Source organism: Paenibacillus sp. HGF5 (assembly GCF_000204455.1).
In the GTDB taxonomy this organism is placed as follows: domain Bacteria; phylum Bacillota; class Bacilli; order Paenibacillales; family Paenibacillaceae; genus Paenibacillus_AQ; species Paenibacillus_AQ lautus_A.
In genome coordinates this window covers 1-54,088 of the sequence record NZ_AEXS01000153.1, presented here as the reverse complement: position 1 = coordinate 54,088, position 54,088 = coordinate 1, and the positions used below count along the sequence as shown (strand labels likewise).

General features: G+C 52.2%; 57 protein-coding genes and 1 riboswitch. Of the genes, 51 read left to right on the top strand and 6 right to left on the bottom strand.

Features of this window, described 5'->3' with window-relative positions; genetic code table 11:
* The 3 genes from HMPREF9412_RS25085 to HMPREF9412_RS25075 form a co-directional block, all read left to right on the top strand.
* A partial coding sequence (locus HMPREF9412_RS25085; RefSeq protein WP_050802859.1) for an aminotransferase-like domain-containing protein occupies nucleotides 1-1,237 on the top strand: 1,237 nt, incomplete at its 5' end.
* 59 nt (nucleotides 1,238-1,296) lie between these two features.
* Nucleotides 1,297-2,082, top strand: coding sequence for a helix-turn-helix domain-containing protein (locus tag HMPREF9412_RS25080; RefSeq protein ID WP_009594561.1), 786 nt, complete (start codon nucleotides 1,297-1,299; stop codon nucleotides 2,080-2,082).
* A 504-nt stretch (nucleotides 2,083-2,586) separates the two neighbouring features.
* A complete protein-coding gene (locus HMPREF9412_RS25075) occupies nucleotides 2,587-3,441 on the top strand; it encodes an SDR family oxidoreductase (RefSeq protein WP_009594610.1) in 855 nt (284 codons plus the stop codon).
* 97 nt (nucleotides 3,442-3,538) lie between these two features.
* Here HMPREF9412_RS25075 and asd read toward each other — a convergent pair whose 3' ends face one another.
* Nucleotides 3,539-4,342 carry an archaetidylserine decarboxylase gene (gene asd, locus HMPREF9412_RS25070; protein ID WP_009594614.1) on the bottom strand — a complete coding sequence of 268 codons (804 nt, stop codon included), beginning with the start codon at nucleotides 4,340-4,342 and terminating at the stop codon, nucleotides 3,539-3,541.
* 165 nt (nucleotides 4,343-4,507) lie between these two features.
* Nucleotides 4,508-4,620, top strand: a riboswitch (TPP riboswitch).
* A 91-nt stretch (nucleotides 4,621-4,711) separates the two neighbouring features.
* Here asd and HMPREF9412_RS25065 point away from each other — a divergent pair.
* From HMPREF9412_RS25065 to HMPREF9412_RS25005, 13 genes are all read left to right on the top strand, one after another.
* On the top strand, nucleotides 4,712-5,341 hold the full coding sequence (locus tag HMPREF9412_RS25065; protein WP_009594569.1) for an ECF transporter S component: 630 nt from the start codon (nucleotides 4,712-4,714) through the stop codon (nucleotides 5,339-5,341).
* Nucleotides 5,334-7,010 carry an ABC transporter ATP-binding protein gene (locus HMPREF9412_RS25060; RefSeq protein WP_009594606.1) on the top strand — a complete coding sequence of 559 codons (1,677 nt, stop codon included), beginning with the start codon at nucleotides 5,334-5,336 and terminating at the stop codon, nucleotides 7,008-7,010. The genes HMPREF9412_RS25065 and HMPREF9412_RS25060 overlap by 8 nt, the downstream gene beginning before the upstream one ends.
* On the top strand, nucleotides 7,007-7,813 hold the full coding sequence (locus HMPREF9412_RS25055) for an energy-coupling factor transporter transmembrane component T family protein (protein WP_009594571.1): 807 nt from the start codon (nucleotides 7,007-7,009) through the stop codon (nucleotides 7,811-7,813). The genes HMPREF9412_RS25060 and HMPREF9412_RS25055 overlap by 4 nt, the downstream gene beginning before the upstream one ends.
* A gap of 146 nt (nucleotides 7,814-7,959) precedes the next feature.
* Nucleotides 7,960-8,529 carry a TetR/AcrR family transcriptional regulator gene (locus HMPREF9412_RS25050; RefSeq protein ID WP_009594579.1) on the top strand — a complete coding sequence of 190 codons (570 nt, stop codon included), beginning with the start codon at nucleotides 7,960-7,962 and terminating at the stop codon, nucleotides 8,527-8,529.
* Between the two features lie 4 nt (nucleotides 8,530-8,533).
* Nucleotides 8,534-8,893 (top strand): DMT family transporter, encoded by a 360-nt coding sequence (locus HMPREF9412_RS25045; protein ID WP_009594607.1) that lies wholly within the window; start codon nucleotides 8,534-8,536, stop codon nucleotides 8,891-8,893.
* Between the two features lie 477 nt (nucleotides 8,894-9,370).
* Complete coding sequence (locus tag HMPREF9412_RS25040; protein WP_009594566.1) at nucleotides 9,371-10,069, top strand: response regulator transcription factor; 699 nt, start codon at nucleotides 9,371-9,373, stop codon at nucleotides 10,067-10,069.
* Nucleotides 10,069-11,001, top strand: a complete 933-nt coding sequence (locus tag HMPREF9412_RS25035; RefSeq protein WP_009594616.1) for a sensor histidine kinase — start codon at nucleotides 10,069-10,071, stop codon at nucleotides 10,999-11,001. Before HMPREF9412_RS25040 ends, HMPREF9412_RS25035 begins: the two co-directional genes overlap by 1 nt.
* 374 nt (nucleotides 11,002-11,375) lie before the next feature.
* Nucleotides 11,376-12,299 (top strand): ABC transporter ATP-binding protein, encoded by a 924-nt coding sequence (locus HMPREF9412_RS25030; protein WP_009594612.1) that lies wholly within the window; start codon nucleotides 11,376-11,378, stop codon nucleotides 12,297-12,299.
* Nucleotides 12,292-13,032, top strand: coding sequence for an ABC transporter permease (locus HMPREF9412_RS25025; protein ID WP_009594562.1), 741 nt, complete (start codon nucleotides 12,292-12,294; stop codon nucleotides 13,030-13,032). The genes HMPREF9412_RS25030 and HMPREF9412_RS25025 overlap by 8 nt, the downstream gene beginning before the upstream one ends.
* Before the next feature lie 406 nt (nucleotides 13,033-13,438).
* Complete coding sequence (locus tag HMPREF9412_RS25020) at nucleotides 13,439-14,029, top strand: YkoP family protein (RefSeq protein ID WP_009594563.1); 591 nt, start codon at nucleotides 13,439-13,441, stop codon at nucleotides 14,027-14,029.
* Nucleotides 14,026-14,775 (top strand): polysaccharide deacetylase family protein, encoded by a 750-nt coding sequence (locus HMPREF9412_RS25015; RefSeq protein ID WP_009594593.1) that lies wholly within the window; start codon nucleotides 14,026-14,028, stop codon nucleotides 14,773-14,775. The genes HMPREF9412_RS25020 and HMPREF9412_RS25015 overlap by 4 nt, the downstream gene beginning before the upstream one ends.
* A 770-nt stretch (nucleotides 14,776-15,545) precedes the next feature.
* The gene (locus tag HMPREF9412_RS25010) at nucleotides 15,546-16,142 is read left to right on the top strand and encodes a LysE family translocator (RefSeq protein WP_009594608.1); all 597 of its coding nucleotides are present in this window, start codon (nucleotides 15,546-15,548) and stop codon (nucleotides 16,140-16,142) included.
* 6 nt (nucleotides 16,143-16,148) lie between these two features.
* Nucleotides 16,149-16,928, top strand: coding sequence for an AraC family transcriptional regulator (locus HMPREF9412_RS25005; protein WP_009594583.1), 780 nt, complete (start codon nucleotides 16,149-16,151; stop codon nucleotides 16,926-16,928).
* Between the two features lie 196 nt (nucleotides 16,929-17,124).
* On the opposite strand, the gene HMPREF9412_RS33735 is transcribed toward HMPREF9412_RS25005, so the two are convergent.
* Nucleotides 17,125-17,325, bottom strand: coding sequence for a putative holin-like toxin (locus HMPREF9412_RS33735; protein WP_009594596.1), 201 nt, complete (start codon nucleotides 17,323-17,325; stop codon nucleotides 17,125-17,127).
* Nucleotides 17,326-17,673: 348 nt separating this feature from the next.
* Here HMPREF9412_RS33735 and HMPREF9412_RS24995 point away from each other — a divergent pair, with 348 nt between their 5' ends.
* Nucleotides 17,674-18,411: a hypothetical protein gene (locus HMPREF9412_RS24995; protein ID WP_009594600.1), complete on the top strand. Its 738-nt coding sequence runs from the start codon at nucleotides 17,674-17,676 to the stop codon at nucleotides 18,409-18,411.
* A 179-nt stretch (nucleotides 18,412-18,590) separates the two neighbouring features.
* Here HMPREF9412_RS24995 and HMPREF9412_RS24990 read toward each other — a convergent pair whose 3' ends face one another.
* Together HMPREF9412_RS24990 and HMPREF9412_RS24985 are read right to left on the bottom strand one after the other, a co-directional pair.
* Entirely contained in the window at nucleotides 18,591-19,016 is a 426-nt protein-coding gene (locus HMPREF9412_RS24990) for an ImmA/IrrE family metallo-endopeptidase (protein ID WP_009594580.1), read from the bottom strand.
* Between the two features lie 71 nt (nucleotides 19,017-19,087).
* The gene (locus tag HMPREF9412_RS24985) at nucleotides 19,088-19,507 is read right to left on the bottom strand and encodes a helix-turn-helix domain-containing protein (RefSeq protein WP_009594555.1); all 420 of its coding nucleotides are present in this window, start codon (nucleotides 19,505-19,507) and stop codon (nucleotides 19,088-19,090) included.
* Between the two features lie 297 nt (nucleotides 19,508-19,804).
* On the opposite strand from HMPREF9412_RS24985, the gene HMPREF9412_RS24980 reads away from it, so the two are divergent.
* The 34 genes from HMPREF9412_RS24980 (at nucleotide 19,805) to HMPREF9412_RS24825 (ending at nucleotide 47,045) form a co-directional block, all read left to right on the top strand.
* Entirely contained in the window at nucleotides 19,805-20,281 is a 477-nt protein-coding gene (locus HMPREF9412_RS24980; RefSeq protein WP_009594587.1) for an ArpU family phage packaging/lysis transcriptional regulator, read from the top strand.
* A gap of 461 nt (nucleotides 20,282-20,742) precedes the next feature.
* Nucleotides 20,743-21,582 (top strand): hypothetical protein, encoded by an 840-nt coding sequence (locus HMPREF9412_RS24970; protein ID WP_009594584.1) that lies wholly within the window; start codon nucleotides 20,743-20,745, stop codon nucleotides 21,580-21,582.
* Nucleotides 21,583-21,592: 10 nt separating this feature from the next.
* Entirely contained in the window at nucleotides 21,593-21,802 is a 210-nt protein-coding gene (locus HMPREF9412_RS24965; RefSeq protein ID WP_009594564.1) for a hypothetical protein, read from the top strand.
* 2 nt (nucleotides 21,803-21,804) lie between these two features.
* Entirely contained in the window at nucleotides 21,805-23,271 is a 1,467-nt protein-coding gene (locus HMPREF9412_RS24960; RefSeq protein ID WP_009594577.1) for a phage tail sheath family protein, read from the top strand.
* Between the two features lie 108 nt (nucleotides 23,272-23,379).
* Nucleotides 23,380-23,787, top strand: coding sequence for a phage tail tube protein (locus tag HMPREF9412_RS24955; protein WP_009594594.1), 408 nt, complete (start codon nucleotides 23,380-23,382; stop codon nucleotides 23,785-23,787).
* A gap of 134 nt (nucleotides 23,788-23,921) precedes the next feature.
* Nucleotides 23,922-24,356 (top strand): phage tail assembly chaperone, encoded by a 435-nt coding sequence (locus tag HMPREF9412_RS24950; protein WP_009594601.1) that lies wholly within the window; start codon nucleotides 23,922-23,924, stop codon nucleotides 24,354-24,356.
* Between the two features lie 23 nt (nucleotides 24,357-24,379).
* Nucleotides 24,380-24,514, top strand: a complete 135-nt coding sequence (locus HMPREF9412_RS33620) for a hypothetical protein (protein WP_279300460.1) — start codon at nucleotides 24,380-24,382, stop codon at nucleotides 24,512-24,514.
* Nucleotides 24,515-24,531: 17 nt separating this feature from the next.
* Nucleotides 24,532-26,277 carry a hypothetical protein gene (locus HMPREF9412_RS24945; RefSeq protein ID WP_009594576.1) on the top strand — a complete coding sequence of 582 codons (1,746 nt, stop codon included), beginning with the start codon at nucleotides 24,532-24,534 and terminating at the stop codon, nucleotides 26,275-26,277.
* 66 nt (nucleotides 26,278-26,343) lie between these two features.
* On the top strand, nucleotides 26,344-26,988 hold the full coding sequence (locus HMPREF9412_RS24940; protein WP_009594591.1) for a LysM peptidoglycan-binding domain-containing protein: 645 nt from the start codon (nucleotides 26,344-26,346) through the stop codon (nucleotides 26,986-26,988).
* Nucleotides 26,985-27,962, top strand: a complete 978-nt coding sequence (locus tag HMPREF9412_RS24935) for an XkdQ/YqbQ family protein (RefSeq protein ID WP_036673557.1) — start codon at nucleotides 26,985-26,987, stop codon at nucleotides 27,960-27,962. Before HMPREF9412_RS24940 ends, HMPREF9412_RS24935 begins: the two co-directional genes overlap by 4 nt.
* Nucleotides 27,955-28,344, top strand: a complete 390-nt coding sequence (locus HMPREF9412_RS24930) for a hypothetical protein (protein WP_009594603.1) — start codon at nucleotides 27,955-27,957, stop codon at nucleotides 28,342-28,344. The genes HMPREF9412_RS24935 and HMPREF9412_RS24930 overlap by 8 nt, the downstream gene beginning before the upstream one ends.
* Nucleotides 28,337-28,795: a DUF2634 domain-containing protein gene (locus tag HMPREF9412_RS24925; protein WP_009594613.1), complete on the top strand. Its 459-nt coding sequence runs from the start codon at nucleotides 28,337-28,339 to the stop codon at nucleotides 28,793-28,795. Before HMPREF9412_RS24930 ends, HMPREF9412_RS24925 begins: the two co-directional genes overlap by 8 nt.
* Nucleotides 28,795-29,949 (top strand): baseplate J/gp47 family protein, encoded by a 1,155-nt coding sequence (locus HMPREF9412_RS24920; protein ID WP_009594581.1) that lies wholly within the window; start codon nucleotides 28,795-28,797, stop codon nucleotides 29,947-29,949. Before HMPREF9412_RS24925 ends, HMPREF9412_RS24920 begins: the two co-directional genes overlap by 1 nt.
* Nucleotides 29,950-29,956: 7 nt before the next feature.
* On the top strand, nucleotides 29,957-30,508 hold the full coding sequence (locus HMPREF9412_RS24915; RefSeq protein ID WP_009594602.1) for a YmfQ family protein: 552 nt from the start codon (nucleotides 29,957-29,959) through the stop codon (nucleotides 30,506-30,508).
* Between the two features lies 1 nt (nucleotide 30,509).
* Nucleotides 30,510-31,778 carry a phage tail protein gene (locus HMPREF9412_RS24910; RefSeq protein WP_009594573.1) on the top strand — a complete coding sequence of 423 codons (1,269 nt, stop codon included), beginning with the start codon at nucleotides 30,510-30,512 and terminating at the stop codon, nucleotides 31,776-31,778.
* Nucleotides 31,779-31,797: 19 nt separating this feature from the next.
* On the top strand, nucleotides 31,798-32,193 hold the full coding sequence (locus tag HMPREF9412_RS24905; protein ID WP_009594578.1) for a hypothetical protein: 396 nt from the start codon (nucleotides 31,798-31,800) through the stop codon (nucleotides 32,191-32,193).
* Complete coding sequence (locus HMPREF9412_RS33485) at nucleotides 32,194-32,319, top strand: CD1375 family protein (protein WP_009594597.1); 126 nt, start codon at nucleotides 32,194-32,196, stop codon at nucleotides 32,317-32,319.
* A 318-nt stretch (nucleotides 32,320-32,637) separates the two neighbouring features.
* Nucleotides 32,638-33,075 carry a phage tail terminator family protein gene (locus HMPREF9412_RS24900; protein WP_009594592.1) on the top strand — a complete coding sequence of 146 codons (438 nt, stop codon included), beginning with the start codon at nucleotides 32,638-32,640 and terminating at the stop codon, nucleotides 33,073-33,075.
* A 169-nt stretch (nucleotides 33,076-33,244) separates the two neighbouring features.
* Entirely contained in the window at nucleotides 33,245-34,564 is a 1,320-nt protein-coding gene (locus HMPREF9412_RS24895) for a phage tail sheath family protein (protein WP_009594588.1), read from the top strand.
* 1 nt (nucleotide 34,565) lies between these two features.
* Nucleotides 34,566-35,024, top strand: coding sequence for a phage tail tube protein (locus HMPREF9412_RS24890; protein ID WP_009594586.1), 459 nt, complete (start codon nucleotides 34,566-34,568; stop codon nucleotides 35,022-35,024).
* Nucleotides 35,025-35,053: 29 nt separating this feature from the next.
* On the top strand, nucleotides 35,054-35,476 hold the full coding sequence (locus HMPREF9412_RS24885) for a phage tail assembly chaperone (RefSeq protein ID WP_009594559.1): 423 nt from the start codon (nucleotides 35,054-35,056) through the stop codon (nucleotides 35,474-35,476).
* A 194-nt stretch (nucleotides 35,477-35,670) separates the two neighbouring features.
* On the top strand, nucleotides 35,671-37,653 hold the full coding sequence (locus HMPREF9412_RS24880; RefSeq protein ID WP_009594595.1) for a hypothetical protein: 1,983 nt from the start codon (nucleotides 35,671-35,673) through the stop codon (nucleotides 37,651-37,653).
* A 1-nt stretch (nucleotide 37,654) separates the two neighbouring features.
* Nucleotides 37,655-38,374, top strand: a complete 720-nt coding sequence (locus HMPREF9412_RS24875; RefSeq protein ID WP_009594598.1) for a LysM peptidoglycan-binding domain-containing protein — start codon at nucleotides 37,655-37,657, stop codon at nucleotides 38,372-38,374.
* 12 nt (nucleotides 38,375-38,386) lie between these two features.
* Nucleotides 38,387-39,352, top strand: a complete 966-nt coding sequence (locus HMPREF9412_RS24870) for an XkdQ/YqbQ family protein (protein ID WP_009594590.1) — start codon at nucleotides 38,387-38,389, stop codon at nucleotides 39,350-39,352.
* A 6-nt stretch (nucleotides 39,353-39,358) separates the two neighbouring features.
* Entirely contained in the window at nucleotides 39,359-39,655 is a 297-nt protein-coding gene (locus tag HMPREF9412_RS24865; RefSeq protein ID WP_009594605.1) for a DUF2577 domain-containing protein, read from the top strand.
* The gene (locus HMPREF9412_RS24860) at nucleotides 39,652-40,065 is read left to right on the top strand and encodes a DUF2634 domain-containing protein (protein WP_009594560.1); all 414 of its coding nucleotides are present in this window, start codon (nucleotides 39,652-39,654) and stop codon (nucleotides 40,063-40,065) included. The genes HMPREF9412_RS24865 and HMPREF9412_RS24860 overlap by 4 nt, the downstream gene beginning before the upstream one ends.
* Complete coding sequence (locus tag HMPREF9412_RS24855) at nucleotides 40,058-41,116, top strand: baseplate J/gp47 family protein (RefSeq protein WP_009594585.1); 1,059 nt, start codon at nucleotides 40,058-40,060, stop codon at nucleotides 41,114-41,116. The genes HMPREF9412_RS24860 and HMPREF9412_RS24855 overlap by 8 nt, the downstream gene beginning before the upstream one ends.
* Nucleotides 41,113-41,658 (top strand): YmfQ family protein, encoded by a 546-nt coding sequence (locus tag HMPREF9412_RS24850; RefSeq protein WP_009594611.1) that lies wholly within the window; start codon nucleotides 41,113-41,115, stop codon nucleotides 41,656-41,658. The genes HMPREF9412_RS24855 and HMPREF9412_RS24850 overlap by 4 nt, the downstream gene beginning before the upstream one ends.
* Nucleotides 41,659-44,310 (top strand): hypothetical protein, encoded by a 2,652-nt coding sequence (locus tag HMPREF9412_RS24845; protein ID WP_009594589.1) that lies wholly within the window; start codon nucleotides 41,659-41,661, stop codon nucleotides 44,308-44,310.
* A gap of 12 nt (nucleotides 44,311-44,322) precedes the next feature.
* Nucleotides 44,323-44,904 carry a hypothetical protein gene (locus tag HMPREF9412_RS24840; protein WP_009594575.1) on the top strand — a complete coding sequence of 194 codons (582 nt, stop codon included), beginning with the start codon at nucleotides 44,323-44,325 and terminating at the stop codon, nucleotides 44,902-44,904.
* Nucleotides 44,905-44,923: 19 nt separating this feature from the next.
* On the top strand, nucleotides 44,924-45,061 hold the full coding sequence (locus HMPREF9412_RS32240) for an XkdX family protein (protein WP_009594567.1): 138 nt from the start codon (nucleotides 44,924-44,926) through the stop codon (nucleotides 45,059-45,061).
* Between the two features lie 290 nt (nucleotides 45,062-45,351).
* Nucleotides 45,352-45,804 (top strand): phage holin family protein, encoded by a 453-nt coding sequence (locus HMPREF9412_RS24835; protein WP_009594599.1) that lies wholly within the window; start codon nucleotides 45,352-45,354, stop codon nucleotides 45,802-45,804.
* Complete coding sequence (locus HMPREF9412_RS24830; RefSeq protein WP_009594604.1) at nucleotides 45,791-46,576, top strand: glycoside hydrolase family 73 protein; 786 nt, start codon at nucleotides 45,791-45,793, stop codon at nucleotides 46,574-46,576. Before HMPREF9412_RS24835 ends, HMPREF9412_RS24830 begins: the two co-directional genes overlap by 14 nt.
* 202 nt (nucleotides 46,577-46,778) lie before the next feature.
* Nucleotides 46,779-47,045 carry a hypothetical protein gene (locus tag HMPREF9412_RS24825; RefSeq protein ID WP_009594565.1) on the top strand — a complete coding sequence of 89 codons (267 nt, stop codon included), beginning with the start codon at nucleotides 46,779-46,781 and terminating at the stop codon, nucleotides 47,043-47,045.
* A 254-nt stretch (nucleotides 47,046-47,299) separates the two neighbouring features.
* On the opposite strand, the gene HMPREF9412_RS24820 is transcribed toward HMPREF9412_RS24825, so the two are convergent.
* Together HMPREF9412_RS24820 and HMPREF9412_RS24815 are read right to left on the bottom strand one after the other, a co-directional pair.
* Complete coding sequence (locus tag HMPREF9412_RS24820; protein WP_139084091.1) at nucleotides 47,300-52,264, bottom strand: CBM96 family carbohydrate-binding protein; 4,965 nt, start codon at nucleotides 52,262-52,264, stop codon at nucleotides 47,300-47,302.
* Between the two features lie 97 nt (nucleotides 52,265-52,361).
* Complete coding sequence (locus tag HMPREF9412_RS24815) at nucleotides 52,362-53,681, bottom strand: polysaccharide lyase family 7 protein (RefSeq protein WP_009594615.1); 1,320 nt, start codon at nucleotides 53,679-53,681, stop codon at nucleotides 52,362-52,364.
* Nucleotides 53,682-54,088 lie beyond the last annotated feature (407 nt).

Below are 54,088 nucleotides of genomic sequence, written 5' to 3'. Positions count from 1 at the left end.
AACTTACGTGGCCGAGGGGATCGCTGCCACGGCAGACCAGCCGCCATTGGCCGAGCGTGCGCCGGCGCTCTCCGCTTGGGGGCAGCGCCTGATGAGCCAAAGCGGGGAATACGTCTCGGCACAGCTGCTGCTGAAGGAGCCTCCCCCGGGTACGATCTCTTTCGCGAATGCGAGGATGCCCATGGAGGATTTCCCTTATTCGGAGTGGCGGAGCGCGTTATCCTATGCAGGCGGAAGCGGGGGAGCCGAGCTGCAGAACGGAGCGCCGCCGGAAGGGGATATCGAACTGCGCCGGGCGATAGCCGGACACCTTCGGTTCACGCGGGGCATACAGGCGGATCCCGAGCATATCGTGGTTTTCAGCGGTTCCATGCAGGGACTTGTCCTGATGTTTCAGCTGCTGGTTGATCCCGGCGATCACGTGGTGATGGAGGATCCGGGTTATCAGGGAATCCACCGGGGCATAAGCTTGAGCGGCGGGATTCCGCTGCCGTCCCCTGTCGACGACGCCGGATTGATTCCGTGCGAATGGGACGCCGGCCTGCTTGTCGTAAGCCCCAGCCGTCAATACCCGACGGGCGCGGTGCTGCCGCTGGAGCGAAGAAGGGTGCTGCTGAATTGGGCGCGAAGCCGCCAGGCCTTTATTATCGAGGATGATTACGACAGCGAATTCCGCTGGGGCGGCAAGCCGATCGAGCCTCTGAAAATGCTGGACGACGAGGGACGCGTCATCTTTGTCGGTTCATTCTCCAAAACGATGTTCACCGGCCTCCGCATCGGTTATGCCTTGCTTCCCCCGAGCCTGGTTGAGGCGGTCGTTCAGGCCAAGGCTCTGTACGAGCCGATCTCGCCAGCCGTATTGGAGCAGCGCGCCTTGGCCCGCTTTATTGTAAGGGGAGGTTACGGGCGGCATCTCAGAAGAATGACCCGGCTGTACGGCGCGCGGTATGAGGCGCTTCGCCATGGGATGGAAGCCCACGCCTCGGGTTTGTTTCGCCTTCACCCCGGCGATGCCGGCCTGCACGTCTACGCGAACTGGCTGCGTTCCGCGGAAGAGTATGCCCTGTTCCAGGAGGCTGCCCGCAAGCGCGGCGTCATGTTTCGGGATGCAGCTGCCTATCATCGTACGCCCGGGCTGCCTGCCGCCTGCTTCGGCTTCTCGCATCTCGGCATATCCAGCATCGAAGAAGGGGTTGCCCGGATGGCGCAGGCATGGCGGGACATGCAAAAAACATAAAAAACGGGTATGATGGGAAAGAGGTCAATTTTTGAATGAGATGAGGGGGTTATGACGAGATGCTGAATGCATCGCCGTCTTCGTTTATAATCATGCCTGCGCTTGCCAAAATCGTTTGCGAGCCGGGCTGGAAATGGCAAAAACGCGAAAGGCCCATGCAGAACTACGATTTGTTCTATGTATGGAGCGGCGAAGGCACGGTCGAGCTTAATGACGAGCCCTTTACCGTGGGAAAGGGAAGCTGCTTCCTGTTCCGACCCGGAGATCATACGAGCGCGACGCACAATCCGCAGAAGCCGCTCGTATTGACATATATCCATTTTGACGTGACCGACCCGGTCGAAGAGATTCCGGCATCTTATCGCAAGCTGACGGAAACGATGGATTTCGAATATTTGCTTGCACGCTATGTGCGTTTGTATCTGGACAAGCCCTATGGTTCACTGGAAGAGGGCCAGCTCATTCTGAAGCAGCTGATGATTCATCTGCTGCGCTCGGATCTGGATGCGCCGGTGGTCAAAAAAGCAAGCAATCAGCTGTCCGAGGCGATCCATGAAATCGCGAATTACGTCCGCCAGCACCCGGGGGTTCCCCATCGGGTCGAGGATTTGGCGGCCAGAGCGGGGTTGTCTCCCCGCTACTTCTCGATCAAGTTCAAGGAGCTGATCGGCACGCCGGTGCAATCCTATATCATTCAGATGCGGATCGAGCGGGCGCAGCATCTGCTGCTGCATCAAGGGATGAACGTAACGGAAGTGGCCGACGCGCTGGGATACCGGGATATTTTCTTTTTCAGCCGGCAATTCAAGCAGTATACGGGCAAGAGCCCATCCGAAATTCGGTGATTCCCCACCCTTCCATAACTTACCTGCTTGGTGGAAGGGGCCCATGGGTTTCATAGCAAGCGATTTAGGGTAAAAACGACGTACAGTTTCATTTTATGAAGGGGGGAGAGGGGAATGAGCCCAAGAAGACGGGTGCGTGGACGTTTCTTCAGTCGTGGCGGCTGCGGTATATTCAGAAATCGCTTGCGCCGCATGAAGACAACGAATCAGGATCATCAGGACGTTTGGTTTTAAAGGACCTTGGCCTACATACGGGTGACGTTGAATCCCGTTATCATATACGCATTTCGCTGGAAACACGCAAAAGGGAGCTGACAAGCTCCCTTTTTTATTGGGATTTATTTAATAGGTCAGGACCCAGACTGCATTGCAAAAATTTGATATATTGGGAATATACATAAAGCGCTTAAGAGCAGAGCTCGAAACGGATTAGGCATTTTGGATAATAGGAAGGGTGACGGGTGTGAAGGAGAGAGTGGCATTGGCGGAGCCGGCGGTGATCCGGTGGTAAAGGGGAGAGCAGGGAAGGCTGCGCTGGTCACGGGCGCGTCGAGCGGGTTCGGACTGCTGATCAGTCTGGAGCTGGCAAAAGCAGGTTATGACGTGGCCGCGGGTCTTCGCAGACCTGAGGCGGCGGCAGAGCTGTTGGCTCAGGCTGAACAAGCCGATGTTACCGGGCGTATTCACATCTTCCGACTGGATATATGTGCCGAGGAGCAGGTCAAGGCTGTTGCTTTGGCGCTGGAGCAGAAGTTCGGCCGCTTGGACGTGCTGGTGAACAACGCCGGCGAGGCGGTGGGCGGCATGGTGGAGGAAGTGCCGCTGGGCGGCTGGCGAAAGCAGATGGAGACGAATTTCTTCGGGACCGTATCGGTGACGCAGCATATGCTCCCGCTGCTGCGCAAGTCCGGACGGTCCAAAATCATTCTCATGAGCAGCATTAGCGGCAGGGTCGGCTTTCCGGGTTATGGTCCCTATGCGGCGTCCAAATTTGCGCTGGAGGGGTTCGGCGAGAGCCTGTCCATGGAACTGATGCCCTTTGGCATTGATGTCGTGCTGGTCCAGCCCGGTGCCTACGGCACGCCGATCTGGAATAAGAGCTTTGGGGAGTTAAAGGTTAAGGAAGGATCACCCTACAACGCTCTGCTGAAGGGCGTGCTGGACTATTCCGAGCGGACGGCCAAGGGAAGCGGGGATCCACAGGAGGTAGCCAGGCTTGTGGCAAGAATCGCGTCTATGTCCAAGCCCAGGTTCCGCTATACGCTGCCCCGAGGCACGCGGATGACCGCGCGGATCAAGGGCGTGCTGCCGGATCGGCTGTTTCAGCGGATCATTTACCGGCTGCTGAGCAGGCGGTAAACATTCATGCAGCTACCGCATGCTGGGCCGGCATTAATCATTCATCCGTCGAATGTTTCATGGAGTTTGTAGCGCGGTGCTTGGAAGGAGAAAGGAATTACCCTTTTCGGGCTGTGGAAGGGTGCAGCAAACCAAGCAGTTCCCCCATCTTCACCTTGGAGCCCGGCTCCAAGTCGCCGCGCGGAGTAAACGTGCCGTTCTCCGTCAAAAGCACGACGGTAGAGCCGAATTCAAAGTACGCAAGTTCGTCGCCGATGTCGTATTTCTTCACGCTCTCGTCGGCATAACGGATGCTGCTTACGTTCATGGCTCCGACCTTCACGACCGCAACTTCGCCGAATTCATGGGCAATATAGGTAATGAGACGCTCGTTGCGGCTGAGCACGTTCCGGATATGGGTCATCGCAAAATCGTTCACGGGGTATACCCGGCCCTTCAAATGCTCGCTTTCCGCTTGAATGCCGGTTACCGGGGAATGTATGCGATGATAGTCGGTCGGGCTTAAATACAATACGAATGCATAACCGTTGATGTAATTCTCCATTCTCGGTGACTTGGCGAGCAGCTCGCTCAGGGTATAATCCTGTCCCTTGACGCTGAGAATGGTGCCGGCGTTGACGGTGCACATCGCCGAAATCGTGGCATCGACGGGGCTTACCATGGCATCGGCGGTGTCGTCTATGGCGCGCAGGCCTATTTTTAACCGGCGGGAAAAGAATTCGTTCAGCGAACGGTATTCGTGGATCTCCTTCTCCGCTTCATGCGCCGGGATTTGGTAGATTCGTATAAATGCAGGTATTAGATGACGGCTCAGCCGGCTGTGGGAACAATGCCCCATAATGCGGGACAGCCACTTGCGGGAGGACAGCTCGGTCATCAGACGCAGCAATTGTTTAGCCATGTCATTCTCCTTTGTGCATAGGTGTCGGCAATAAAACGTTGGTGGAAAAGCCAATCACTCTGATATTGACATAGAATGAGCCGGAAATCAATAAATAGCCATTTTTGAAAAAAGGTTCTTGCTAATTGGGGAACGAATGTGTATTTTAAGATTAACATGAAACCGAATAGGGAATACGGGGGCTTGAGTGAATCAGGCTGAGATTGCAGCTGCTATCCGCTGTTGACCGTTAATCTGAACTGGGTAATGCCAGCGTAGAGAATATCCGACCCTGCCTACATAGGGCCTATTTTTCCGTCTGCGCGTTTTTCCAGACGGTTTTTTGTTGTGTTCATACAAAAATAGCGGTGGAGAGGGGAATGTGTTGTTATGGGAACGTCAGTGCGAGAGAAATTGGGGGTACAGCCTAGAAAAGGGCTGCGTTTAAGCGATATTTTGGTGACGGTGCTGGTATCGCTTGTGCTCGGCGTCATTTATCACTTCTGGGGATCGGTTTACAATCTGCTGAAACCGCTGTTCTTCGAAGCGGATGAACTGTTATACGGCATGTGGTTCGCAGCGGCCACGCTCGCTTACCTGCTGATCCGCAAGCCGGGAGTGGCTATCATCGCGGAGGTGGCGGCGGCCCACGTGGAAGTTCTGTTCGGCAGCGGCTGGGGACTGACGCTGCTGCTGTACGGCCTCATTCAAGGGCTGGGCGCGGAATTGGTATTCGCGGCGTTCCGTTACCGGAGCACCTCGGCGTGGACGGTGGCGATTGCCGGGGCCGGCGCGGCGGTCGGCTCGATGGTGATGGACTTCTATTACAGCTATACCGATGATCTGCAGACCTGGATGTTCCTGGCCAAGTATGGCATGCGGATCCTCAGCGGCGCCGTCATTGCCGGCTTGCTCATGCTGCTGCTGGCCAAAGCGCTCGACCGTACGGGCGTCACATCGCTGCTGCGCCCCGCGTCCAAGAAGGATTACGAAGCACTGGATGATCCGCGCCATGTCTAAAACCGCCGCCCGCTGGGTTTCGGCTTCAACCGCCGAGGCGGTTACGGAGCAGGCCGTGCACGTGGAGGGATTGCGCCTGAAGTATCCGGGCGAGGAGCGTTTGATGTTTAAGGACTTGTCCTTCTCGGCTGCCCGGGGGGAGAAGGTGCTGCTGCTCGGTCCGAGCGGCTGCGGCAAATCCACGCTGCTTCAGGTGCTTAGCGGGATGATTCCCCGCGCCACGGAGGTGCCGATGAAATGCGAAGCTCAGCTGGTGCCTCGCTCTTGGGGATATGTATTCCAAGATCCGGATACCCAGTTCTGCATGCCGTACGTGGATGAAGAGCTGGCCTTCGTGCTGGAGAACCTCAGCGTTCCCCGCGACGAGATGAAGGAGCGAATGCAAGCCGTCCTGCATGAGGTAGGGCTTGACCTTCAGGAGCTGCATATGCCGATCAGTCATCTGTCGCAGGGGATGAAGCAGAGGCTTTCGCTGGCTTCGGCCCTTCTGCTGGAGCCGGAGGTGCTGTTCCTTGATGAGCCGTCCGCGCTGCTCGACCCGGAAGGCAGGGAGCAAATCTGGTCTGCGGTGAAGGCCGTATCGGAAGGGCGTACGCTGATTATCGTGGAGCACCGGATTGAAGAAATGGCTCAATACGTGGACCGCGTGGTGCTGTTCACCCCGGATGGCGCCATTCTGGGCGATGGCCCGCCGGCAGCGATATTCGCCGAATATGCGCGCGAGCTTCAGGCGTATGGCATCTGGTATCCCGGCGTATGGGAGGATTATGCGGAGTCTCGGGCAGGACGGGAGCTGTTTGCTCCGGTAGACGCGCCAGGCGATGAGCTGGGAAGTCTCACGCATGAGGCAGACTCATCGTACGACCACCTTGGGGAGCCTGTCATTCGGTTAGATGATTTCCGGGGACTGCGATGGGATAAACCGGTCATCTCCCTTCCTTCGGCTGAGGTATACCCCGGAGAGTTCATTGCGGTGATCGGTCCGAACGGCGCAGGCAAAAGCTCGCTGCTGCTCAGTTTGATGGGGCTCCTGCGCGCCGAAGGGACCTATGTGCTCTGCGGGGAGGAGGTCATCCAGGGCAAGAGCAGGAAGGTGAAGAAAAAGAGAGAGCGGCAGCTGCGCCAAATCGGATTCGTGTTTCAGAATCCGGAGCTTCAGTTTCTGACGGAACGTATCGGCGATGAGGTGATGTACTCGCTGCTGGTGGACCATATGCCGCCGGATGAAGCGAAGGCACGGGCCGACCGCTGCCTGGAACGCTTTGGGCTGGACGGCATGGATAACAGGCACCCGTACCAGCTGTCGACAGGCCAGAAGCGCCGGCTGAGCGTTGCTACGGCCATGGCAAGACAGCCGGCCGTCCTGCTTCTGGATGAACCGACCTTCGGACAGGATGCGCGGAACACGTTCGCAATTCTGGAGATGTGCGAACGGCTGCGCCGCGCCGGAACCGCCATTCTCATGGTGACCCATGAAATGGAGATCGCGGAGCGGGCGGCCACGCACATTTGGGAGATTCGGGAAGGGCGGTTGACGTCAAGTTTGCCTTCCCCGCGCTGGTGTAGCGGGACGGAATTCGGACGGGAGACGGGCGAAGCGAATCACGCCGATGCTTCGCGGGATACGCTGGCAGCATCCGGTCATCTCCATACGGGGGTGAACGCATGAATATATGGAATCCTGTGCGGATCACTTGGCTGCACCGGGCGAATCCGGTGGTGAAGCTGGGACTGATCTGTGCGCTGTTTTTTATGACGGTGCTGACCCATGATCTTGATTTTGTCATGTATCAGGCCTTTATCTTTATGATTTGCCTCGTGGTGCTCAGCGGGGTGAAGCCGTGGAAGATGATGTTGTTCTTCATTCCGTTTCTGCTTGCCTTCATATCGTCCGCCTCTTCCATGATGCTGTTCGGTAAGGGGGAGACGATCTGGTGGGAATGGGGGTTGTTCCGGGTATCGGAAGAAAGCTTCTACCGTGGGCTGCATCTGGGCTTTAAGGGGATTGCCTTTGCATCGGAGGGGCTGCTGCTCGTCACGACAACGTCCTCGGTGGATTTGTTCTACAGCCTGATGCAGAAGTTGAGGCTTGCGCCGAAGTATGCTTACAGCTTCATGGCCTCGATCCGGCTGCTGCCCATGGTGTGGGAGGAATATGTGATCCGCCGCCAGGCCTTGAAGGTACGGGGAGTCCGCCCGATTCGGGGAGTTCGCGGCATGGTGAACCGTGCAGGCATGTATGTGGTGCCGCTCCTGGCGCAAAGCATCCGCCGGGCACACCGGGTAGCTGCGGCGATGGAGGCGAAGCAATTTGACGGGGAACGGGCGAAGGCCCGAACGTATTATTACCCGTCACGATATTCCCGCTACGATCTTCTGGTCATCGGTTTACTGGCAGCCGCCGCCTGCTGCGCCTATATGGCGGCCGGATACTTTCCCTGGTTCGGCATTGGCGACGTGCGGTTTGATTAAACCGTTGTTCTCCGGAAAAGAGTCTGCTTACGGCTTGTAAGCAGGCTCTTTTTTGTTGATAACTCTGGATTTTATGCTGATTGAGGCGATATAATACTAATGGTACCAATAAAGTATTTTTGGTACCATTAGGAGGGTTTGGTCACTTGCGCGAGCGAATATTGAATGAAACGATCCGCTTGATTCAGCGGCAGGGGTTTACGTTTACGGTCAGTGATCTGGCCCGTGGCCTTGCGATTAGCAAACGGACGATATATGAGCATTTTTCATCCAAGGAAGAAATCGTTGAGCATATCATTGACGGGATGATTCGTCACATCCAGCAGCGCGAACGCGAAATTGCGGCGGATGAGACGCTTACCGTTCTGGAGAAAATCCATCAGATCCTGATCTGCCTGCCTCAGGAGATGGAGAAGATGGATTTGGGGATGCTGCCGGATCTGAAGCGGTCGCATTATCCGCAGTGGGAGAAGCTGGACACCTTTTTCCGAGAAGAATGGGGCATTGTCACCGAGCTGATGGAGCAGGGCATGGCCGAAGGCAGCATCAAGCGGATTCATATGCCGCTGTTCATCGACCTGTACCTCGGGTCGCTCCATCAGATTTACGATTCGAGGGCGACGGTGAAGCATCAACTGCCGCTGGGGGAGCTGCTGCAGTCCGTCATGGATATTTTATTGTTCGGCATTGCCGCTGAGAAACGGAAGGGGTCTTGAGTTTATGCATTGGGTCTATCTAAGTTTGGCTATTCTGTTCGAGGTGGCGGGCACGCTCAACATGAAGCTGTCGGAAGGATTCAGCAAACCGCTGCCAAGCGTGCTGCTGGTCGTGTTCTATATTTGCAGCTTGAGCTTCCTGACATTGAGCCTGAAGCAGATTGAAATATCCGTGGCTTATGCGATCTGGTCGGGACTCGGCATCATGATCATTACGCTGATCGGTTACATGTTCTTTGCGGAGCAGATTAACGGGCTCAAGGTATTCTCGATTCTGCTGATCATCGCAGGGGTCGTGCTGCTCAATTTATCCGGCAGCGCGCATGCGCAGGAGCAACCGAAGACGCACCAGTCCGGTCATTAAGGGCGAACAAGCTGGAAACTCCCCTTCAGAATGTTCCACGCGGGAATCCAAAGTACCCCGGTGCTTTCCATGGCAACATGGGAAACCTGGTGAGACTGAAGCCAATCCCGCAGCTGACACAGTTCGTTTGTAGTCGTTCCAAACGTTTTAACTGCTTGATTCGACTTTTGATTCAAAGGGGCCGGTTAAAACACAAGCGACAACCGTAGCTTGATGAACGTCCAGACCGCAACAACGTTCTAAAATAGCGTCCATTGTGCATCCCTCACATTTAAAAGATGCGGGTCATACAGCCTTCGATTTGTATTTTTGTACACGTGCTTCATGCGACACTCGGCGGTACGCAAGGCTGCAACAGATCAGTTTGTGGGGTTATTTTAGTTTGAGCGGTTATTTGAAGATGAATCTGAATATACCTTGGGGCCGTTGTTTCCAGTATATTAGAGTTATGGACGTAAAAAGAAAGGCGTGAATGACGTGGCTTCGAACATACTTCTTGTAGAGGATGACAGCTCGATTGGCGAAATGGTAGAGAGCTATTTGACGATGGAAGGTTTTCAGGTGGTGCTTGCCAAAGACGGAGAGGAGGCGCTCGAGCGGTTTGCCGAACGAGATTATGACCTCGTACTGCTGGATATGATGCTGCCCAAGATCAGCGGTATGGATTTTCTTAAAAAAATCAGGGAGAAAAGCCATGTGCCGGTACTGATCGTATCCGCAAAGGATGGGGAAGTGGACAAGGCGCTCGGCCTTGGTTTTGGCGCGGATGACTATATTACGAAACCTTTTTCGATGGTTGAGCTGACGGCGAGAGTGAAGGCCGCTATCCGCCGCGTGACGGCTTATGTAATAGCACCCCCAACGGAGCAAAATAAAATCATCCGGGTCCATGAACTAGAGATGGATCTGGATCATTTGACCGTGACCAAGAACGGCCAGGAGATCAAGCTGACGGCCAAAGAGCTGCAAATCTTAAAGCTGTTTATGACGAATCCGAAAAAGGTATTCACCAAGCAGCACATTTTCACATCCGTCTGGAATGACGACTATTTCGGCGATGAAAATGTCATTAATGTGCATATGAGCCGTTTGCGCGATAAAATTGAAGATCAGCCCTCCGATCCGCAGTACATCAAAACGCTGTGGGGCATCGGCTACCGTTTGGGGGAATTTTAGTGGTTGCCGTTCTGCTGATTGTTGTGATCATGTTGGCGTTGCTGAATGTGATGCAGTGGATGGGTCGGAAAAAAAGAGCTAAGCAGCTCGGCTACATCATCGATAAACTGAATAAGATTGGCGATTCGTCCTCGCAGGAGCAGCTGCTGCTTTTTACGGAGGATCCAGGATATCGTAGACTGTTGATTGCCATCAATCACTTGCTTTTGCAAACCAGGCAGTCCGAGACAGGATTTATGCGTACAGAAATCGCGATGCGCCGGATGTTGGCAAACATATCGCATGATTTGAAGACGCCGCTTACCGTGGTGCTCGGTTATATCGAAACGTTGAACCAGAAGGCCGACTTGCCAATGGAGGAAAGGGAGCGGCTACTGGATAAGGTGCATACGAAGACTGTAGAGATCGTAGAGTTGATCAACCGTTTTTTTGACCTGGCCAAGCTGGAATCGGGGGATAAGGAGATGCCCCTGACCCGCATACATATCAATGAAATTTCCAGAAACAGCATGCTGATGTTTTATGATCTGATCGAATCCGAAGGGTTGCGGGCAGACATCGATATTCCGGAAACACCGCTTTATGCATGGGGCAATGAAGAAGGGCTAAACCGCGCATTAAACAATGTGCTGAGCAATGCGATCCGTTATGGTTCACAGGGCAAGGTGATCGGCATGAAGCTGCGGGATGAGCAGGGCCGGGTGCTTATCGACATTTGGGACAAAGGCAAAGGTATTCATGAACGGGATCAGGAGCTTATTTTCGAGCGGATGTATACGCTGGAGGATTCAAGGAATAAAAGATTCCAGGGCAGCGGTTTGGGTCTGACGATTACGAAAAGACTGATCGAGCTGATGGGTGGGGAAATTCGCGTCGCAAGCAAGCCGTATGAACGGACCGTTTTCACGATTTCGTTAAAGAAGCTATCGTAGCGCGGCTTCTTAACATCATATTAGTGCTAGACAAAAAGCGAAAGTAGCGTAGGAGACGGGATCGATTCTTACGAAGCTGAAATAACCCTCTGATGTCACGCTACAATGGCTGGCGTCAGAGGGTTTTCTGTTTGATTCTCGTTCTTGGGAACGATCCCACCGTATTGGGAGACCATGAGAAATCTCTTAAACGAACGTGTCGGCACATTAATCTGACGGGTTGTGAGTGAACCGGTCTTTTTTATTCCATGTGATATGATTGTTTATAATCGAGACGCTTTCTACACTTAAGAGATTCGTAAGAATTGCGCAAGAAATATGAAAATGTTGGCGGTTATACTATGATCAAGAGATAAGTGAGAGGGGCAAATATAATGAGTTATGTCATCAGTACCCGCCATGTCAGCAAAACCTATAAAGGCAAAGATGTTGTCTCTGACGTCAGTATGAATATCAAGCAGGGGCAGATTTACGGACTGCTCGGTCCAAACGGAGCCGGTAAAACAACGCTAATGAAAATGATGCTGAATCTGGTCAAACCAACCAGCGGTGAAATTGAAATATTCGGAGAGAAGCTTACGCCTTCATCGGTTGAAATGTTTAAACGCATTGGCAGCATCATCGAGTATCCGATTTTTTACGATAAAATGACGGCGATTGAAAATCTGGAGATGCATGCGGAATATATGGGTTATTATAACAAACATTCAATTAACGAGGCACTTGAGATGGTTAATCTAACTTCCATCCAAGGCAAATCGGTATCCGAATTTTCGCTTGGCATGAAGCAGCGCCTGGGCATGGCCCGCGCCATTATAACCAAACCCGAGCTGCTCATTCTGGATGAACCAATCAATGGACTTGATCCGGTCGGGATTAAGGATTTTAGAAGTTTGCTGAGCATGTTGAGCAAGGAGTACCGGATGACGCTGCTGGTCTCCAGCCATTTGCTGGGTGAGATCGAACAAGTTGCAGATACGATCGGCATTCTTCAGGGCGGTAAATTTATCCGTGAAGTGTCTATGGATGAGATGCGCAGCGAAAACACAGATTATATCGAAATTGTGACCCCACAATGCAAACAAGCTTTATTTGTACTGGAAGATCAGTTGAAAGTCAGCAATTTCAAAATCGTCGGTGATTCAGCCATACGCATTTACGAGTCCAAATTTACGCAGCAGGAATTGACCAAGGCGCTGGTACTGAATGATGTGGCGATTGAATCGATAAACCATAAGCATACTTCGCTTGAGGAGTATTTTATGCATCAGATTAGCGGAGGTGAGCAGTATGCTTAAGCTGATCCGTATGGAGATGAAAAAGCAGAAGTTAGCCTGGTTTTACAGAGGGGCGGTTATTGCAACGATCCTATGCGCCGGTTTCATGTGTCTTATAGCCTACACGGAGGGGGGCGGAGATCCTGCATTCGGGAGTCTCGCCGATATAGCCTACACGGAGAGGGGCGGAGGTCCTGCATTCGCGAGTTTCGTCGATGCGTTATCGATAGCGGGGCTACTTTGCCGTGCGATATTTATCGTGTTTGCTTCAGTCTTGCTAAGCAGATTTATTATTGAGGAATACAAAAATAAAACGATCAGCTTATTGTTTACGTACCCGGTCGAGCGTAAAAAACTGATCATGGCGAAAATGCTGCTGGCTCTGGCTCTTACGTTTGGAGCGATGCTCATCTCGACTTTTATTATCTGTATATCCATTCTGGCTCTGAACAGCCATTTTCAGTTTATTCCGGGAAAACCGGAGGCCGACGTACTACTGCATACGGGGATCCAATTGTTGATCCAAACATTGTCAGCAGCGTGCCTCAGCCTCATTCCTTTATTCTTCGGGATGCGAAAAAAATCCGTACCGACAACGATCGTATCCTCGATCATTATCGTGGTCTTAGTCAGCAACAACACCCAGGGCCTTTCGCTTAGCACAAATATTACGATACCGTTGATCTTGGGAGTTATCGGTCTCCTGATTGCTTATCTCTCGTTCCGTAACGTAGATAAGACGGACGTAGCTTAACTAAAAAAAGCACTCTTCTTAACGGCAGCTTCGCCTGAAAGAAGAGTGCTTTTTTACGGAGATACCTACATCAATTTGGTGTTCATCTCAGGGGAATTCGGCCTGGCTTAGCTCCGGCAATTTTGCAGTGCATATCCATCTCGGATAAAAAAGCGATCAGGCTGGGCATGATGCCTTTGTTGGTGCGCGTATTTTCCGCCAGACTTCAGTACATATCCCCAGTATTAAGACTTAAGAAAACATTAAGAAACAAGAAAGGGAAAAGATAGAATCATTTTTTAAAATAATGGCATGGGTTTCTGGTTTTCCGCAATCTAACTAAACAAATGCCTTCCTGCAGGGAATAAAGGCGAGGTCTAACTGCAGAAGACCGATTCAAAAATGAAAAGGAAAGATGTGACCGATAATGAACATGTTAGCTACCATTACGAAGGCAAGCGCTCAGTCGGTATGGATGGCTTGGGAAGCGGTTTTTGATCAAATCACGAAACTGCGCAGCGCCGGACTAAAAAGATACGGGATTTGCAAGCTGGTCATCCGCCGGCATCATGGAAAAAACCTGAAGTGCCAGGACGGAGAGTGGATTTATTCGGGGGATTGGGTCGGTGAACTCCATTTGGACAACCGGCAGGTATTGGAGCTTTCCAAAGAGCTGGGGGCTGACCGGGCCGCACTTTTGACCGCAAGAATGCTGCGGAGATCGATCACGCAAATTAGCGAGGCGATGGAGACGGAACCGGAGCTTGCGCAGGTCAAAGCTTTGACTGGAATAACGCTGCTGCACCGCGGTATTATTCACGGGCTCGGTTTTGAGCTGCATCCGCTGGAATCCAAGGGGTTTCGACTGTTCTCTACTTATTATTTGCGGCTTTTACTCAAGGTGCTGCATCCGGTGGGCCGGGAACGCACGAAGAAAAATGCTCCCAAGCTTGTGCCCAAAATGCTGATGCTGACCAGAAAATCATTGCTTTTGCGTTATTCTAAGGAAACGGCATGAGTATGGTGATGCTGAATCTGCTGCTGATGTTTGTCTTTATCTATATGATCATTCCATATGTTATCACACGGATCTGGGGATTTGGAGTAACCCTGCGCGGTCGGCGTGGCCGGCAGATCGCTTTTACCTTTGATGATGGCCCAGACCCGCTGCATACTCCTAAACTGCTGGATCTTCTCAAGAAAAAAAGGATCAAGGTGACCTTTTTTGTACTGGGCAGCAAAGCGGAGCGATACCCGGAGCTTATGAAACGCATCCACATGGAAGGGCATCAAATCGGGATTCACAACTATTCCCATCTTCCCAATTGGCTAATGAGTCCGCGCCATATCCGGAATAAGCATGTCCACCGGTCTGCCGATATCATCGAACGAATCACGGGCGAGCGCCCGGCATTTTACCGTCCTCCATGGGGGATTTTGAATTTAGGCGATTTATTTGCTTTGCGAAAATACCGGATCGTGCTGTGGTCGATCATGGGGTGGGATTGGGGCAAGGGGAGCAAGAACAAACCGCTCAAAGAACGGATCTTGGATCAGCTTGAGCCTGGCTCGATTATTTTGCTGCATGACAGCGGAGATACTTGGGGGGCGGAGCCTGATGCCCCTAGCAGAATGATCGCAAGCCTTGAGGAAGTGATTGACACGGTCCATATCCAAGGGTATGAATGCGTCCGCGCCGATGAACTGCTGCATAAGCCGCATGATTCGCGCAGCGACCTTTCAAAAGGCTTCCGGGTTGGATGATGCGTGTAATATTAACAAAGAATGATCATTCAATTGTTTTCGGTCCCATGATCGACCGTGTTCCGCTGCGGGGGCTGCTGGTATATACCCAGCGCTCTTTAGGCCCTGCTGCTGCTCATTGTGCCTGTGGCGCATTATTTCGGCTTTTTGACGGTCGGTTTAGTGCTTGCCATTACGCCGATACTAATGACGCTGAACATGTGGTTTTATCCGGCTCAAATGTCGGCGCTTCCCAAAATCCTTGATAAGAAGCTGCTTACGCAAGGAAACTCCTTGTTCTCCATTGCTATCAAGCATCGAAGTGGCCTGCAATGCGTTTTCCGGCGCTTTGATTATTGTACTCGGCGCTGTTTCGCTCTATTTATGGAACTCGTTGGGATTTTTCATCGGAGATCTTTTGTTTACCCAACTGAGAATCAAAATACCAATCAGTAATCCTTATAACAACGTTATTTCAATATTGGATGACGAGACGAATCGATCGAAAACACGCCGGGATCATTTGATATATCGGATATGAAAGAAAGACAGTTTTCTCGATTCTGCTGATCATCGCAGGGGTCGTGCTGCTCAATTTATCCGGGAGCGCGCATGCTCAGGAGCAACCGAAGACGCACCAGTCCGGTCATTGAGGGGCGGTGTCATGAAATGATTTTCGCTCAAGGGCCGTACTCGTTACGGCTCTTGTTCTGCTGCAATAATGTACTATGCCCCGCTTCGCGTCCGGCTCTATAATGACAAAGGAAATTCCTTTGTTAGGAGCTATCATCATGAACCTGTCTTCGTTTTTTATTTATTGTTTTATCGTGGCCTTCTCGCCGGGACCGTCCAATATCGTCATTCTGTCTTCGGTTCAGAACTCCGGCATGAAGAAGACCTTGCGCTACATAGCCGGTGCCTCCATCGCTTTTTTCTTATTAATCGCCGCTTCGGTCGTATTAGGCCAGCTGCTGTCCTCCGGCATGCCGATCATTCTGCCGATCATGCGGGTAGCCGGCTGCCTGTTCATGCTGTATCTTGCGTATCAAGTGTATAATATGGACGTATCCAAGTCCGGCGTTAACCAAACGGCTTCTTTTACGTCTGGATTTCTGATGCAGTTTCTCAATCCGAAGGTGGTAATGTTCACGCTGACGGTCATTCCCAGCTACGTGATGCCGCATTATACGGCAGGCCCCGTCATTTCGGCGTTCGTTGTGGCGGTTTCGTTAATCGGGCTGTCCGCGTATATGACCTGGGCCGTGTGCGGTAGCCTTTTTCAAGGAATTATGCAAAAATATCGGAGGACGACCAACACGATCCTGGCTTTGTTTCTGCTGTATTCGGCCATCGTCGTATCCGGCATACCGGAGCTCATAAAGGGGTGAAGGAAGATGGAGCAGTTTATTTATAAAAAAGCGGTGGGCATCACCGCATTATCCGCGAGCCTGACGGATTTCAAATACAAGAAGCATTACCACGAAGAGTATGCCCTCGGCGTTACGCTGCGCGGCATACAGAAGTACTCCCTTGACGGCAGCCAGCAGGCTTCTTACCAAAGCGGGGTCATGCTGTTCCATCCGGAGCAGAATCATGATGGCTGGTCCCAGGAACGAACGGGCATCGACTATGTGATGATCTATATTCATCCGGAGCTCTTTCTGGAATTGACTCAGAAAAAGGATATCGTGCGGTTCCAATCTCCGATCGTATATCATGCCGGACTGCGGCAGAGCATTCTCAATGTGACGAGGTCGATCTTCACGGGTCAGCCGGAGGCTAAGAGCAGCGAGCTGCTGCTGGGCCTGGCGGGGCATTTTAACGAGGATATTCTGAACCCGGACAGCCGGAAGGACAGCGTATTTACGCGGAAGGCGAAAGACATGATGCACGATCATCTGGAGCATGTCCTCCGTTTGGACGAATTGAGCGGGGAGTTCGGGATGTCGAAGTATCAGTTCATCCGTACCTTCAAAGCGAATACGGGGCTGTCGCCCTACCAGTATTATTTGAACTGTAAAGTGGAGCGTGCCAAGCATCTGATCGAGGACAGCCGGGATGTATATCAAGCCGTGACCCAATGCGGCTTCACGGATCTTGCCCATTTGAACCGGCATTTCAAGAACGTGTACGGCACGACGGCGTTTGATTATATGTCCCATCTGGATAAGTAGAGGCGGCAGGAGACGATCATGCGCGCGATTTTTCAAGCCAGGCTTGGCATTTGTGAATAAACTCCGTTATAATGTGTATAGAATGTAAAAGGGACCGTGCGCGAACACGATCCCGGCGTACAACGTACCGCTATAAGAGCGGCCTTACTATAGGAAATCCGATCAGAAATAGACCGTGATCCTGACCAAGGGCGGTCTATTTCTTTTTAAGATTATAGAATTTATAAGTTTTCAGCGAAGCTGAACTCATTCGATAATCGCAAGAAAAACGTCCTCTAAACGCGGTCTGTCTTCTGTGAATGTACGTCGATAGACGGTTTTTCTTATGAAACGAAAGTATTAACACCACCAGCGTCGCGAACGAGATCATTAGCGTCAATGTTTGGTATACTTCCATGGCATCACCTCCCATCCTGGGGAGATTAGCCGACCGCCCTTATTAGCCGATATATTGTACTTCCCAAATTATAGCATACAAGCCCTGCGTTCAGGGGCTTTTTATGGTCGGATCGAGAGAGGTTTTGAAACTTCTGTTAGCTGTGATCATGCTTCCACCGCGACATTATTGCGGTTTTACGCGTGCCGAACCGACCTTTGGTCTTATCGGAGGGAAAGGTAAACCGTTCGTTGAAACTGTGAGCAGGGAGCCGGAACCGGATTTTGAGATATGGCCAAGGGATGTTAATCTGTATGAGGAATCATTGGAAACTACTCAGGCTTTAGCCGGATGGAAGGAATCATTCGAATGGAATATATCTATGAATCAGCCCAGCGCAGCTACGAGGATTTCGCCAGCGGCCGGGTGCTGTATAATGCGCAGGGAACGACGTCGTTTCCCGTCAGGCTGGCTAGCGAGATTGCCCAGCGGTGCTTTCAAATATTAGAGGAAAAAGGCGTACAAGGGCCATATACCTTATACGATCCCTGCTGCGGCGGGGCGTATCTGTTGACGGTGGTGGGCCTTCTGCACGGGCGGCGCATTCGCCGCATGATCGGCTCGGACATTAACGCGGAGGTGCTCGGCATCGCCGGGAAGAACCTGTCGCTGCTCCGTGAAGAGGGGCTTAAACAGCGCACCGAACAGCTGAAAGAGCTGCTCGCGCTCTATCATAAGCCATCCCACCAGGATGCGCTGGAAAGCGCTGACCGACTGAGGGAGCTGATAAGAATGTCCCGTTTGGAAGAAACAATTTGTTTTCAAACCGATATTACCCAGCCCCAACCGGAGGAAAGCCTGGCCTCCTGCACGGGGACCCAGATCGTCATGACCGATCTCCCTTACGGCGACATGGTTAGCTGGAGCGGCGGAAGCCAGGCGCCGGTGGAGGATTTTTTTAACGGCATACATGCAATCCTGGACCCTGCCGGTTCGGTGGTTGCCGTCATTTCCGACAAAGGCCAGAAATTAAAGCATGACCGGTTTAAAAGAATTCAGCAACTGAAGATTGGCAAGCGGCAGGTTGCCATCTTTGAACCGTTATGAGCGCAGTTAAACGGACCGAATAATAGATGAAGTCTCTCTGCCTTCCTCACGGATAATTTCTTTCTTATCCAATGGAAGAATTGGCTTCCCCAGCAGCCCGCTTTTGGCGACAAGCCAAAGGCGGGTTCTTTTTTGCCCATCGATGGTCGAATGAACGCTATTAAGGAACGTATGTTCGTCTAAAATCTAAAAAAATATAGCATTTCTTGCGGAATGCCGGCTCTCAGGTAGAATTCGTGCAGGGACTCTCCCGCTCCGGGCGCGAGACCTGCGGTCAACAGGGCAATGGCAAAGCGGTTTGCCTGCCGCTCCAGTTTGCCCGGGCTGAAATAGGAATGCTCCTCCAGAAAAAAACGGCTGATTCCCTTATGAAGACGGTCATGCCCCAGCTCATGCGCGCATACGAAGCGCTGCCACGGCGGCGGCAGCTGATTGTGGATGACGATGAATCTCCGTCTTAGTTTACGGAAATACAGTCCTTTGGTCGTCTGGCCTAAATCTGCGAACCGAATATGTATGCCCAAGGAAGCCGCTATTTCAAAGGGGCAGTTGGTGTGATGTTTTTTGATCAGCTGACGGATTAAAGGTTGTAAATGATCATCCATGGCAGTTCACCTGCAATATTGGTTTTGGTTGAATCGTAAGAATCGTTATGTATCTCCTTATGCATGTGGATTTATTTCTTGCGTTTGTTCATCTGCTTGGCTTCCCAGAACAGTCCGGTCAAGACGTCCTTGATGCGCTGCTTGTCCTCCCCGCTCAGAGGGACCCCGTCAAACATGAGCTCGCCGTCATCCTCGAGCATTTTCTTGAAATCCCGTTTATCCCTGGAGGTTGCCCAAGCGGGAGCCGGTATCTCTTCGTGCTTGGCGGCATCCTGCTGCAGATAACCTGCTTTGTTCATCAGCTCTTCATAGGGAACCTCGAGCGCCTCCGCCATTTTGCGCAGCGTTTGCGGCTTGGGTATGCCCCGCAGCCCATTCTCGATCCGCGAGATCTGCGATCCGCTGATGTCGGCGGCCTGGGCCAGCTGATTGATGCTCCAGCCTTTGTTCTCCCTCATCTCTTTCAAGTACGATCCAAATATGCGTTCCACGTTCCGGCCACTCCTCACCATAGTCCATCTGAAACATCTACATATAGTATAAACGCATCCCCATCCTTTGCCAATAGGTAAAATAAAAGAGAGGATTATTGCCAAAAGGCAAGAAAATGAGAGGGATGTCCCATATTCCTCTATATAGTTCGTACATTTAAAGGTTTACGCCGGTCTCCAAATAGTGGTATATTAATGAAAAATACGAACAATATGAGAACATAAGATGAAGAACCGACTTCTGCCAAATGGCAAATTGTAAGCTTGACCATGACAATAAAAGGGGAGTGTTTCCGAATGAATCCATTGTTACCGGAATTGGATCGCAGAAAGACCCAAAGCGCCGTTGAAGCGATATTCGAAAAATATCGCATTTATAAAACCATTACATTCGAAGTCAGGGAGATGAGCGTGACCGCATCCTACACGGAGAGGTTCCACGGACCGACCAACGTCACCTCGGACCAAACGGCAGCGGTTGCCGTATATAATGTAGATATGCCGGCGGCCAGGAAGCAGTATTGCGAAACGATCGAATCGATCGTGGAACGGCTTGGCGAACGGGAGCAGATCCTGATTCGGGAACGGTACATGAAGCAGGACGACGTATTCGATTACAAAGTGTACAACCATATCCTCGAGCCGCCGGTCAGCAAGGACACGTACACGAAGATCCGCACCCGGGCTTTTTATAAATTGGCCTTGGCCTTGGCGGACAGAGGACTGCTGAAGCTGCAGGAATTGGAGAAAGCCGCCAAGAGCAAAATGAGCTGACAAACGCGAGCATGGATCATCACATCGAGCAAAACCGGAGGACCTCATAATGGAGGTCCTCCGGTTTTTTATTCCTAATATAGAAGGCAGCATTTCACGGGAAAAGCAAGTTAAGATTGGGAAATCAACTATAAATACGAACATGAGTTCGTACTATTTTCTGCCGACATTCCGCTTAAAGTTCAGCATGAACCGTCCCATAAGGCGTCAGCGCATCCGATTTAGGGGTGTAAGATTGTATTATCGGAAATGAAGCAAAACAGAGCGTACCGAACACACACACAGTCGATGTGAGCCGGCCTTGAGAAGGACCGGTTTTTTGCTGCGGTTGATGCCTGGGGCGTCTCATTTCCGATTCTTTATATGAAAAGAAAGGAGGGGGCCATATTGCACAAGCATGTGATCGTTCTGAGCAGCTGGCTGTCCTATGGCCGACCGGAGAGCGTCCGGCAAACTGCGGAATGAGAGGGGCGGTCAAACAGGCTGTCGCATTCCTCATTCCGGAGCTTGAAGGCCATGTATATGACGTGCATCCGCCGGACGGGGTAAGCGAACCGCTATATGCCGTGATCACGCTCGGCGAGGACGTCTGGAAATCCTCATGGGCCGGGTACCGGCAGGTGGTGCGATTGAAGCTGCATGGGGATCGTTCCGATCTGCCGCAATTGGATCGATGGGCGGATTTACTCATTCAGGGACTTCACCGCAAGCGGGTTGCCGGAGCCGACGGAAATGCATTCAAGCTTCATTATTTGGGTGTTCCGGAGGCCGACAAGCTTGATTCTGTTTCAGGCAACCTGATCCGGGTCTTGCGATTCGGCATCTATATGCCGCAGGCATCCGGGGCAGACTCCGTCGGACAGCCGGATGAATGGCTGAATACGCTGACAGGCTGGACAGGAGATATGCTGGGTGGTCCTTGGCGCATCTACCATACGGCATGGCCCGCGGGGCGGGAGGATCACGCCGTATTATGGCGGATGACCGGCTGCGAGACCCGAATGGCGGGAGCTTCGATGTTCGAGGTCCGCAAAACCTTTATCGGGCATATCGCCTCCCTGGATTCCGCGGACGAGCAGCTCACGGCTGCAAGGCTGGTGGAGGAGCTAGGCACCCAGGTCCAGCTGGTTCTGGACTTACAGGAACGCCGTTATTTATCCGTTGTGGAAATTTCCTCCGATATGCAGGCCGATCCCATTCTGGACGGTCAGCTGAAGCTGACCCTGGCTCAGCGGAAGAACCGTTCGCCGGAGGAAGCCGCCTTGATCAGGCGCGTTAACATTCATCCTATCTTAAAGTGAGGTGGCCAGTATGGCTGTGAAAAAAACACTCAAATCCGAAGCTAGCGGGAGCAGCGCTTCCCGATATGCCTTGGCAGAACTTGAAGCACACGCCCATGAACTGTTCCAGGTTCGGGCGGAAGTGCTCGCAGGTGCCATGTATGGGGCAGATGGAGAGCAGTTCACGGTAACCGAGGTCAAAGAAAGAATCCAACAATTCATGAAAGCGAAGGTGGTCTAATCATGGCAGGTGGAACATGGGAAAGCACGAATAAACCGGTACTGCCGGGTTTGTATATGAATTTCAAGGCTGCAGCCGCGTCGGCTGTTCAGGGCGGCAGTCGCGGTACGGTCGTCGTGCCGGTCAAAGCCAATTGGGGACCGGTGCGGGAGTTCGTGGAAATCGGGAGCGAGTTCGCGATTTCCGAGCTGTATTCCGCGGATAGCCAGGATGGCGCTACCGCTTACGAGACGCTTTATCTGGCCTTGCTCGGCGGTCCGAAAAAGCTGCTGGCTTATCGTTTGGCGGACAACACGGCGGCAGCGGCTAGCGTGACGCTTCAAAACGCGGAAGCTGCGCCTTCGGACGTGCTGAAGCTTCAGGCCAAATACCCGGGCAGCCGCGGCAACGGCTTCTCCGTAACGGTGCAGCCGTCGCTGATCGACCCGACTGCACGCGAGCTTCGCCTCTATGAAGGCGCCAAGCTGCTTGGCACCTATTCCAGCCCAGACGGATCCGCTGCGTCGATGGCGGCGCAGATCAACGAAGACGCCGAGAACCTCTGGGTGACGGCAACCGCACTGGAAACGTCCGGCGTTCCCGCTGACGTGAACGGAGCCGCGCTGTCCGGAGGCAAGAGCGGCAACGGCGGCCTGACGAATGCAGATTATATCGAGATGTTGGATGCAGTCGAAGGCCAGGAATTTAACGTACTCGCCTTGGATTACGCTGCGGATATGGCTCTGCTGCAGAGCTTTGCGGCCTGGGTAAAGCGTCTCCGTCAAGAAGGACGCGGCGTGATGGCCGTATTCGGCGGAAGCGCGGCGGACGATATCTCCAAGGATGCAGCCAAGCTGGCAGCAGACCGGTCGCTTGCATTGAACCATGAAGGGATCATCAATGTGGGTACGGGCGTGCGTCTGTCCGGCGTGAACTACAGTTCCGCGCAGACGGCTGCTTACGTGGCCGGGCTTATTGCCGGTCAGCGCTTGAACCAATCCGCTACATACGCGGTAACGCCATTCGAGGACGTGACACGCCGCTGGACGCGCTCCGAACAGGAGCAGGCCGTACGCAATGGCGTATTCGTCCTGTTCTACGACGGTCGTCAGGTAAAGGCGCTGCGCGGCATCAACACGCTGGTGAATCCGGCGGAAGGCCAAAACAATGCCTGGAAAAAAATCCGTTCCATCCGCGTGATGGATGCGATCCATGCGGATTTGCAGCTGGCCGCGGAACAGACCTACATCGGCAAGGTGAACAACACCGAGGAAGGCCGACTCGCGCTGATCGGCGCCGTAAAGGAATATCTCGCTTCGTTGTCGCTGAGCAATGTCATCGAGCCGGATGGTTATGACGTCATTCTCGATCCGGCCTACTATGGCGATTCCGCCGTGAACACGCCGGAACCGGACCAGGTCTTCCTGCAATGGAACGTGAAGCTGACCGACGTGATGGAGCAGCTGTTCGGCACGTTTTACGTGCAATAACGAGAAGAGCGATCAGTACATTTAAGATGAGAACCGAATTGCCTTCTGTGGATGCACGTCCAGCAACGTTTTTCTTAAAAACTTAACGAAATCGAGGAGGAACTTAATATGTTGGATGCTTCAAGAGTCATTATGGGGACATACGGCCAGGCATATATTGACGGGGTCTGGCAGACGCACATTAATAAGCTGGAAGCCAGCGTGGAATTGGAGAAGCGCGAGCTGAAGCTGGTCGGCAACGACTGGACTGTGCACAAAAACGGCAGCAAAAAAGGAACCGGCACAATGAGCGGGTACAAGGTCACTTCCGATATGATCTCCCGCGGCTTCACCAAATTCGATATCATCTCCAAGCTGGACGATCCCGAATCCTACGGCCATGAGCGCGTTCGCCTGATCCGCTGCATGCCGGACAAAATCCAGCTGGCCAACTGGACGGCCGGCGAGGAAGTGCAGGAGGAAACCTCGTTTACCTTTGAGGGGTACGAGCTGTTGGATCCGATTCAGGGGGATTAAGGGCTGTTTTTACCTTAAGCATGGCTTGAGCGCGGCCAATAAGCGGGGCTTCGCCCGGCATGGCGTGTCTGGTTCGGGCGAACGTCGCCCGCTAAGTTTAGGGCTACTATTTTATGAGTAAAGGAGATATACGCATGAGCTTGCACGAGAACATGAGCGAAGAGCAAATTTTGGACAGTCTGTTTGAAGCGGCAGAGAAGCTGCCTGAGGAAACGGTGCGCATTAAGCGGCTGGATATGCAGATGGTGCTGCAGGGCTTGACTTCAAGCAAGGTGGACAGCATCCGCGAGCGCTGCACGGTTCGCCGTACGGTGAAGGGCGCGGTGGACGAGAAGGTGGATACCGAAACCTTTAATGCGCTGCTCATCTCCGAAGCGACGAGCAGTCTGTCGGTGAAGGGCTTGACGCTCAGCGGCTGGGGCGATCCCCGGATTACGAGCCGCTTGAAGCTGTCGGGGGGAGAGCAGGCGGTCCGCCGCATGCTGCTGGCCGGAGAACTGGATGCCGTAGGCGATAAAGTGCTGGAGCTGTCCGGCTTCGGGGTCGAGATTGCTGACCTAAAAAACTGATCGGCTCCGGGGGAATGACGACGATGCTGTATCATCTATGGGTTCGGCATCACCTTCGTCCCGGAGATTTTTGGCGGCTCCCGCGAGGCGAGCGCCTGCTGCTGCTTGCTTTCTCCCAGGAGGAGATCGAGGGCATGGCCGGTCAGAGTGTGAAGTGAACAGGAGGTGAAACGAAATGGCTGAAGCCATGAACTATCGTATGAATCTGGTCATCGATCCGAAAAACGTGATCAAGGCCAACCGCGAGCTGCGGGCGATGGAGCGTTATTTTGAGCGGATCCAGGGACGCGTCATGCGAATCGGACGTACCCGCATGGCGCCAGAAATCGTGCTGAAGGACAGCGCCTCGAAGGGGCTGGACAACCTGCTGGCCAAAATGCAGCGGGTGAAGTCACAAGTCATCCAGGCCTCGGCAAATGTGAAGCTGAATGTGCAGAAGCAGGTTGATACGAGTGTTAAAGTGGATTTGAAGGCAACAGGGATTGATTTCTCACCGATGATTGATGCGTTGAAGGCGAATACGGATGCGGTAAATCAGCTTACAAGTACGCTTGAGTCGCAAAAGTCAGGGGACGGGAACGGTAAAAAATCTTTTTGGGATAAGGCGATAGTTGCGCTAGGAATCGTCTCTTTGGCTGGCTCCACGCTTCGAAACGGGGGGCTAATGAAGGATAAATCAAAAAAGATGTTTGATTCTTGGGGTAAAGATAAATCTGCAACAAACACGCGTCCTGTGGTCGACAAAAACAGAAGGGTTGGTCCTAGAAATAGAGGGCGCTCGGCCAATCAAAGCACGGTTGCTGCTCCTAAGACAGAACAAGCGGGTAAGCCTCAAACAAAGTGGGGCAAGGCTTTTAGCAGAGCTGAAAAAACGGGAGACGTTATTGAATCCGCTGGCAACCTAGGGAAAGGGGCATTGGATCTAATCAAGAAAGCCTCAGATTTCGCTAAGGGGATGTTCGGTGGCGGTGGTGCCAGCGGTATCGTTTCCGGAGGTGTAAGGGGTGCTGCCAAGACAAGTGTAGGTTCCAATGCAGCTAAACAAGCTGCGAAAGGCGGCACACAAGCGAGCGTGGTAAAGAGTGTTGGCAAAAGCACCCTAGACTCCGGCTTGATGAAGGGTATTGGCAAACGCGCCCTTGGCCCGTTGAGTTATATAGCTGATGCGGCCGCAATCGCTTCCGCTGCACCAGGGAAAGAGCGTAACCAAGCGATCGGCTCTGCCATCGGTGGCGGTATCGGCAGCACAATCGGCGGTTTCGTTGGCTCTGTGGTTCCGGGCGCAGGCACATTCGTTGGCTCCATGCTTGGCGGGACCGTCGGAAGTTTTGTTGGCGAGAAGGTGGGCGGCGCCATTACGGGTATCAGCGATTCGCTCAAAGAAAGCAAGGAGAAGGTCACCAAGTGGTTCTCCAAGACGTTTTCTTTCGGGAAAAAAGACAAGGAAGCCGTGCAGTCGAAGGATGCTCCAAAGATATCACCTTCCAGCTCAACGGCGGTTGCTGTTCAAGGACCGATAATTTCAAATGCTGCTCCCGCAAATGTAAGTGCGCCACTGCTTCCTAATCAAGCATCGAAACAGACATACGGCCCGTATATGCCGCCTAGCCATACCACAAGCATGAGTACTATTGGGCCGCCCGCGAGTGCAGCGCAAAACCAAGCTTTTGCAGGGAAGCCGACGTCCCCGCAATCCGTTCAGATCAGTCCGGAGCAGATGAGCACGATATCCGGCTTGCTGATGGATTTCAAAACGGAGACAACCGTGAATTACAATCTACCTTCGGGCGCGGTACAGGTAATGGTGCATGAGGAGCACCCGATCGATGTAGAAGGATTGATTCTTCTGATCGGGCAGCGGCTAAGAGCCGAATTCAGCAAAGCAGCCCAGAACCGGAAGCCGACTCCGATGGCCTATTGAAGATGATGGTTAACGACAAGTATGAAGCGGGTCCGAAGGCATCCATACAGAAAGGAGAGGCCCAAGGTGGAGTTTATTTTGAAGAACGGCAAAGGCATGACTTTCCGATTCCCTGTTAATCCGGAAGAGGTAACCATTTCAAGGCAAAAGGGACTGGAAACGGCCACGATTCTCAACTATGGGGAGTTTGATTTTCCGCAAGGTAATCGGATCAAGGAAATATCATTCTCTTCCTTTTTTCCGCAAGAATATGATGCAGCTTTTTGTAAAGGCCATGAGAGAGATCATATTAAACCGCAAACCGCGATGAATAAACTTAACGAGTTTCTGGCATATAAAACGCCGCTGCAATTTGTCATTACCCAGACGGCGGTGAACGTGCCGGTGTATGTCGCCTCCCATCAGTCCACGTTCCGGGGCGGGGAGGTTGGGGATGTGTATTTTGACATCACGCTCCGGACATGGAGCGACATGAAGGTGGCCAAAACGGCAGGCAGCAGCGGGGCAGCAGGAACCAATAAAAAGCTCCGGGCCGACATGAAGGACAAGAACAAGACGTATATCGTGAAGGCAGGAGACTCGCTTTCCAAAATCGCCAAGCTGGAGCTCGGGGACAGCTCGAAATGGAACCAGATCTACAAGCTGAACCAGAAAATGATCGGCAAAGATCCGAACGCCATCAAGCCCGGGCAGAAACTGGTGCTGTCATGAGTTACAAAGTGATTTTGCAGGATCAATACGATCTGTCTCCCTTGGTGGAAGCTATCAACCTGCGGGATTCGCTTGAACAAGTCGCTTACCAGGGGACCGTCAATCTGGTCGTCACGCCGGATATGCCGCCGATTTCGCCGGGAATGGCGATCCGGATCAGCGGAATTCCATACGGTAAAAAAGATTATATCCCCCTGCTGCACCCGGCTGTCGTGTGGGAAGTGGAAACCTCCAATAATGGGGTGAAGCGGATGACCCTCACACTGTACGATCGGACGGTATACCTCGACAAGTCGGAGGATGAATATCTGTTCCCGGCGAAGCAGACCGCCACCCAGCGGTTCAAAAAGTATGCGGCGGACTGGAACCTGAAAATTGCCGTTTTGCCGGATACCGAGAAGCAGCTGGGGCGTTCGGTTTACCGGACGCAGTCGATTTATGCCAGCATGTTCGCTGATTTGCGGGAGACGGCCAAAGCAGGCGGCAAGCTGTATCATCCGCGGATGATCTCTTCAGGGTTTGAGCTGTACGAGTTGGGAACGAACAAAGAAGTCTACATCCTGGAGGCTATCACGGATACCACGCAATCGCGGACGTTGGAGGGCGCGGCGACCAAGGTCAAGGTGCTGGCGACAGCCGCCAGCGAGACGGGGCAAGAGGTTCCTTCCAAGGTAATGGCCATCGAGGAGAAGGATATCGCCAAATACGGCCAACTCCAAGCGATCATTCAGGATGATGAAGTGAAGTCGCCTGCGGCTGCCCGCCAGCTGGCCCGAAGCAAACTGAGGGGGATTCGGGAGACGATCTCCCTTAATGCACCTGATGTCAATACGATTCGCGCTGGAGATGCGGTCATGCTGGGCTCGATGAAGCTGCTCGTGATTTCCGTCAGCCGGGAGCTGGGAAGTCCCGGGAGCATGATGCTGGAGCTGGGGAGTTATGACGATGTAAAAAGGAGGTTTTATCTTGAATAAAGACCCCTATGGACAATTGGCGTCCTCCTTATATGCCTCTTTGAACAAGCAAACCCGTCAAGCCATGGGCGGCGTAGGGGCCGTGCTCGGCACGATAACCTCGACGGGACTTAAGCTGGACGATTTTAAGCATGAGCTGCAGGACTATATGGTGGCGGAGCTGCCGGGAATGCTGTCCTTGCCCCGTTATACGGCTGCTGGTACCGCCATTTTGGGAGGACAGCAGCAGGGTATGACATTTGATGTGGAAGAAAATGAAGTCGAAGATACCCTTTTTGAGCTGGGAAAAGGCTTGAAACCGGGGGACCGCGTGCTGGCCGTTCGGGTCAACAGCGGCAATGACGTGGTGGTTGTATGCAAGGTGGTGAGCAGCGGTGGCTAATTTGTTTCCCGAGAACGAGGACATGGTTTGGACAAATGCCACGGATCCGGAGGTACTGGAGGGAGAAGGAGCTGTTTTTGGACGGAGCTGGCGGTATGATTTTGAAGCAGGCGAGTTCGTGATGACTCCCACCCGGAAGATTCCGGTTGCAGACGACAAGGAAGCCTGGGTCATCTGGTGCGAAAAAGCGATCCGTACGCCGCGTTATCGCCATTTGATCTATACGCGCGATTACGGCAGCGAGCTGGAGGAGCTGGTCGGCAAAGGCTACGACCGATCTCTGCAAGAGAGCGAAATTCAGCGCATGGTAACCGAGACGCTGCTGGCGGACGCGCGGACGGAGAGCGTGGATCAATTTCTTTTTGAATGGGAAGGAGAAGCCTGCCGTTTCAGCTGCCGCATTACGAGCGTACGGGATGAGACGGAAATCATAGAAAGCGTGGTGATCTGATGGCAGATTTGCCGTTGTATTTGTTGGATCAGACGGAAGAGAACATTATGAACCGCATGCTGAACAAAGTGCCTTCGGACATTGACAAGTCGGAGGGCTCTTTTATTTGGGATGCGCAGGCGCCGGTTGCCTTTATGCTGTCTGAGGCTGCCTTGTGGGCGCAGGAGCTGCTGCGTCGGGGCTTTGCGAGCACCGTGGCAAGCGATCATCCCGATATCCGGTCTGCCGAACTCGATCTGAGGACGGCAGAGCATGGGATTACCCGGAGGGAAGCGGTCGCTTCGTCCGGCAGCGTTGTGTTTACGGGGAAGCCGGGGACGATCGTTCCTGCCGGAACCTATGTCGCTACGCCAGCCGATGAGGGCTCCGGTGAATCCTCCGTGGAGTATGTGACTACGTCAGGGGTGACGCTGAGTGATTTGGGTACCGGCACGGCGCCAATCCGCGCGGTTACGCCGGGCAGCAGCGGGAATGTTCCTGCAGGCGTCATTCAGCTTATGATGACGTCGGTCAGCGGGATAACATCGGTTACGAACCCGGAACCGACGCGGAGCGGGACGGATACCGAAAGCGACCAGTCGCTTCTGGAGCGTTTTTACGCCAAAGTCCGCAGCCAGGGAACGAGCGGCAACAAAGCACAGTATATGCAGTGGGCCAATGAGATTGCCGGCGTTGGCGGTGTGGAAGTGGCGCCGTTGTGGAAAGGGCCCGGCACCGTTGGGCTATATCTCATAGATACGGACAAGCGTGCGGCAAGCCAGGATATCGTGGACGCCGTTCAGCAGTACATTGACCCGTCCCAGGATGGACAGGGCGAAGGCGTTGCCCCGGCCGGTCCGGTAATCACGGTGATGCCTGCGGCGGAAGTGGCGATTGATATCTCCGTCAAAGTGCAGCGAACGCAGGAGCAGCCTTCGACGATGGACGAAATTCGGAAGCTGATCGAGGACGGCGTTCGGGCGTATTTACAGCAGATTGCTTTTAATAGGAAAGATCCGTTGGTAAGATACACTCGTATTGCCGCCGTACTGCTGGATATCCCGATTATCGTCGACTACTCGGATTTGACGATTAACGGCCATACCGAGCAGCAAAACATCGAAATAGGCTCCGGTCAGGTAGCGGTGCTGGGGACGGTGAGCGTAAGTGAATAATGCCCGAATGAACAGCTTGCGCGGTCGCGAGCTGTTTTCTTATCTTCCGGCTTATTACGAGACCTCCCGCGTCATGCAATCCGATATGGATGCCAAGGGCAGCGAGCTGGACGCACTTTACCAAGCGCTGAATTCTGCAGCAGACCAGTTCTTCGTCCGTACAGCAACCTGGGGGTTGGAACGCTGGGAGATGGAGCTCGGCATTCCCACCGACCGAAACAAGCCGATCGAGCAGCGGCGGGCGGTGCTGGAGTCCAAGCTGCGGGGAGCGGGAACCTTCTCCGGTGCGCTCGTGAAAAATGTGGCGGAGGCTTACGACGGCGGCACGGTTGAGGTGTCTTTTCAACCCGAGGAATGGGGCTTCACGGTTAAATTCGTGGATACGCTTGGCATCCCGCCGAATCTGGAGGACTTAAAGTCGGCGATCGAGGAGATCAAGCCGGCGCATCTGGCGGTGGCGTATGCGTTCAACTACTTGCTGATACGCGATATTCATGACGTGCTGACTTTGGGCGAGCTGGGGCAGACGCCGTTAAACAAATTTGCAGGAGGTGTTTGAGTTGTCCAGTAACACACCGAATTTAGGATTGTTGAAGAAAGACCCGATGGTGGATGGCAATGAAACCTTTAACATCGAGACGATGCTGAATGAGAACTGGGATAAGATTGATGAGGCTGTGGGGCAGGTCCGGGAGGAACTCGGAAATATCGATGTGGATATTCCGGAAGCTTCGTTGACAGAGAAGGGGATTGTGCAGCTATCCAGCGCCACGAATGGGACGAGGGAGAATGTGGCGGCTACGGAGAAGGCGGTGGGACAGGCTTTTCAAGCTGGCAATGAGCGTAAAGCGGAAGTGGTTGCCGCGCTTATTGCCATTGGCATTCAGGCATCCACAAGCGAAACATGGGCACAGCTTATTCCAAAGATTGGAGCGGTGATCCGGGCAACGGGTAATGCAACAGCGGCAGACATCCTTGCAGGTAAAACGGCGTCGAATGCAAGTGGTCCAGTAACAGGGACAATACCTGTTTTAACGGGCACTAGAGCAGCCACAGGAACGGCGAGATGGCCTGACGGCGCCTTAGCTGTCTATCCTGAACAGGGCTACCAAAAAGGTGGTTCTGGTGATGGTGAGATCAAGGTGACAGCCGCACAGTTACAAGCTGCTGAACCTAACTTAAAGCCCTGGCACTATCGATCCGATGTCAATATGTTTGGCTTGCAAGGTTCAATACCAATCAGAAGGCCTGACATAGATTCACATATAAATGCAGATGGTAATAGAGTGTCTTTTGGGCCTTACTCGACAGGTACCTCGGTTCCCTATCTTTATCTAGGCGTACCGAATGGGTATTTGTTAGAGGGTGTGGAGTGGGTTAGGCATCATGAACCAAACCTGCATTCGGGGAATGTGAAAAATGGAGTATCTATGTTTAATGGGCAACTGGTAGGATCGTTAATTGATGGTGTTAACTCCGCTAAGTATGCGACCGGATCGGTAACCGTGACATCGAATCAGACAAGTTACTTGTTCCATGAATTGGTGATTAATACGCTCACATTTACGCCTAAGCTAGTTATTTGCCATATGGCGACGACAGGCTGGTCGAAGAGGAACGGCACGGCATTTGTTTCGACGGATTATGGAGCATTTAGCTCTAGATTGGCGGCACAGGACTCGTTCGGGAGTGATAGGGGAGGTTCGTTCTCTCTGTCCGGTTACACACCAAGGGCTAACGGTTTTACCGTTAGGGCGGGTTTATCTGAGGACAATGCCCATAGCTATACATTAACGGGTGCAATTCTAACCTGGTTAGCGTTCGGATAATTAACAAGGAGGGATGAGTATGATATTTCTAGGCAGAAAAATTTACTTTGATAAGCTCACAGGTGCAATTATTTACACAAGGGGAGAATTGAGTGGGGCTGTACGAGAGACCACTACAGAGGAAGACTTTGAAACCTTCACGGCCCTTGCTGAGCGATCGCCTGAAACAGTTGGTTGCTTAAAACTTGAATATGGTCAATTGAATCGAGACTTTGAAGCTGCAGATGATTGGTGGGTTGAACCTGATACGTTAGAGCTAAAATTTTTATACCGAGACCCCAACGAACCAGAAGCGCCATCTGTATTTCAAAAACCGTTGTCCGTTGAGGTTGAAGAACTGAAGGCAGCTGATTTCGATAACAAGGAAGCCATCGCCTTACTCTTTGAATTGCAATTGATGGGAGTCGGAATGTAGATGGATAAACGAAAAATTGCGAAGATTTACCTTGATCTAGTCAAAGCTGGTCGGCGCGAGGAAGACAGCGTACCACAGGAAATCCGGAAAGAGTATGACGAGTTAAAAGCTGAGTCCATTATGTAGGTTACGGGGACGGCTTCATTTCTTGGCCCTGAACATTCTTTGAATAGATGTGAACCACTCACTCATGACGAAGGCGCAGAAGAGCATATTGCTACAACATATGTTTTTATAGAAGTAAAGTGGACGGTGTACAATGGCAATGCTCCAACGAATGAATCGGCTCAAAGCCAAGGCAGACAATTTGGATGAAAAGCTAAATAGAGCATATTCGCTAATGAGGCAACTGCCGAAGCATTGCAAAATTTGCAACTATCTTTTCCATACCGAATTAAATTGAAGACCATAACAGACATCCAGTTGAAGAGAGGAACAATAAATATGATTGTTCAGGAAATGCAGGGATCTTTGAAGGGAACTTTGATGAGGAAGTTTTCAGAAATTGAAATGGTTTTAAGAGAGGATGCCGTTCCTACACCAGAACCACCATACTTCCAAACCGAGCTAACCCTAGCCGAGTTCGAGCCGATATCGACCAATCGATATGCGGCTCGTTTTCGTTTCAAGATCTATTACGTTCAGGTTACTGGGAAGTCGGTGTCCTCGCTCATGGACGAGATGCTGGAGTGCCTGACATCCCTTGATGTCGAAGGTCGTCCATGTCGCGCCTCGTCAGTGGCGTGGGAGCGACCAACGGGGAATGATGGGACATCGGGAGAAGGATATTTTCGCGCAGAGTACGTCATTCAGCTGACGACCGATCAGGTCGAAACGGAAAGCAAGATGCAAACATTGAAACAGGGAGGCGGTTTGAAATGAGTAAAAAGAAACAGCACCGACGTTCAACAAACACCAACTGGTACAATCCAATCAATTTAGTAATCGCGAAAAGGATGTGCTTAGCGCCATTCTCGAAGTGGGCAAAACGTACACCGTTCAGCAAGCGAAAGAGCAACTCACCACATTTTTGAAAAAGGAGGTCATCTAAATGGCCGGAGGAACATGGACAACACCCAACAAAGTAAGACCAGGCGTTTACACTCAAATCTCATCGCAGGAGCAGCCGATCGGGCGCGTAGGTGAAAGGGGGATTGCCGCACTGGGCTTGTCCCTTCCATGGGGAGAGCCGCAAAAGATGCTGACGATCAAACCAGGTACCAATCTGGTTGAGGTGCTGGGTTATGATATCACGGCACCGCAGCTGCTCTCGGTAAAAGAAACCCTCAAGCGTGCTGGCACACTCCTGTTGTACCGCCTGAACAGCGGTGTACAGGCTGGCGGCTCGGTTGCCGGACTGAAAGCAACTGCTCTTTACGGCGGAGAGCGTGGGAATGACATCCAGATCGTTGTTGAGCACGCGGTGGATGATCCCGGCAAGTTTGTGGTCAGCACGCTGCTGAGCGGCAAAGCTGTGGACAAGCAGCTTGTAGCTAGTGCAGAAGAACTGCAGCCGAACCTGTACGTAACCTTCGCACCGGATACCGGCGATTTGGCGGCAACGGCAGGATTCGCTCTGACTGGCGGCGCCAACGGCACCGTGACGAACCAAGAGCATGTGAACTTTCTTGCCGCGCTTGAGGTCCAAGACTTCCAGACCGTTGGCCTGTTGTCTGCAGACCCAACGCTCAAGTCCTTGTATACCGCTTTCGTCAAGCGGCTTCGCGAACAGGAAGGCAAGAAGGTTCAAGCTGTAATGTCCGACTATCCAACTGCGGATTATGAAGGAATCATCTCCGTGAAAAATGGCGTTGTTCTCACCGACGGAACCATATTAGACAAGGTGAAGTCGGTGGCTTGGGTCACAGGAGCCACGGCTGCGGCAGCGGTCAACGAATCCTTGACGTATGCGGCTTACGATGAAGCGGTGGATACCGATGTTCGTCTAAGCCATACGGAGATTGAAGCGGCACTCACGAAGGGCGAGTTCTTGTTCAGCTACAGCGGCGGCAAAGCCGTGGTCGAGCAGGATATTAACAGTTTTACATCGATTGAGCCGGCCAAAGCGCGCCATTTTTCCAAAAACCGTGTGGTCCGCGTCCTGGATGGCATTGCGAATGATCTGAAGCTGATTTTCGAGAAGTCCTATATCGGGAAGGTAGACAACAATGTGGATGGCCGGACGCTGTTTTGGGCGGAATGCGCGGCGTATTTTGCGTCTTTGCAGAACATCGGGGCTATCCAAAATTTCGATGCGAACGAAGATATTGTGGTGATGCCGGGCACGGAAGGCGATGTGCTGTTTGTGGATATCAAGGTACAGCCGGTGGATGCGATTGAAAAAGTATACATGAAAGTGAAGGTGGTCTAAGATGGCATTTTTGCGGGCAAGCGACACGATTTCGGGGCAAGAGGGCAAGGCATTCGTCAAGATTGGCGACCGTATGGAGGAAATGTTCTACATTAAAACACTGGAAGCTACGGTGGAGAAGGAAAAAGCCGAGCTGAAAACGATGGGCCAACGCGCTGTGCAGCACAAAGCCATTGGCTGGAAGGGCAGCGGCACGATGACCATTTATTACGTGACCACGCTGTTCCGCGAGCTGATGATGGAATACATTCAGACCGGCAAAGACGCCTACTTCATGATCGAAGTGCGCAACGAGGATCCGGGCTCGTCGACGGGACGTCAGACGGTGATTTTGGAAGGGGTCAACCTGGACAGCGTGATTATGGCATCTCTAGACACGGAAGCGGAGGCACTGGAGGAAGAAGTGGCCTTCACGTTTGAGAATGTGCGGATTGAGACGCCGTTTAACCCATTGGCTTAATACTTATTCATATATGAGGAGGAAGGAATATGAGCGATTTTAGTATGTTTTTTTCTGGCCAGTCGTCTGCGGAGATCACGGAGGAATTCGTGGTCTCTGTTCGTTTTAAGAACGCAGAAGGGAGCCCCGTTCCTTGGAAGCTGCGCAGTATCACGGAGGAGGAGAACCAGGAGTGCCGCAAAGCGGCTACGCGTAAGGTCAAGGGTAAGAATGGCGTCTTCACGCCGGAAATCGACCCGAACGACTATATGGCGAAGCTGATGGTATCGAGCGTCATTTACCCGGATTTGAAAAACAGCGAGCTGCAAAAATCCTACGGCGTGCTCGGTGCAGAGTCCCTGCTCCGCAAAATGCTGCTGCCCGGCGAGTTTGCCGCGCTTGGCGAGCGGGTCCAAGGCCTTAACGGTTTTGATCGCGATATGAACGAACTGGTGGACGACGTAAAAAACTGATCAAAGAGGGCGACGGTGACGCGAACTATGCGTACTACGCCCTCCACGAATTGCACATCCTTCCTCACCAACTCATGGCGATGACGGTCCGGGAACGGGCCGCCATCTATGCCATGATCTCGATGCGGGTGGAGAAGGAGAAGCTGGAGCGAGTCCGGAAGCGGAGATAGGTTGTAGAAGAAGGGGGTGAAGGAATGGCGAGTGTAAAGGATGCGCTGTCGTACTTTAACAACATGGCCAATGATGTGTTGGTTGGTCAATGGCTGCAGTTTGAAAAGGGATACGAACAGGTTGTCAAACAGATTACTAAGGCTAAGGAAGAGCAAGAAAAATTAACGCGTTCAACGGCAAAATCTGTCTCGTATAAAGAAAAAATGCTTCAGATGACCGAAAAAGTCGTGGATGGAATCGAACAAATGAATCAAAAAATGGGAGAAGGCGAGAAGAAAGCGAGCGCCCTTAGCAAAGCGTTAAAATTTGCCAAATCGGCATATAAAGCGGGAGAAATTGTCGTCAAGGCGACTATTGCTCCTGCTGCTCAGGAACAGAAGCTAGAAGATCTATTTAAAGTAAAATCAGGCAATGCAGAAGTGGGAACTGCGATGTTTCAGACTTTTAAGAATAATGCGCTGAAGACGGGCTCGGATGTTAATCAATCTCTAGAAAACGCACTGACCTTTATGTCGGCAACCAAAAATTCGGATCAACTCACGCAGCTTACTGGCTTTGCCGATCGAATGAGCATGATGTCGTCAGGAAACAAGAGTTCTAAAGATGCAACAGAGGCAATTATGAGTGCAATGCGCGGAGATACTAGTTCTTTAGCGAAAAATTTTAATATTCCTGATGCCCAAATCAAAAGCTTCAATGCGGAAATTACCTCATCTAAGGGCAATTTTACTGCGTTTCTCTCATCCATGGATAAGCTGCTTCAAAAATCCGGCATGACGCAAGAAGCATTAGGCTCAATGATGGATTCTCCCGTTAACAAGTGGCAGAAGCTGCTGGGACTAGTGGATAACTCGTTTGTTCAGATTGGAACTGGAGCTTTGGCAGCCATTATGCCGTTAATGGAAATGATAAGTGCCGCATTTGAATCAGGAGCATTTCAGCCGTTCATTGATGCTTTAACAATTGGGTTATCTGTATTGGTCCAAGTGTTTATGTGGATTGCAGAACTGGTGCCACCGGCATGGGAATTTATTAAAGGTGCGATTTCTGGCGTAGGAATGGCAATCTGGAACGTTATCAGCATATTTATGGGGTTACTGCCCATCATTACGTTTGCAGCTGTATTACTAGGAATCCTCAATATTGGGCTAATAACCAGTAGAATCGTTGCTTTAGGTTATGGAGCCGCTCAACTAGCTGCAGCTATGAAAACGAATCTCTTAACGGCAGCAACCAGCATCCAAGCCGGAGCAATGAGGATTCTTAATATGATTATTAATGCGAATCCACTTATGTATTTAATTGCTTTAATTATCGCCGTGATTTCAGCATTCGGTGTTTGGAGTGTAGTCACACAAGGACTGAAAAAGGTTTTTAGTAACGTGTTCGGCTTCATTGTCGATCTGGCGCAAAACACGGTCAACACGGTCATTTCCGTCATTAACGGGATCATTAAAGGTGTGAACGCGGTAGCGGGCTTTTTCGGTAAAGTTCTAGGCGTAGATACCAAGCAAATCGCCGAGATTGAGTATAAAGCAGACTTTACGAATTTTAAGGATACGGGACAGAAAGCGATAGAAGATTTTTCGATGGATACCTTCAAGGGTAAATTCATGCCTGATAAGAACTTGGGCAAGAACAACGAGGATCTTTTAAAACAATACAACAACGGCAAAACCGGATACGATGTTACCGTTCCGAAAACCACCCCAACCCCGTCCATGCCCGCCATGCCAACGGCTCCAATCCCGGTAGCCCCTGCGGGCGGCAGCATCGATTCCATTGGTAAAGTGGATAACTCGGTGGACGTGGCAAGCGAGGATCTAAAGGTGATGCGCGATTTGGCGGAAGTGAATGCGATCAGCAATATGATCACCCTGACGCCGACTGTGCAGATGACGACGGGAGATATTAACTCGGGGGCCGATCTCGATACGATCATGTCGAGAATTAACCGAACGCTGGAGGAGCAGTTTGTGTCCAGTGCCGAGGGGGTGTATTTGTAGCATGAGCGATTACGGATTTTTTCTGAGCTTCAATAACCAGGAGGAGGTTTTCCGATTTCCGGTGAATCCGGAGCGGATTGATGTCAAGGATAGCGGTGAAGGCAAATCCTATACGGTCGCGGGGCTTGGCGAAGTGAATGCGATTCTGCACCCGAAGCTGACGGAGATCTCGTTTGAAAGCTTTTTTCCGGGGAGAGTGTACCCCTTTGTACATCTAGGCTCTGACCAGAAGCTGAAGCTTCCGATTGAATACGTAAATACCATTAAAGGCTGGATGGAGTCTCGAAGGCCTGTTCGCTTTGTCATGACGGGGCTTGTTCCCGATCCGCTGAGCGGTACGGATGGCAAGAATGTGGTGCGGGCGATGAAGTCTTTTGGCATCAACATGGCGGCCTCCATCGAAAGTTTCAATTGGAATACGATGTCCGGATCGCCGGAGGATATCGAGTTCTCGATCACGCTTAAGCGCTATGTGTTCTATGGGGCACGCAAGGTTATGCCGGTTAAGGACAAAAAGGCCGCTGCGGTGAAAACCAAAGACAGGCCGGATGACCGCAAAAAACCAACCTCCTATACGGTTGCCAAAGGCGACACCTTGTGGAGCATTGCCCAAAAGCTGCTCGGCAGCGGTTCCCGTCATGCGGACATCCAAAAACTGAACGGAATCAAGGACCATGAGGTCCGAAAGCTGGCCGTCGGCCGGGTTCTGAAAATTCCTTAAAGAGGTGGCATCGTGATCGAACTGATGATTGACCGTAAGAACGGCAGCGTGTGGGATTTGGGGCAGATCGTAACCGACATCTCATGGAAAACAAGCCGCCAGGCGAAGCCGGCAAGTCTGGATATCAACTATGTGAACGATGGCCTGGCGCAGAGCAAGGCATTCGAAGTGGAGAACGGCGACATTGTGCGCTTCCGAAAGGATAACAAGGATCTGTTTTATGGGTACGTTTTTTCCAAAGAGTGGGGCATGGACGCCCAGGTTAAGGTAATGGCTTACGATCAGCTGCGCTACCTGTCCAGCAACGACACCTACCGGTTCACGAATGCCAAGGTGGAGGATATCATCCGGAAGATCGCTAAGGATTTCAATCTGAAGACAGGTACGCTGGTCGACACGGGCCATACGATCCCTGCCATGCTGGAAGCGGACAAGAAACTGATCGATATCATCTGCAAGGCTCTGGATTCCACGTTGATCGCGACCAAGCAATACTATATGTTTTACGACCGGTATGGCGAACTGACGTTGACCAACATCAACGACATGCTGCTCATGCTTGCGGTGGGAGAAGACAGCCTCATGACGGATTTTTCATATAAAAAAAGCATCGACAACGAGACGTACAACCGCATCAAAGTCGTGCGGGACAACAAGCAGACGGGCAAGCGGGATGTTTACCTATATCAGCACGGACAAAACATTGCCCAGTGGGGCCTGCTCCAGTTATACGAGGTTGCTGACGAGAACATGAACCCTGCTCAATTGAAGCAGTTAGCGCAAAATTTGCTGGAGCTGAAGAACAGGGAGCAGCAGACGTTGTCGATAGAGGCTATCGGGGATTTACGGGTTCGTGCCGGAAACACGATCTATGTGAACCTGCCCGAAGAAGGCTTGAAGCCGTATCTCATCGATGAGTGTACGCATAAATTCTCGGACGGTACGCACACGATGTCGCTGAATATGAAGGTGGTGTAAGCAGGGATGCTGGATATTATCAAAAAAGCCAGTCTCAGCGCCGTGGGAAGCACAAACCCGATGGCGGTGCTGTACGGCACAGTCACATCAATCCATCCTCTGGAGGTGAACGTGGATCAGCGTTTCAGCCTGACGGAGGATTTTTTAGTTATCGGAGAGTCGATGACCGAGTACAAGCTGAACATTGGCGGCGCGGAATATGTGATTCGAAAAGGGCTGGAAACGGGAGACACGGTGCTGCTCATACGTTACCAGGGCGGGCAAACGTATCTCGTGCTGGATCGGTTGGTGAAGCCGTCATGATCCCGCAAGGAGGAACGCTGCAGCCGGGTAGCGAGATCGTGGAAACCTTGGAGCAGCCTAGTTTGACATATGATTTGAATCTGGAGGAAGGGAAGATATCCGGTCACATTGATGCTCTTGAGGCCGTTAAACAGGCGGTCGTCAAAATCCTTCAGACTCGCCGATTTGAGCATCTGATCTACAGCAGCAACTATGGGCAGGAGCTGGACTCCGTCATTGGCCGCGACCCGCTGTGGGCCTATGCTGAAATCGAGCGCCATATCAAGGAAGCGCTGCTGCAGGATGATCGCGTGTTGTCGGTGGATGACATGAACATTACGTTCACGGGCGAGTTGGCCATAGCGGAGTTTACGGTCCGAAGCGTGCATGGAACTTACAGTATGACTAAGGAGGTGAGGGAGAGTGGTTGAGGAACAGACGTATGAAGCCATTCTGGAGCGGATGCTGGATCGCGTCCCGGAGGGTATGGACAAAAGAGAGGGCAGCATCATCTACGATGCGTTGGCGCCTTCTGCGGCTGAGCTTGCCCAGATGTACATGGAATTGGAGTATTCCATGAACCTGAAATTTGCCGCTACGGCATCGGGCGAATTTTTGGATCGAAGCATTGCCTGGTCGGGACTTACCCGAAAGCAGGCTACAAAAGCACAGCTGCTGGGGCAATTTTCGGGCAGTAACGGCGCCCCGGTGGATGTGGCTATAGGGAGCCGTTTTTCATTGGATCCTCTGAATTACAAAGTCATGACCCGGCTGGGTGCAGGGCAGTACGTGCTGGAATGCGAGACGAGCGGGAAGGAAGGCAACCGTCGATTCGGTTCGCTGCTTCCGTTGGAATACGTAGAAGGCTTAGTAAAGGCCGAGCTGGTGGAACTCTGGGTACCTGGCGAAGATACCGAATCGGATGAAGCGTTATATGACCGATACCGCGAAAAAATCTCCCGGCCCGTGACCAGCGCGAACCGGAATCAGTATGAGTTATGGGCGAGGGAGAAAGCCGGGGTCGGCAAGGCCAAGGCTTTTCCGTTATGGGACGGTCCCGGCACGGTCAAGGTGGTGCTGCTGGATAACGAGATGCGTTCGCCTACGCCTTCCGTAGTGGATTCGGTGCAGCAGCATATTGATCCGACCATGGATGGCATGGGAGAAGGGGCGGCTCCCGTCGGTTCGGTGGTCACCGTTGTGGGAGCGGCTGAAGTGCCAGTCCATATTGAAGTGCAGGTTACGCTGCTCGATGGGGCTGGCTTGGATGGTGTGCAGGGAGCGATTGAGCAGGGCGTGCGCCAGTATCTGAAAGACCTCGCCATGTCCGACCCGTTGGTCCGGTATAACCGGATCGCCAACGTGATTTTGGATATTCCGGCTGTCATCGACTACGAGGTATTGACCGTGAACGGGGGAACGGACAGCATTCCGATCGAACCGGAGGCGGTAGCTGTCCTGGGGACGGTGACGGTCCTATGAGTAAAGCCGAAGCCTGGCTGGGTTATTTGCCGTCCTTTTATCACGATGTTCGGGAAATGAAAGCCATTGCCGGAGCCGAAGGAGTTGAGTTGGATAAGCTGGCGCAAGAACTGGAGGATCAGTTGGACCAGTATTACCCCGAAACCGCGACCTGGGCGCTATCCAGGTATGAGCAGGACCTGAACATCCCGGTCAACTTATCCAAGCCGATTGAACAGCGGCGGTCGGTGATCATCTCCAAGATGCGGGGGAGCGGGAAGGTGTCTGCCAGCATGCTCAAAAATGTGGCACAAGCCTATGAGCGGGGCAGCATCAAGGTATCCGTCCAGCCGGCGGAGTATAAAGTAACGATTCATTTTCGAGATACGCTGGGCATTCCGCCCAATTTAAGTGACTTGAAATCGGCCATTGAGGAGATCAAACCCGCGCATATGGCTGTGGATTACGCTCTGCGTTACCTTACCATCGCCGAGGTGGAGGGCATGACGTTTGAGGAAATATCAGCAACGACACAAGACAGATTGTTGGGAGGAGGAGCCTAAATGACGAATCCGGTTACGCCGAATATCGGGTTGAACAAAATTGATCGAACCTCGCCGTCCACGACGTATTTCGATCTGGAGAAGTATATTGATCAGAACGCGGATGCCGTAGATCGGTTCGCGGGTGAAACGAACGAGTCCATCAATGCACTGGGAAAGCGTCTGGATACCGAAGAACGCAGGGAAGTTGTGCTGCAGCCGGGGCTTCAGATCGTGAATGCGGAGCGGAGCGCGCCTTTTAAGCTGAGTGGGATTAAGGGGCGGACGTTGGTGAATTTGGCTGGACGGAGGACTAATCGAAGCGTATCAAATCCGGCGACAACTACCTTAAGTGTTGGGTCAGGCACAACTGGTAACAATACTGAGGCTATAAATGTAGCTGTTACTAATAAAGACGAGGGTTATATCATTTATAGGCAGGTAGGGGGTTCAGCTTTTCTTGCTCTAGCTGGGAAATACTACGTAATATCGGCAGAAGTGAAAATAAACAGCATTTCAGGCAGCGGGTTAGTAAAAGTAGGTGCAAATGCTGCAATTGGGGCGGATGCTGTAGATAAGACTAAACTGGGGGTTTGGCAAAGAATTTATTATGGGTTTACAAAATCAGTTGACACTGCTTTTGATATTATAGTTGGAGTTTGTTATGCGGGCGGAGTATATGCTGCAGTTAACTTTGATGTTAAAAACGTAAGTTTGTATGAAATTTCACAATCAGAATATAACAGCATCACATCGTATTCCTCGGAACAAATGGTTATAAAATATCCATACGTCGATAGTATTCAACCTGTCCGAAATCCGTACGTGATTCGATACGGAGATAATTTGGCTCCTACACTATTTGAAGGCTCGGTGGAAAGTTCAACGAAAGTGCTTTCTGAATATTCAGCTATAGTAAAAGCAACAGGTGCAACGATTGTGGAATACCGGTCTAAACTCATTCCGGCTATACCGAATACTAACTATACACTTCGTGCAAAAATCACTCTAAATGGCCTTGAAAAATACGATGGAGTGTACGTTGATGTACTAGGTTACGATGAAGCAGGATTCTATGTATTAGACACACCTGGAACCTCCGTCAGCGGAACAGGTAATGGAACAGATATATTTGTTACTCCGGCAAACATTAAAACTATGGAGGTTCGTATTGTAGCACCTCAAGGTGCGACTGTTGGTGACTATGTTATTGAAGATATTACACTTAATCTCGGAGTTACGGTCAAAACACACAATCCACGTGAAGACTATATATTAACGCTGCAAACGGACTTATACTCCGATCCGGTGACAGGTATGAATGCTGACGAGGTATTCGAGAAGGGCGGGCAGTATACTAAGCTTGCGAAGTGGAAGAAGCTAGTCTTTGACTTCAACCATCAATACGGGTATTTTAATTCATACTCAGGGGGAAAATGTGTACGACTACTTACAGATATTGTTGATAGAAATAAAACTAATCAACCAGTTGTGACAAAATATGATGGAACTTATTTAAAAGGAGGTCTACCATCAAGCGCAGTAGATTTATACAGTACAGCTGATTGGGGTGGTGGGGCTATAGGTCTAGGAATAGGTGTTTCCAGTGCAGACAGCGGATGGGGTGACAACTACACGCCGACACCTGACGAGATTAAGGCATTTTTTATGGGTTGGACGATGTATAACGGCTCCGCAATCATATCCGAAGGATTGCAAACGCCTGATAATCCCGTGAACAACCTATACAACGGTACAGGCATAAAATTATGGGCTCGCAGGTTAGATGGTGTTAATCGTATTTGGGTTGATGGGACGTTTACGCTTCCGACTATACAAGCGCCAAATTGGACGCCGTACCAACTCGTTTACCGACTCGCAACGCCAACAGTCGAACCTATCGTTTCCGAAGGCACGTTAACGTTTAATGAGGGCGATAACTTAATCGAGGTTGGGACGGGAATTGTGGTAAGAGAGAGCAACCAGCTTTCAGTTGCAAGCAATGGTGTTGCAACATTCAACGGTGCAAAATACCCACTGAAAAACAAAGCCTCTTTACTTATCGAATTTTACAGAAACGGAATGCGCATCACGCCTGATAGTTCCGGTTTTCGGACTCCAGGATCAGCTTTAGAAGTTTCAAATGGACCCGCATGGGCTAGTGTTAATAAAGAGAAGTTCGACCCTTCCGCCGCGTACTCCGTCACATACCTGATGCTAGATAAATCACCTATTGTTCCATTCACCGGGTCGTATGCGGCTAACGAAATGTCGATGTTCCAAGAACTGACTGGCACGGTACAACAGAATGCCACCGCTGTATCTGTATTGATGAATAAGAAGGCAGATAAGTATTCGCAGCCGGGTTGGATTTCACCCACGCTACTAAACTCTTGGACGGGAATATTGAGATATCGAAGGGACTCGCTGGGAAATGTTTACATTGTAGGACGCCCAGAGGGAGGCACGACAGGAAACGGAGTTTTGCTATTCACACTTCCAGAGGGATATAGACCATCTGATGTAATAGTTTTCGGATCTCTATGGTCTTCTGGTAGCGCGTTACTCCCCCTTGAAATTACAATAAATACTTTGGGCCATGTACAAATTTGGAATGTGGGAGGAAATGCTTATCTTGATATATGCCTACCTTCATTCCTAGCTGAACAATAAAGGAGGTATTACATGAAAGCCGTACCTAAAGTAAATACAGACGGCCTCTATATAGAGGACACGATCGTGGACGATGCCTTTTCCGGTGTCGTCCCTTTTTATTCCTACATGGAACAAGGAATACCAGATATTCTAATCACAACAAAAGACGTTAACAAACCAAAAGGTGAAGCCCCCAACGAACCAGAAACCACCATCTCCGGCTACATCATCGGCATCCCTGTAACTCCAGGCTTGTTCCGCCCGCGCTTTGATCTTGCAGCCTGGAATGCATACGAGGCTGCCGTAAGTACAGCACAAGATTCATTCCAACAAGCCTTGTCTAAATGGCATGCACTCCCGGAAGAGCAGCGTGGCGACATGCCGGTGCTGGAGTCTCCGGCCCAGCCGATATTTTGGGTAGAAGGCTTAACCTCAGAGGAAATCGAGGAGCTAACCAGACCTCAATCAGTAGAGCCTAATGAAATGGATCGTCTAGGGAGCGAGATGGTAACGCGGGAACTGGAGGCTTTGGAGCTGCGTCAACAGAACGATGCACAGGGCGCTCAAATCGTGGGACTTGAATTGCGGCTGCTGTCGCTTGAAAATAGCTGATCGAAAGGAGCGGGAGACGATGTTCGAGAACGATTTTGAACGATTGAAGTACTACTATGAAAAGAAGTGGGCACAGAAGTCTCAATTGAGACAGTATGTGGCGTTTGGCGTAATCAACACGGCTGAATATGAAGTCATCACTGGCGAGGCATACTAAACGCTGCTTTGAAAGGCCTAACGTGAAGGGCTTCAACGGAGAAGGCGGAATCATGCTGGAGAAGCGGAGCGGTCGCCTTTGTCCCCGGATTTTAACTCTATCCCTAAAGTTTCAGGAAAATCTGGGGGCAACAGCGATCGGAAGCATGATCCGCATGCGAAGTGGTGTACTGCTTAAAAGGTGTATCCATGTATTTCTGTTAAAGCAACTATGAATAACTTCAATCCAAGCCCTCGGCTCCCCCGAGGGCTTTTTCACACCTTCAAAACCATATAAAAGGAGGAAGAATTATGTATGAGCACATCGGTCAGTTTTTTAAGATGCTCGTGGCGGGGACGGGGGCCGTGACAGGGTACGTCTGGGGCGGATGGTCGCTGCCGCTGCATCTGTTGTTGTGGTTCGTGGTGATTGATTGGTTGACCGGGTGGGGCGCGGCCTGGATGAACGGCGAGCTGCGCAGCCGTCTTGGTTATACTGGAATTGCACGCAAAATGACCATTTTTCTCATCATCGCCCTGATGCATCTGGTGGACCGGGTGCTGGGGGAGATGAATTATTTTCAGAATACGGTGATCTTCTTCTATCTCGCGAATGAGCTGCTGTCCATTATTGAGAACGTAGGAAGAATGGGGGTACCGATCCCCCAGTCCCTGCGTAATGTGGTACAGGTATTCCAGATCAAATCCGAAGAAGGGGAAAAGCCAACCGCAGGAAAGGAGGAGAAAAAGGATGAAGCCCTCTGATTTTATAGCCAAGCTGGCACCTATAGCTGCTCAGGACATGCGTCAGTACGGGGTACCCGCTTCGCTTACGCTTGCCCAGGCAATCCTGGAATCCAACTGGGGAACGAGCGGCCTGACGCAAAAGGCGAACAATCTGTTCGGCATCAAAGGAACCGGCCCGGCGGGCAGCGTGACCATGCAGACAACGGAATACCGGGGACAGACGCCCTATACGACTCAAGCCTCATTTCGAAAATACAACCACTGGCATGAATCGGTTGCCGATCATACCCGGCTGATCTTGAACGGCACCCGCGACAAGCCGCAGCGCTACCATGGCGTGTTATGGGCGGATTATAAAACGGCGGCAACGGAGATTTGGAGAGGCGGCTATGCCACTGACCCCAATTATCCCAAAAAGCTCATTTCCATTATGGAGCAGCATTCGCTCCATCAATATGATGTGCCAAGTCCGGAGGAGGAGGAACGCATGAAAATCGAACAATTAACGGCCGAGCTGCAAAAAACACAGGACCAGGTTCGGCAGCTTAACGAGCAATATGCCTCGGCAATGAAACTGCTAACCGAGCAGGGCATTGCCATCAAGCAGATGAATGCCAGGCTTAAGGCGGCGGAGACGGATAAGCCTGCGAAGGTTCCATCTTGGGCGGGACCGGCGGTACAAGCTGCAAAAAAGGCAGGAGTACTTCATGACCCTGAGGGCAGCTTCGATTTTTACCGGATCATGACCGTGCTTTATCGTCTGGGGATTATCAATAAAGAGAGCAATTGAAATCTGAGTTTTCTGTAGGAGACGGTTCCATCTAATTAACATGGCAGGGGTTATTCTTTTGAATGACTTTGGATACAACTTGAACTTGAAGTATAAGGAAAACAAAATAAGAAACCGCTTGGTCGCCAATAGGCGGCCTTTTTATTTGGCACGGGTTTTACAGGGAAAATCCCTGATTATATAAACCAGAAGGAGAACAATCATGATGGCAAAGTATCTGTTAACGCATGTAGAAGGGGAGAAAGCTTATCCAGGTGTGGAGGAATTCGACGGGGATATTCATGCTTTCATGGAATCAAAGGCATTGTATATCCGTACCATTCCCTTGACTAGCGGTGTGAACGGAAATTATGTCTACGCCGACGGTCAGAAGGACCGCTTTGGTGATTCCGTCACGCTGGGACTTCTGACTTTTGTGCAGAATACGATCCCCGCCCGGCATATTCGCTGGATTATTGCCCCGTTGTAGAAGGAGCTGGCGCATTGGCGGTAGGCGCGATATAAATTACCGCTTATATGTAATATTTATCGGTCAATATGTTTAACCAAGCATGAATAGCCTGAAAAAGAAAAGTCGCCTAGCGGCGACTAAAATAAAGCAGCGATGCAGTTTTCGATGATTTTTTCTACTCCGGGTTACCTAGCCTGCGAAACAACTAATTTCTCGACGTAAAGCAGATTAACGTGCCTCTCCATTACGTTTTTCACGTATTACACCGTACCTCACTTCACCCTCACCGTTCCCACCGCATTTGCTTGATTCCCCGCATGATCCGTAACGGTATAGGTCACCGTGTAGATTCGGCTTTGACCGCGTGCCGATTTCTCCGCTCGCAGCCGGAAATGAGTGTCATCGGTACCGAATTCGGCATCCTGAATATCCGGTCCTCGATCACCTCCCTTGCCTTTACTTTCGTTGATACCTGCATCCTTATCTTGCACAGTCAAAATATCCTGGATATCTCCGCTATGCCCCTTGCCACCTGTACTCTCGCTGGTGATGGAGGTTAGCATGATGGACGCAATGCCAGAGCCTTCATCGCTGGATTCGAGGCTAGCGCGAATATCGACCATTTTGTGATTCGGCGCCTTCAGTACGGAAGGCGAGAGCGTAACCTTAAGCACCGGGGCGATTGTATCGATGTTCGAAACGGTTGCCGTTAGGGTGCCTTTGTTGCCGTCCTCATCCGTATATTCGAAGGTAAACGAACCGTTCTCCGTGAACCTGTAAGTTGAAGATCCGCCGTTATTCGTAACGGTAATCGGACTCTCGAAGACCAAGGCTGCTACAACGTCCCCATTCGTTGGGGCCGTCGTGCTGTACTCCAGGCCCACCGTGAAATCGGTATACGTGACGCCAGGTGCTGCCGTGAAGTTCTCGCCGATATTGTCCAGCGTATTGCCCGTTAGCTTGATATTCTTGCCTGCCTGGAGCTGAATTCCGTTACTGTTGCCGGTGATGACGTTGTCCAGAATCTGCACGTTCTCCGGATCTCCGGCTCCGATGCCGCCCGCGTTGGTGTCCCCGTTGTCGTGCTCGAGCAGGATGGCCCAATAATGCTCGGCGGTGTTCTGGCGGATCGTGTTGCCTTTGATGATCGTGCCCGGCCCGTTCAAAATGTTGATGCCTGCCGCGTTAGGAATATCGACGGTATTCTCGATTCGGTTGTTCTCGATGATGGTATCCGGCGAGCCCATCGATACGACGATGCCTTCCCGCGCGTTGCGGATCGTGTTGTCATGGATATAGTTTTGCGGGCCGGATTTGCTGTGATTGGTCGGGGCGGTCCCCCCGGTATTCCCGATGCCGATGCCGCCGCCATACGGCATGTCGGTGATCAGGTTATCGTGGATCTCGTTAAAATACTCCAGCTCCCCATGCAGATCAATCGCATCCAGCCGGACTTGGTGGAATTCGTTATGCCGGATCACGTTGTTATGGGCCACATATTGAATGAGTGCGCCGTGACGAAGATAAGGCCCCTCGAAGGAAGAGTCCTCGACCAGATTCCACCTTGTATCATTGGCAAAACCGTTACGGTCGACCTTCGGCACCCCCTGAATGGATACGCCGTACCCGGCACCGCCCGGCCCAAGGTCCGTGGCATTTCGGAACGTGGTATTGCGGACGACGATATCATGGCTGTTCTCGATGCGGACGCCCATGCGGCTGAATTTCTCGATCGTCACGCTGTCGATCGTAATGTTGTATGAAGGCGCCTCGCCATAATTGGCGGCAATGATCATCATGTCCGGACCGCCGGCATCCGGGTTGTTGATTCTGTGATCGGTCGAATATTGGCCTTCCCATGCGGAGGTCAGCGTCAGATTGGAGATGGTCAGGTCATGCTGTTTGGCGGATCTCAGCATCGTGCTGTTCCGGACCTTGTTCAGCGAGGTCTTCAGGATCGCACCCTTCTGGCTCTCCCCCCGTAAATTGACCTCCGATTTCAGCATTAGATTGGTCAGTCCATCGGGCGCACTGTTTAAGTTGTATACGCCATTCGGGAAAAACACCTCGTCGCCCGGGACCGCTTCATCCATTGCTCGTTGAATCGCCGGTCGATCGTCCGAGCCGTTGTCTGCAGGATCTGCTCCGTAATCGATAACGTTCAGCGTCCTTCCGGTAGCAGCAAAAGCCTGATGTACCGGATGGTCGCTGCCGTCTGCATTCTTCATGCCGGGAGCGGTAAAAGGAACGGTTCCTTCCGGAGGCTGCGGCACAAAATCCGGAATAATGGCCACAGGCGTATCCCCGTTAGCAAAAGGAGGGTAGATATGGACTTCCGTTAGACTCGTGTAGGCACTGCCGTCCGAATTTCCGCGCCCGATCAGCCTCACGTAACGTGCGCTCGTGTCCGGAACGTCAAAAGGCTGCATCGCGTTAGTGGTTCCGCTGCTCGAACCGTTGATAAGCGGAGACCAGGTCACGCCGTCATCGGAGGTTTCGATATCGATCTCCGTAGCGCGAGCGTCCCCTTTATAGAAGGCGATGCCCAGATAACCGATGTCCCGGGTCTCGCCGAGATCGTACATGATCCACGGACCGTCGCCGGCGGCAGACCAGCGGGTGTACAGATTTTGGTCCAGGGTATTATCCTCGATGTTGCCGTCGCTGCCGCTTGCCGTGACCGAGACCACGGGCCAAGGCGCTAAGGGAGCGCTAAGCGTCGTAACCTGCAGCGTCAGCGGAACCGGACTGACGTTTCCAGCGGCATCCACGGCCTCGACCTTATAGCTGTACTCCGTGTGCGGAGATAGTCCTTCCGCTTCATGGCGGGTGATGTCGGAGCCCATCTCCATGACTTTGACGCCGTTTTGATAAACGTTATACTTCGCGACGATCTTGTTGTCTTCCGCCGTCGGCCATGACAGATGCACATAATCTTCGCCAATGCTGCCGATGGACAGGCGGCTTCCGTCCGGCCAGGACGGCGGCGTCGTATCCTGACTGGAATCCACCAATTCGCTAACGACCAGCGCAGGTCTTGGATTACTGGAGCCGTTGGCTTCCTTGGTATAGATATTGACGCTGACACCGGTATGGGCTGCATCCGCAAGGAGAAACGATACGCTGCCATCTGCTAGATGACTGCGGACATAGTCCGTCACATCGACGCCGTACACCTCCGGCCGGCCGCTATTCTCGGCCTTCACCGTAAACGACCCCACATAAGCGGCCGAATCGAGGCTGTTCACGGGCGCATTGTTCCAGGTCAGATCGCTTTCGCTCCAGGCTGTATCCTCAATCCCGTAGAGGGAGAGCTCAAGATCCGTGTTGCTGGTGCCTTTTTTCGCGGCGACCTGGAATTCGTAGCGGTATTCGGGATCGCTCAGAGTGGAAGCATCGAATTTGAAATAGACATACCTTTTGTTGGTTGTACCGGATGAAACGCTAAAAAGACCGACGCTTGTGCCTGTAGCGGAATTGATATTGGCGTCCGGTTTGGAGCTGTCGATCAAGGCATCGTCCGAGGGCTCCAAACGGCCAACCTCAACGGGGATGCCCGTTGAAGGATCGGTTGGGTCGGTGGGATCGGTCGGATCCGTCGGATCAGGAGGCGTGTAGCCTTCTTTGTAGAGAATCGGCGTCGTGACCTCCAGATTCTTTACGTGCTGCTCCATGAAGGCCCAAGCTTCCGCATCCGCGGTTGTTTTGGCTTCTCCGGTAAAGCCGTGGCCTTGGCCGGGAACGATTTCGAAATCGACCACAGGAACGCCGGCAGCCGTCAATTGATCGGCGAAGGTGATGCTGTCGGTATAAGGGATGGTGGCGTCCGCGTCTCCATGCCGAATCCAGAACGGCGGATCATCGGGACTGGCGTACGTTCCGGGCATGGCAAGCCGTGCTTCAATCGGGACGGACAGGGCGTTATGTCCGCCGAGCAGCTTCGTGACCGAACTGTACCGGTCGGCAAAATCGGTCGTGAAATCGGCAGGTCCATACCAGTCCACCACGGCCTGCACCTTGGTCGAGTATTCCGGCCACCCTCCGGCGCCTTCGATATCGGGCAGATGCACCGTATCCCCGGTATCCAGCGTGACCGTATCCTCGAAGGTCAGGTCTCCCGTCGTTCCAAGCAGGGAAGCGAGGTGACCTCCAGCCGAAGTGCCCCAGACGCCGATTCGGCTCGGATCGATGTGGTATTGCTCGGCATGGGCGCGCAAATAACGGATGGCCAGCTTCACGTCTTGAATCTGGGCCGGGTAAGGCGCTTCGGGAGTTAGACGGTAGCTTAAGGAGACCCCGATGTACCCGCGTTTAAGGACATAGTTGCAGATGCTGCCCAGGGCGTTTTTGCGGTCTCCCTTGTTCCAGCCTCCGCCGTGAATGTAGATCATGACCGGCATAGGCTCGGCCAGCGGAGTGCTCGGAACGGCGATGGACGTATAGAGATCCCGGTCGCCGGCTTTGCCGATCAAAACGTCCTCATAGAGGGTTACGCCTTCCGGAGCAGGGTATGGGCCGGTTTCGGTTGGCGGAGGCTCAGGCACGGGATCGATGGCAGGCGGAATGCCTGGTATGGCCTGACCGGACAGCGAGACGCTGTCGATATACATATTGGCGTTCATCGGATCACCTACCCGGAACTGGATTCGCACGTTCGGATTGCTGTTCGCTTCCGGCGGCAGCGTCCAGGTTTTCAACGTGTTGGATTCGCTGCGCGGCGCTTCAGGCGTTCCCGGGGCCAGCTTGAAATCCTCCAGCAGGCTCCAAGTCGCGCCTTCATCGCCGGACCACTCTGCCACGATGCTTCCGCTGACATAAGATGAGGCTCTCGTATAATAACTCAGCTTAATGTTGCCATAACCCGTCGTATTGACGGGCAGATAGACGGAATCGGTCACGTCGATTTTCATGAGGTTTGGCGTGGACGGCGCGCTGCCGGATACGGAGGTCTTGGCTTTGCTTCCGCCTTCCCCGGTTTGAACCCAGGGCAGGGGAACGACGACTCCTCCGGTGGTGCCGTATCGCTCCGAATCGAAGTTATCGGAGAAGAACAGAACATCCGGACCTTCCGGCTCTGGCAGGGGATCGGAAGCAGAGGCAACAGATTCTGCCGCAAGATCGAATCCTGCAACAGATTGTGCAGATGTAACAGAAAGCTGCCCTGGGGATGCCATGACGCTCATGGTTATCAGCAGGCAGAGGACTAGGCATGAGAACCGGTAAAGTTTCTTCTTCAACGTTTCATCCCTCGCTTTTCGATTGGTAGTTGAAGCGTGTTTAAGAACGCCCGGAAGCAGGCTGGACTGCCCCGGGCATCGGATGGACAAGTGGAAGCTACGGATGCATGTGCGTCAGAGAGAAGAAAGTGGCTTTGACATGGTCGGATTGATCAGGTGTGGTATCGGATTTGTTTTGGTTATAGACGCCTGCCTTGAAGTACAGATATTTATCGTTATAACCGCTTGGAAGGGTATGGGTCACGGTGATGGCCGATCCGCCCTCCGGGGTTACTTTTACCGTCATGAGCAGTCCGGTCACCTTGATTTCATAGCTCCATGTCTGGCCGAGGGCAATGCCGCTTACAGGGTTAAGCTGGTTCGGTCCACCGAGAATGTTCACCCAGGTGTTGTTGTTGTCGAGATCATCGGTTCCAAAATAAACCGCCCCCCTGCTGTCCGAAGGACGCTTGTGGTAATAAAGCCGTATAGGCTCGGTGCTGGGGCCATGGATCTGCCCGACCACGACGCGGCCGATTTTATCGGCTTCGTTCCCGCTGACGGATACACGATCCACGCGTAAGGTAGCCTTCATCGTTCCATCCACGCCGCCGGCCTGTGACTTAATGGAAGGGGAGGAGGTAGAGGTTACCCAGTTGTTGGCCCATGAGGAGGCGCTGTTCGTCGCCGGATTCAGCATTTCCCGAAGCTCGGAGCGGGTGTAGGTGCTGTTCGTGGTGGTCTCGCCGATATTAGGGGATGTGAACACCATGCCGCCGGTGACGGGATCGGTATAGAACCAATCCGGATGCTCATAGCCGCCGGCGAGTGTGCCGGCCGGGATCTCGGACGCGTCAGGCAGGGTGATTTTCCACTTGGTTAGGTCAAAATTGCCCGAAGGGGGCTTCGCCGGGTCAAGGGTTCCGCCTCCTCCATCCGTAGTACCTCCCCAAATTTCGACCTCCGTATAGCTGTTCCAATTATTGGAGGTATTGCCGTGGCCCACAATACGTACATAGCGGGCTTCCACGACGGGGATGGAGAAGGATTGCAGCTGGTTATTTTGGACGCTAGTGACAGCGTTCCGAGCTTGAAGCCAGTTGGAGCCGTCGGTTGAGGTTTGGATATCGAAGGTGAATGTACGCGAGTCCCCGTTGTAAAATGCGATCTTGACCAGTGAGACCGGTTGGACGGAACCTAGATCCAGCCTCAGCCAAGTGCCGTCGCCTTCGCCGGACCAGCGTGTGCTAAGACTGCCGTCCACCGCTTTCGATGCATCGCAAGCACAGCGGGTGTCGTAGCTGCTGGCCGATGCGGAAGCGGGGTACTTGCTCTCATTAGCAGCCATGCTCTGTCCTTCAAACAGAGGAGCAAGCAGCATGGCTGCACTGATCAGGCAGAAGGTTATTCTTTTGGATAAAGCAAACCTTCGTTTCACGGCGATCCCTCCCGTAGGTTGATGTAATCGTTAATAAATATCATTTCCCTCCTTTCTGCGGTGCGCTTCAGACTGGTATGACAGCGCTTACCTAAAACGTAGCAAGAATGTGCGCACAGGTCTTGTGTTAATCCTATAAGCACTTGGTATTTTTGCATAATGGGAGGATTTATTGCGCCTTCTGCCTCCAAGCAGCTTTCCTGGACGATGAAGCATCGTGTATTTGGATTTCGCCACACCTGACTCGGACAAGAAATATCTTGCTTGGCGATAACGGATATGATGAGCCGGGTATACAATGAGGGAACAAGCGGAAAGGGAATAACATTTTTCTTCGGATGCCGTATGGCATATAATCTAAAGAACGAACGATTCTGAATCGACCCTAAATAGATAAAAAAACAGGA

Coding starts and splice junctions, on each gene's coding strand:
- HMPREF9412_RS25055 (WP_009594571.1), top strand. CDS start 7,007: ATGAATATATGGAATCCTGTGCGGATCACTTGGCTGCACCGGGCGAAT.
- HMPREF9412_RS25020 (WP_009594563.1), top strand. CDS start 13,439: ATGAACATGTTAGCTACCATTACGAAGGCAAGCGCTCAGTCGGTATGG.
- HMPREF9412_RS24885 (WP_009594559.1), top strand. CDS start 35,054: ATGAGCGATTTTAGTATGTTTTTTTCTGGCCAGTCGTCTGCGGAGATC.
- HMPREF9412_RS24845 (WP_009594589.1), top strand. CDS start 41,659: ATGACGAATCCGGTTACGCCGAATATCGGGTTGAACAAAATTGATCGA.
- HMPREF9412_RS24830 (WP_009594604.1), top strand. CDS start 45,791: ATGAAGCCCTCTGATTTTATAGCCAAGCTGGCACCTATAGCTGCTCAG.
- HMPREF9412_RS24945 (WP_009594576.1), top strand. CDS start 24,532: ATGGCTGAAGCCATGAACTATCGTATGAATCTGGTCATCGATCCGAAA.
- HMPREF9412_RS24955 (WP_009594594.1), top strand. CDS start 23,380: ATGTTGGATGCTTCAAGAGTCATTATGGGGACATACGGCCAGGCATAT.
- HMPREF9412_RS24875 (WP_009594598.1), top strand. CDS start 37,655: ATGAGCGATTACGGATTTTTTCTGAGCTTCAATAACCAGGAGGAGGTT.
- HMPREF9412_RS24970 (WP_009594584.1), top strand. CDS start 20,743: ATGAGAGGGGCGGTCAAACAGGCTGTCGCATTCCTCATTCCGGAGCTT.
- HMPREF9412_RS24890 (WP_009594586.1), top strand. CDS start 34,566: ATGGCATTTTTGCGGGCAAGCGACACGATTTCGGGGCAAGAGGGCAAG.
- HMPREF9412_RS25015 (WP_009594593.1), top strand. CDS start 14,026: ATGAGTATGGTGATGCTGAATCTGCTGCTGATGTTTGTCTTTATCTAT.
- HMPREF9412_RS24980 (WP_009594587.1), top strand. CDS start 19,805: ATGAATCCATTGTTACCGGAATTGGATCGCAGAAAGACCCAAAGCGCC.
- HMPREF9412_RS24920 (WP_009594581.1), top strand. CDS start 28,795: ATGGCAGATTTGCCGTTGTATTTGTTGGATCAGACGGAAGAGAACATT.
- HMPREF9412_RS24905 (WP_009594578.1), top strand. CDS start 31,798: ATGATATTTCTAGGCAGAAAAATTTACTTTGATAAGCTCACAGGTGCA.
- HMPREF9412_RS24900 (WP_009594592.1), top strand. CDS start 32,638: ATGATTGTTCAGGAAATGCAGGGATCTTTGAAGGGAACTTTGATGAGG.
- HMPREF9412_RS25065 (WP_009594569.1), top strand. CDS start 4,712: ATGGGAACGTCAGTGCGAGAGAAATTGGGGGTACAGCCTAGAAAAGGG.
- HMPREF9412_RS24915 (WP_009594602.1), top strand. CDS start 29,957: ATGAACAGCTTGCGCGGTCGCGAGCTGTTTTCTTATCTTCCGGCTTAT.
- HMPREF9412_RS33735 (WP_009594596.1), bottom strand. CDS start 17,325: ATGGAAGTATACCAAACATTGACGCTAATGATCTCGTTCGCGACGCTG.
- HMPREF9412_RS25010 (WP_009594608.1), top strand. CDS start 15,546: ATGAACCTGTCTTCGTTTTTTATTTATTGTTTTATCGTGGCCTTCTCG.
- HMPREF9412_RS24990 (WP_009594580.1), bottom strand. CDS start 19,016: ATGGATGATCATTTACAACCTTTAATCCGTCAGCTGATCAAAAAACAT.
- HMPREF9412_RS24960 (WP_009594577.1), top strand. CDS start 21,805: ATGGCAGGTGGAACATGGGAAAGCACGAATAAACCGGTACTGCCGGGT.
- HMPREF9412_RS24995 (WP_009594600.1), top strand. CDS start 17,674: ATGGAATATATCTATGAATCAGCCCAGCGCAGCTACGAGGATTTCGCC.
- HMPREF9412_RS25045 (WP_009594607.1), top strand. CDS start 8,534: ATGCATTGGGTCTATCTAAGTTTGGCTATTCTGTTCGAGGTGGCGGGC.
- HMPREF9412_RS33485 (WP_009594597.1), top strand. CDS start 32,194: ATGGATAAACGAAAAATTGCGAAGATTTACCTTGATCTAGTCAAAGCT.
- asd (WP_009594614.1), bottom strand. CDS start 4,342: ATGGCTAAACAATTGCTGCGTCTGATGACCGAGCTGTCCTCCCGCAAG.
- HMPREF9412_RS32240 (WP_009594567.1), top strand. CDS start 44,924: ATGTTCGAGAACGATTTTGAACGATTGAAGTACTACTATGAAAAGAAG.
- HMPREF9412_RS24850 (WP_009594611.1), top strand. CDS start 41,113: ATGAGTAAAGCCGAAGCCTGGCTGGGTTATTTGCCGTCCTTTTATCAC.
- HMPREF9412_RS24835 (WP_009594599.1), top strand. CDS start 45,352: ATGTATGAGCACATCGGTCAGTTTTTTAAGATGCTCGTGGCGGGGACG.
- HMPREF9412_RS25030 (WP_009594612.1), top strand. CDS start 11,376: ATGAGTTATGTCATCAGTACCCGCCATGTCAGCAAAACCTATAAAGGC.
- HMPREF9412_RS24825 (WP_009594565.1), top strand. CDS start 46,779: ATGATGGCAAAGTATCTGTTAACGCATGTAGAAGGGGAGAAAGCTTAT.
- HMPREF9412_RS24880 (WP_009594595.1), top strand. CDS start 35,671: ATGGCGAGTGTAAAGGATGCGCTGTCGTACTTTAACAACATGGCCAAT.
- HMPREF9412_RS25080 (WP_009594561.1), top strand. CDS start 1,297: ATGCTGAATGCATCGCCGTCTTCGTTTATAATCATGCCTGCGCTTGCC.
- HMPREF9412_RS25005 (WP_009594583.1), top strand. CDS start 16,149: ATGGAGCAGTTTATTTATAAAAAAGCGGTGGGCATCACCGCATTATCC.
- HMPREF9412_RS24895 (WP_009594588.1), top strand. CDS start 33,245: ATGGCCGGAGGAACATGGACAACACCCAACAAAGTAAGACCAGGCGTT.
- HMPREF9412_RS24840 (WP_009594575.1), top strand. CDS start 44,323: ATGAAAGCCGTACCTAAAGTAAATACAGACGGCCTCTATATAGAGGAC.
- HMPREF9412_RS24935 (WP_036673557.1), top strand. CDS start 26,985: ATGAGTTACAAAGTGATTTTGCAGGATCAATACGATCTGTCTCCCTTG.
- HMPREF9412_RS25060 (WP_009594606.1), top strand. CDS start 5,334: ATGTCTAAAACCGCCGCCCGCTGGGTTTCGGCTTCAACCGCCGAGGCG.
- HMPREF9412_RS24965 (WP_009594564.1), top strand. CDS start 21,593: ATGGCTGTGAAAAAAACACTCAAATCCGAAGCTAGCGGGAGCAGCGCT.
- HMPREF9412_RS24860 (WP_009594560.1), top strand. CDS start 39,652: ATGATCCCGCAAGGAGGAACGCTGCAGCCGGGTAGCGAGATCGTGGAA.
- HMPREF9412_RS24950 (WP_009594601.1), top strand. CDS start 23,922: ATGAGCTTGCACGAGAACATGAGCGAAGAGCAAATTTTGGACAGTCTG.
- HMPREF9412_RS24865 (WP_009594605.1), top strand. CDS start 39,359: ATGCTGGATATTATCAAAAAAGCCAGTCTCAGCGCCGTGGGAAGCACA.
- HMPREF9412_RS33620 (WP_279300460.1), top strand. CDS start 24,380: ATGCTGTATCATCTATGGGTTCGGCATCACCTTCGTCCCGGAGATTTT.
- HMPREF9412_RS25025 (WP_009594562.1), top strand. CDS start 12,292: ATGCTTAAGCTGATCCGTATGGAGATGAAAAAGCAGAAGTTAGCCTGG.